The sequence below is a fragment of the Rhodanobacter caeni genome (genome assembly GCF_039523575.1).
Classification (GTDB): Bacteria; Pseudomonadota; Gammaproteobacteria; order Xanthomonadales; family Rhodanobacteraceae; genus Rhodanobacter; species Rhodanobacter caeni.
In genome coordinates, this window is record NZ_BAAAFO010000001.1 from 1 (window position 1) to 56,895 (window position 56,895).

Below are 56,895 nucleotides of genomic sequence, written 5' to 3' on the forward strand. Positions count from 1 at the left end.
TTGGCGGTCTTCCAAGCGATCTCGTGGTCCCGACGGGCGATGGCCTCGTCTCGCTGGGCAATCACCGCCATCTGCTCGCGCACCAGCGCGCGTAGCGCGTCAATGTCCGTCAGAGCAGTGAGTGCGGCCTCATCCATGCCGCCATTATGGCCGTCTAAACCAGTTTGCCCAGTGGGCTTGTGTCACATGACAAGCGTTGCCAATCCACCCCGGCGCACAGCCACGCGAACTGCATCCGGCTGAGCGAGCACAGCGACTCGTGGGTCGAGGGCAAAACAAAGCGCCCGCGATGCAGTCGGCGCATCGCCAGCCACACACCCTGGGCATCCACCACCAGCACCTTCAGGCGCGTGCCGCGACGATTGCGGAACACGAACGCCGAACCCTCCAGCGGCTCGCTGCCCAACACTTCGCGCACGTGCACCAGCAATCGATCCGCACCACAGCAAAAATCCACCGGGCCGCTGACCAGCCACCACACCCACACCGCCGGCCCGAAACCGCCTACCTTGCCGCGCCTGCTCATCGCTACGCTCCCGTGAAAGTCGGGACGCATCGCAGCAGTCAGACGGGGCAAGGGGAAGATGAGACGGGCGGACGCTTACTGAGTGCGGCCTCATCCATGCCGCCATTATGGCCGTCTAGACCAGTTTGCCCAGTGAGCTTGTGTCACATGACAAGCGTTGCCAATCCACCCCGGCGCACAGCCACGCGAACTGCATCCGGCTGAGCGAGCACAGCGACTCGTGGGTCGAGGGCAAAACAAAGCGCCCGCGATGCAGTCGGCGCATCGCCAGCCACACACCCTGGGCATCCACCACCAGCACCTTCAGGCGCGTGCCGCGACGATTGCGGAACACGAACGCCGAACCCTCCAGCGGCTCGCGGCCCAACACTTCGCGCACGTGCACCAGCAATCGATCCGCACCACTGCGAAAATCCACCGGGCCGCTGACCAGCCGCCACACCCACACCGCCGGCCCGAAACCGCCTACCTTGCCGCGCCTGCTCATCGCTACGCTCCCGTGAAAGTCGGGACGCATCGCAGCAGTCAGACGGGACAAGGGGAAGATGAGACGGGCGGACGCTTACCTTGCGCCGCCGCACCTGCAGCTTCGCTTCCTGGTACAGCCGCTCGACACGCTTGTAGTTCACGAGTATCCCTTCGTGCCTGAGCTTGAGGTAGATCATTCCGACGCCGTAGCGCTTGTGCCGGTGTGCCAGCGCCAGGATGCGCTCGCGCAGCTTGACGTTGCGGTCCGGACGCGGTGCATAGCGCAAGGCGCTGGCGCTCATGCGCACCACCGCCAGCGCCCGTCGCTCGCTTAAACCCCGATCGATCATGTGCCGCACCAGCCCGCGCCGGGCTGGCGCGGTCACCACTTTTTTCGCAAGGCGTCCTTGATGACCTCGTTCTCAAGGACCTGTTCGGCCAGGAGCTTCTTCAACCGGCCGTTCTCCGTCTCCAGCTCCTTCAGGCGCCTGGCGTCCGGCACGCTCATGCCGCCGAACTTGCTGCGCCACAGGTAATAGGAGGCCTCGCTGAAGCCGTGCTTGCGACACAGGTCCTTCACCGCCATGCCGGCCTCCGTCTCACGCAGGAAGCCGATGATCTGCTCTTCGGAAAAGCGCTTCTTCACGTCCAATCTCCTTCGGATGGGGGATTGGACTCCAAACCGTTGTGCTACTCAAAGGCGGGGGGACGTCGGGCATGCGCCACGTGCGCACGCGCCCCTATACGCCTCGCACCAATGGCAAGCCCGAACGCCAGGTGCAGGCCCGTTTGCGTGAGTGGGTGCGCGCCTACGCCAGCTCCTACGTCAACTCCGGACAGTGTGCTAGCGCCTTCATGCCTTGGCTGCGCCACTAAAAACTGGCATCGACTGCATGCCAGCCTCGACTACGACCCTGCCATTTCTCGCATCCCGCTGAACAACGCGCTGGCTTTACACAGCTAGAGTGCCTGTTCCAGCTCCGGAATGATCTTGAACAGATCCCCCACCAGCCCGATGTCCGCCACCTCGAAAATCGGTGCTTCGCCGTCCTTGTTGATGGCCACGATGGTGCCGGCGTCCTTGATGCCGGTGAGGTGCTGGATGGCGCCGGAGATGCCAATGGCCATGTACAGCTCGGGGGCGATGATCTTGCCGGTCTGGCCGACCTGCATTTCGTTGGGGCAGTAGCCGGCGTCGACGGCGGCGCGCGAGGCGCCCACGGCGGCGCCGATCTTGTCGGCGAACTTGTAGATGATGTCGAAGTTTTCCTTCGAGCCGACGCCGCGGCCGCCAGAGACGACCTTGCTGGCGCTCTGCAGGTCGGGGCGATCGCTGCTGCCCTGGTTCAGTTCCACGAAGCGGGTGTGGGTGGGCAGCGGCACGTCGATGGTCAGGACTTCGATCGGCGCGGTGTTGGCGCCGGAGGCAGCGGCCGACCACGAGGCGGTACGAATCGTGGCCACCACGGTGTGGCTGGCGTCGGCTTCGACGGTGATGATGGCGTTGCCGGCGTAGATGGGGCGCTTGAACGTGTGGGCGGCCTCGACGCTCATCACGTCGCTGACCTGGGCCACGCCGAGCAACGCGGCCACGCGCGGGGCGACGTCCTTGCCGAAGGTGGTGGAGGGCGCGAACACGTGGCTGTAGCCATCGGTGGCCTTGGCGATCTGCGGCGCCAGCACGGCGGCCAGCGGATGCGCGTTTTCCGGCCGGGTGACGGTGAGCACGCGGCTCACGCCTTCGATCTTTGTGGCTTCCGCGGCGACGGCGTCGGGGGCATCGGAAAGCACCAGCACGTCGATGGCGTCGCCCTTGATGGCGGCGGCAGCGCTGACGGCGCGCGCGGTGGAGGAGTTCAGCTTGCCGCCGAGGTGTTCGGCGATGACGAGAATCTTGCTCATGGCGGGATATTCCTTGATTGCGTTCCTGTAGGAGGGACTTCAGTCCCGACACTCCCAGGTTGTGGCGAATCAGAAGCGTCGCGGCTGAAGCCGCTCCTACAGGTTCAGGCGACGGGTTACAGCAGGCCTTTCTGCTTCAGTGCGGCGACCAGTTCGGCGGCGTCCTTCACCATCACGCCCTTGCCGCGTTTGGCCGGCGCGGCGTAATGCGTGGTCTTCAGGTGGTCATGCGCCTCGACGCCGAGTGAGTCGAACTCGATCACGTCGATCGGCTTGGACTTGGCCTTCATGATGTCGGGCAGCTTGATGAAGCGCGGCTCGTTGAGGCGCAGGTCGGTGGTGATCACAGCGGGCAGGTCGGCCTCGATCACTTCCAGGCCGGCGTCGACCTCGCGGGTCACCGTGGCCTTGCCATCGGCGATCTCCACCTTGCTGGCAAACGTGGCCTGCGGGCGATCCCACAAGGCCGCCAGCATCTGGCCGGTCTGGTTGGCATCGTCGTCGATGGCCTGCTTGCCCAGGATCACCAGGCCGGGCTGCTCTTTCTCGATCAGCTTCAGGAAGACGCGGGCGGCGGTCAGTGGCTGCACCGCGTCTTCGGTGGTCACGTGGATGGCGCGGTTGGCGCCCATCGCCAGGCCATTGCGCAAGTGCGCGGTGAGGTTGGCCGGGCCGATGCCGACCACGATCACTTCCTCGGCCACGCCCTTCTCACGCAGGCGCAGGGCCTCTTCCAGCGCGATATCGTCGAAGGGGTTGGCCGAGAGCTTGACGCCGTCGGTTACCACGCCGCTGCCATCGGGTTTGACCTGGATGCGCACGTTGTAGTCCACGACGCGCTTGTAGCCGACCAGAATTTTCATCTGCTGTTCCTTTGGATTGCAGGGCGCCGGTTTGCCGGCGCGCGATGGATCAGTCAGCCATTCTAACCCGTTAGCCCTATCCATGCGGCGACGTACGGATTGGCAGGCGTCGCTTTGTGCCTCGGGCCGGCATCCCACTTGTGGCCCCGGACGAAGCGGCGCATCGACACTGTAGAATGCATCTACCCCCGGGCTGTGGGCTGCCGGCAATGAACGTGTTTGCAACACGGCATCCGCCTAGCTTCCCGCGCCAACGAGCGACCATGACGCGACTGCGAGTTTCCATCGTCCTTTGCACCTACAACGGCGCTGCCCATCTGCAACCGCAGCTGGACAGCCTGTTGGCGCAGACGCGTCTGCCCGACGAAATCGTCATCGGTGACGACGGTTCGACCGATGCGAGCGTGGACATGCTGCAGGCGTTCGCGGTGCGGGCCCAGGATGCCGGTATCGAGGTGCAGCTGGTGCGTCATCGGGAGAACCTCGGTTACGTCGACAATTTCTCGGTTGGGCTGCGCGCGGCGCAGGGTGATGTGCTGTTCCTGTGCGACCAGGACGACGTGTGGCGAACCGACAAGCTGGCCCGGATGGCCGAATGTTTCGAGCAGGATTCGTCCCTACTGTTGTTGCACGGCGATGCACGGTTGGTGGACGACGAGGGCCATTCGCTGGGTTGCTCACTGTTCGAGGCGTTGCAGATGACGGCGCCGGAGCGGGAGGCCATCCACGACGGGCGCGCGTTCGACGTGGTCTTGCGCCGCAGCTTCGTGACCGGCGCGACGGCGGCGCTGCGACGCGACCTGGTGGCAACCGCGCTGCCGGTGGCTCCCGGCTGGATCCATGACGAGTGGCTGGCTGCGGTGGCTGCCGCGGTCGGTCGGGTCGATTTCATCGACCAACCCCTGATTGACTATCGCCAGCATGGCGCCAACCAGATCGGCATGCGCAAGCGCAACCTGGCGATGAAGTGGCGGGATCTGCTGCTGCCGCGCGGGCGCCTGCTGGCCGGCGAGGCGGAGCGTTTGCGCCTGTTGGAAGAGTATCTTGCGCGGGCGGCGTTCCATGGCAGTCGCGACCGTGCCGCGCAGGTGCGGGACAAGCGAACCCACTTCGAGCGGCGCGTGGCGATGGGCCGCCTGCCGCGCTGGCGCCGGTGGTCACCCGTGCTGCGCGAGGCACGCGGCGGCTTCTATCGCCGTTACGGTACCGGCATCCGCTCGTTGCTGAGGGATCTGCTGCGCCGTGACTGATGCGACCGTCAGCGACGTTTGCGGGGTGGTGGTGAGCTACCGCCCCGAACCGGAAGCGATCGCGCGACTGGTGGACGCGGTCGCGCCACAGGTCGGCGCGGTGGTGCTGGTCGACAACGCCAGTGATGGCGAATGGAAGCAGGCACTGGCCCGACGCCTGTCTGCACAAGGTGGCGCGCTGCTGAGCCAAGCGCACAACCTCGGCCTGGCGGCGGCGCAGAACATCGGCATCGCCTGGGCGCGCGAGCATGGCTATCGCGAGGTGTTGTTGCTGGATCAGGACAGCGAGCCGGGCGAGGGCATGGTGGCGGCGTTGCGGGGTGCCCTGCGGGAGTTGTCGGCGGTCGGCCCGGTGGCGGCTGTCGGTCCACGCTTCCACGACGCGCGGGAACATCGCGATGCGCCGTTCGTGCGCATCAGCTTTCCGCTCAATCGCAAACTGTGGTGCGATGGTTCGACGCCAACCATCGCCTGCGACTTCCTGATCAGCTCCGGCATGCTGGTTCCGCTGGCCGTGATCGACCGGGTCGGCGCGATGGATGCGGCCCTGTTCATCGACAACGTCGACCTGGAGTGGAGCTTCCGTGCGCGGGCGCAAGGCTATGCATTGCACGGCGTCTGCGCGGCGACCATGCACCATCGTCTCGGCGACGCCCGCGGCGCCCTGCCGTTCGGGCTGGGCCAGGTGGTGGTGCACGGACCCGTGCGCCTGTACTACATGATGCGCAACCGGGTGCGGCTGTACCGGATCGCGCACACGCCGCGTGCGTGGATCGCGCAGGACGTGCCGCGGGTGGCGGTCAAGCTGTTTCTATTCGGCGTGTTGATCGGACCGCGCCGACGAAACCTGCGCTGCATGCTGCGCGGGTTGCTCGACGGCATGCGCGGTCGTCAGGGCGAAGCGCCGGCCGACCTTCCTGGTTGACGACGGTTGTCGATTTCGATGGGCGTCCGCCGGCACGCGTGATGCCAGCCGATCTCGCACTCACAAGTTCTGATAATTCGGCCCCGAACCACCCTCGGGCGTGACCCAGGTGATGATCTCGTACGGGTCCTTGATGTCGCAGGTCTTGCAGTGCACGCAGTTGGCGGCGTTGATCTGCAGGCGTCGGCCGGCCTCATCGTCGACGATTTCGTAGACGTTGGCGGGGCAGAAGCGCGTGCAGGGGTTGCCGTATTCGGTGGTGCACTGGTCGATGCAGATGTTGGTATCGGCCACGTGCAGGTGGATGGGCTGGTCCTCGTCGTGTTCGGTGGCGGCGAAGTAGACGCCGGCCAGGCGGTCGCGCGGGGGCAGGGTGCGTTGCACGTAGTCGCGCTCGGGCTCCTCGTACTCGCCGAGCTTGTGCAGCGATGACCAATCTGCCTTGTTCTTCAACGTCCAGGGTGAGGCGCCACCGGTGACGGTTTCCCATGCCGCGTTGGCCATGCCGAACCACAGTCCCTTCTTGAAGCCGGGCTTCACGTTGCGCACTTTCTTAAGCTCGGCCATCACGTCGGAGGCGCGCAGGCGCGCGTCGAAACCGCGGGCATCGAGTGTTTCGGCCACATGCTCGGCGGCCAGCATGCCGCTCTTGATCGCCTGGTGCGTGCCCTTGATCTTGGGCACATTGAGCAGGCCGGCGGTGTCGCCAATGAGCAGGGCGCCGGGCATTTCCACCTTGGGCAGGGACTGGAACCCGCCGGTGGCCAGCGCGCGCGCACCGGCGGAGAGGATGTTGCCGCCTTCCAGCAGGGGCTTGATCAGCGGGTGGTGCTTCCATTGCTGGAACGCTTCCCACGGCTTGTAGTTCGGGTCGCTGTAGTCGAGGCCGCTGACGTAGCCCAGCGCGATGCGGTCGCCATCGAGGTGGTAGATGAAGCCGCCGCCATAGGTGCGCGTGTCGGCCGGCCAGCCGAAGCTGTGCACGATCTTGCCGGGCGTGGCGCGGCCGGCGGGCACCTGCCACAGCTCCTTGATGCCGATGGAATAGCCTTGCGGGTCGCTGTCCGCATCCAGCTTGAAGCGCTTGACGAGCTGCTTGGTGAGGCTGCCGCGTGCGCCTTCGGCCAGTACGGTGACCTTGGCCCTGATGTCGATGCCTTCGGTGTAGCCGGGCTTGTGCGTGCCGTCCTTCGCCACGCCCATGTCGCCGATGCGCACGCCGGCCACCGAGCCGTCATCGTTGTAGATGTTGTCGGCGGCGGCGAAGCCGGGGAAGACGTCCACGCCCAGCGCCTCGGCCTGTGGCGCCAGCCAGGCACACATCGCGCCCAGCGACACGATGAAGTTGCCGTGGTTGTGCATGCCCGGCGGCAACGGCAGCCTGCGCGCACCGGTCTTGCTGAGCAGGAAAAATTGATCCTCGCCGGCCGGCACGCAGATCGGCGGCGGATTGTCGCGCCAGCCCGGCAGCAGCGCGTCCAGCGGCTGCGGCTCGATCACGGCGCCAGACAGGATGTGTGCGCCGATGGTGGAGGCTTTCTCGATCACGCAGACGTTGACGTCGGGTTTGAGCTGCTTCAGCCGGATGGCAAACGACAATCCGGCCGGCCCCGCGCCGACCACGACGACGTCGTATTCCATGGTTTCGCGTTCGCTCATCGCGGACTCCGGCTGCAGGTAGGAATGATGGCATTGCGCCTGGGATAGGCGATACCGCCGCGTATTGTCCGGTTTCGCGTGCTGCGCGGCAACGCAGGCGGGACACACGACGGCTGCGGGTATCGTGATGTGTGCGTGAATGCGGGTCGGCGCTTGCAATCGACTTGTGTTCGATGGCGATAATCGGGGCAACGGTCTCAGGGAATGCCCATGAATCAAACGCCACCGATCGCCGATGTCGAACTGCGCCGCGCCAGTCTGTGCCAATTGCTGCATTGGCTCGCCGTCGGCAGGGTCCAGCCGCAGGCGCTGGCCGATGCCTATCTCGGCGCGATCGAGCGGATCGACCCGCAACTCAACAGTTATGTCGATGTGCGCGCCGGTTTGTTGCACGACCAGGCGCAGATGGCGGACCGCCGCCGCCGCGACGGCGTGATCGGCCGGCTCGACGGGATTCCGCTGGCGCTGAAAGACAACTTCGACGTCGCTGGCTGGCCGACCCGGGCAGGTTTGCCCGGTCGCGACGCGCCGGTGCAGGACGATGCCCACGTTACCGCCCGGCTGCGGGCCGCCGGCGCCCTGCTGATCGGCAAGACCAACATGGATGAGGGCGCGCTGGGCGCCGCCACCGACAACCCGCATTTTGGCGCCACCCACAATCCGCATCGGCATGGCTATACCGCGGGCGGTTCCTCGGGTGGTGCGGCCGCGGCTGTGGCGGCGGGCCTCGCCGTGGCGGCGGTGGCGTCCGACAGTCTGGGCTCCGTACGCATTCCCGCCAGCTATAGCGGTGTCTACGCGCTCAAGCCCACCCACGGCGAGATTTCCGCCCGCGGCATGGTGACCGCGGCGCGCCGGCTCGATGCGGTCGGCCTGCTGGCGCGCAGCGCGGACGATCTCACCGTGCTGCTGCAGGTACTGGCCGGCTACGATGCCGACGATGCGCGTTCGCGCCGGCGCCGGGTGGCGTTCGCCTTGCCGGACTGGGAGCCGGGCCACCTGCGCGTGGGCCTGTTGCCGAACCTGGCCGCCGTGGGCGTGGAGCCCGAGGTGATCGAGGTATTCGAGGCGGCCATGGCGAAATTGCCGCACGCCCTCAGCGACCGCCGCACCGTCGACTTCGCCGATTGGGATTTCGGCCGTACCCGTCGTGCCGGCCTGCTGCTGATGGAGGCCGAGATGCTGGGCACATTCGCCAGCGATCTGGCCAACGCCGCCAAGCCGGTGTCCGCGCGCTTCCGCAGCATGCTCGATTTCGCCGCCCGCAAATCCGCCGCCGACTACGCCATCGCCGACCGCGTGCTCGATGCCGCCACATTGAAGATGCGCCGCCTGTTCGCCCAGGTCGACGTGCTGGTGCTGCCCACCACGCCGCAGGGCGCCTTCCCGCTGGATGGCCCGGTGCCCGATTCCCAGGCCGACCTCACCAGCTTCGCCAGCCTGGCCGGCTGTCCGGCGGTGAGCCTGCCGATGGGCCACCTGCCCAACGGGCTGCCGGTGGGCTTGCAGCTGGTTGGCGCGCGAGGCTCGGACCTGCGGTTGCTGGAACTGGCCTCGGTGTGCGCGGCCACGCTGGATACGGCGCCGATGTATCCGGTGATTGCGTAGCGCCGGCGGAGCAGTGGCCCTTCGACTCCGCTGCGCTACGCTCAGGGTGATCGGTTGAGGGGACCCGGGTCAATTCCAGGCACGAATTCCCTCAACCGATCACCCTGAGCGTAGGCCGGAGGCCGGAGGCCGAAGTCGAAGGAGCGTCGCCGTAAGGAAGCTGTCGATATGGCGGCGCGTTATTAACATATGAAAAGACGTCTGGACGTCTATTCGTGGAATTGGCCTAAGATGAGCGCTCCGGGACGCGTATCAGTTGGGTCTGTTGGCGTGTTTCCCGTGCCACCCGATGTCGAGCTTCCCACTGATGACCATCCCCGCCGTATCGCGAACGCACCTCGACGACCTCGAGGCGGAAAGCATCTACATTTTCCGCGAGGTGATGGCCAGCTTCCAGAATCCGGTGATGCTGTATTCGATCGGCAAGGATTCGTCGGTGTTGCTGCATCTCTTGCGCAAGGCCTTTTATCCGGGCAAGTCGCCGATTCCGCTGTTGCACGTGGATACCACCTGGAAGTTCCGCGAGATGATCGCGTTCCGCAACGAGGTGGCAGCCGCGGGCGACGTGGACGTGCTGGTGCATATCAATGAGGAAGGCGTGCGCCAGGGCATTTCGCCGCTGACGCATGGCGCCACCGTGCACACCGACATCATGAAGACGCAGGCGCTGAAGCAGGCGCTGAACAAGTACAAGTTCGATGCCGCCATTGGTGGCGCGCGACGCGACGAGGAAAAGTCTCGGGCGAAGGAGCGCGTGTTCTCGTTCCGCAATGCGCAGCATCGCTGGGATCCGAAAAACCAGCGGCCCGAGCTGTGGCATACGTACAACACGCATATCCGCAAGGGCGAAAGCGTGCGGGTGTTTCCGATGTCCAACTGGACCGAGATGGATGTGTGGCTGTACATCCAGCGCGAGAACATCCCGGTGGTGCCGCTGTATTTCGCCAAGCCGCGGCCGATTGTCGAGCGCGACGGCGCGCTGATCATGGTCGATGACGAACGTTTCACCCTGCGCGAAGGCGAAACCGTGCAGATGCGCCAGGTGCGCTTTCGTACGCTGGGCTGTTACCCGCTGACCGGTGCGGTGGAGTCCTCCGCCACCACGCTGGAAAGCATCATCGAGGAGATGGCCACCTCGCGCAGCTCCGAGCGGCAGGGGCGCGTGATCGACCAGGACCCCACCGCCTCGATGGAACGCAAGAAGCAGGAGGGCTATTTCTGATGAACGCACAACCTGACATCACCATCGACATGGCCGCCGTCGCTGCCGCCACGGCGTCCAAGAGCCTGCTGCGCTTCATCACCTGCGGCAGCGTGGACGACGGCAAGAGCACCCTGCTTGGCCGCCTGCTGTACGACGCCGGCATGCTGTCGGATGACCAGCTCGACACCTTGCAGCGCGAAAGCCGGCGCAAGAACGGCGACGGCAGCGACGTGCTGGATTTCTCCCTGCTCACCGATGGCCTGGATGCCGAGCGCCAGCAGGGCATCACCATCGATGTGGCGTACCGCTATTTCCACACCGCGCGGCGCAGCCTGATTGTGGCCGATTGCCCCGGACACGAGCAGTACACCCGCAACATGGCTACCGGCGCCTCCAATGCCGAGCTGGCCGTGGTGCTGGTGGATGCGCGCAAGGGCCTGCTGCCGCAGACGCGCCGGCACACCTATATATGCGGCCTGCTCGGCATTCGGCATGTGGTACTGGCGGTGAACAAGATGGATCTCGTCGATTACGACCAGGCCACCTATGAAGGCATCGCCGCCCAGTACCGGCAGCTGGCGCAGGATCTGGGCATCACCGACGTACACTGCCTGCCGGTGGCGGCGCTCACCGGCGACAACGTGGGCAGCCGCTCGCCGCGCATGCCGTGGTATCAGGGCGAGAGCTTGCTGGAAGTGCTGGAAACGGTCGACGTGGCGACGGCACACGCCGACGATTTCCGCATGCCGGTGCAGTGGGTCAACCGGCCGGATCAATCGTTCCGCGGCTACGCGGGCACCATCAGCGGCGGCCGCGTGGCGCGTGGCGACGAGATCGTGGTGCAGCCGGGCGTGCAGCGCGCGCGCATCGAGCGCATCGTCACCGCCGATGGCGACCTGGACAGCGCGGCCGAGGGGCAGGCGGTCACGCTTTGCCTCGATCGCGAGATCGACGCCAGCCGCGGCGACGTGATCGCCGATGCGCTGCATCCGGCGCCCGTGGCGGACCAGTTCACCTGCCACCTGTTGTGGATGGGCGATACCACCTTGCTGCCCAACCGCACCTACTGGATGAAGATCGGCACCCGTACCGTCAACGCGCGGGTGATGTCGATCAAGCACAAGGTGGACGTGAACAGCCAGGCCAAGCTGGCCGCGCGCCACCTGGACCTGAACGAGGTGGGCTATTGCACGGTGGGTCTGGACGACGCCATCGCGTTCGAGGCCTATACCGCCAACCGCACGCTGGGCGGCTTCATCCTGATCGATCGGCAGAGCAACGCCACAGTTGCCTGCGGCATGCTGGATTTCGCGCTGGATCGCTCATCCAACGTGCACTGGCAGCACATGGATATCGACAAGTCCGTGCGCGCCGCCAGCAAGGGCCAGCAGCCGCTGTGCCTGTGGTTCACCGGCCTGTCCGGCGCCGGCAAATCCACCATCGCCAACCTGGTGGAACGGCGCCTGCACGTGCTGGGCTACCACACCTACCTGCTGGACGGCGACAACGTGCGCCACGGCATCAACAAGGACCTGGGCTTCACGCCCGAAGCGCGCGTCGAGAACATTCGCCGCGTGGCCGAGGTGGCGCACCTGATGGTGGACGCGGGGCTGATCGTGCTGGTCAGCGTGATCTCGCCGTACCAGAGCGAGCGCCGCTCGGCGCGCGAACTGTTCGACGGTGGCGAGTTCCTGGAAGTGTTCGTGGACACCACGCTGGCCGAGTGCGAGGCGCGCGATCCCAAGGGCCTGTACCAGAAGGCGCGTGCCGGCGAGATCCGCAACTTCACCGGCATCGACTCGCCCTACGAAAAACCCGAGGCGCCCGACATCCACCTGGTCACCGCCGGCCAGCGCGCCGAGGAACTGGCCGAACAGGTCACCCAGCAACTGCTGGCGCGGCTGAACGCTCCCGACCTCGATTGATCCGCCGGCCCCCCCTGCGGGAGTGACCTGTAGGAGCGACTTCAGTCGCGACGCTTCTGCTCTGGGCTCCGGAGCAAGAGCGTCGCGACTGAAGTCGCTCCTACAGTTGAAGCGTCGCGCGTCGGATAATCACGCCATGACGGTGACCGGATGGCAGCGGGTGGATCTGGACGCGGGCGCCGACGTGGCACTGCTGCCGCAGTGGTTGTCGGCGGAAGAAGCTGAAGCGATCTTCATCGCATTGCATACGACCATCCCCTGGGAAACCCATCGCCTGCGTTTGTTCGGTCGTGAGGTGGATGCGCCGCGCTTGAGCTGCTGGATCGGCGATCCGCACGCAAGCTACGTCTATTCCGGCACCCGCTTCGAACCGCATCCATGGCTGCCGGTGCTCGCCAGCTTGCGCGAACGCCTGCAACACGCCTGCGGCGCGCGGTTCAACAGCGTGCTGGCCAACCTCTATCGCGATGGCGGCGACTCGATGGGCTGGCACAGCGACGACGAGCCCGAGCTTGGCATCGAACCGCTGATCGCCTCATTGAGTCTCGGCGCCGAACGGCGCTTCCGGCTGCGCCGGCGCCTGCCGCGCGCGGTCAAGCCCTCGCCCGCCGATACGGTGAACCTGCTGTTGCCGCCGGGCAGCGTGCTGCGCATGGCCGGCGCCACCCAGCGGTTGTATCGGCACGACCTGCCCAAGACACGCATGGTCGTGGCTCCCCGCATCAATCTCACGTTTCGCTGGATCGAACCGCGCTGATACCGTCCATGGCGCGCCATCTGGCGGAAGTCCAGTGCCAGAGGCGCGCTTGGATTGCATGCCAGCGCTGGGGATAATGCGGCCACTCCCTTTCAAGCCGTTTCCCCATGACCGAAAAGACCGTACTCAACGCCACGCATCGCGCACTTGGCGCGCGCATGGTCGACTTCGGCGGCTGGGACATGCCGATCAACTATGGCTCGCAGATCGAGGAGCACCACGCCGTGCGCCGCGACGCCGGCATGTTCGATGTCTCGCACATGACCGTGATCGATCTCCACGGCCCGCGCACGCGCGAGTTCCTGCGCCGCCTGCTGGCCAACAACGTCGACAAGCTCAAGCTGCAGGGCAAGGCCTTGTACTCGTGCATGCTCAACGAGCGCGGCGGCGTGATCGACGACCTGATCGTGTACTTCTTCGACGAGGCGCACTTCCGTCTGGTGGTGAACGCCGGCACCCGCGCCAAGGACCTTGCATGGATCACGCAACAGGCCGGGGCGTTCCAGGTGGAGGTAAGGGAGCGTCCCGACTTCGCGATGATCGCGGTGCAGGGGCCCAACGCGCGCGACAAGGTGCTTGGCCTGCTGCACGCCATCGATCGCCCGCGCATCGAGGCGCTGGGCAAGTTCACCGCGGCGGCGGCGCAGGGTCCGCACGGCATGCCGCTGTTCATCGCGCGCACCGGTTACACCGGCGAGGACGGCTTCGAGATCATGCTGCCGAACGAACATGCCGTGGCGCTGTGGCAGGCGTTGAGCGAGGCGGGCGTCGCCCCGGCCGGGCTCGGCGCGCGCGACACGTTGCGGCTGGAGGCCGGCATGAACCTCTACGGCCAGGACATGGACGACGACGTGTCGCCGTGGGAGGCCAACCTCGGCTGGACGATCGCCCTGGACGAAGGCCGGGATTTCATCGGCCGCGCACCACTGGAAGCGATGAAGGCCGCCGGCATACCGCGCGTGATGGTTGGCCTGGTGCTGGACGAGAAGGGCGTGCTGCGCCATGGCCAGCGCGTTTTGACCGCCAACGGCGAGGGCGAAATCCTCTCCGGCAGCTTCGCTCCCACCTTGAACAAGGCGGTGGCCTTTGCGCGCATACCCGCTGGCGAGCCGGGCGAGATGCGCGTCGACATCCGCGGCCGCGAGCTGCCGGTGCGACGGGTCAAGTATCCGTTTGTCCGCGATGGCCGGCCGTGCCCCGGCATCTGACCGTTCCGCCGCGCGCATGGCACGGTTCGTACACAACGCTTGCGTCTAGAATTGCCGCCGTTACCCTGCCCAACCCTTACTGACTGGATCCGACCATGAGCGAAATACCCGGTGATCTGAAGTTCCTCAAGTCCCATGAATGGGCGCGCGTCGAAGACGATGGCCTGGTTCGCGTGGGTATCTCCGAACACGCGCAGGAGCAGCTTGGCGATCTGGTCTACGTGGAGCTGCCCGAGATCGGCGCCAGCGTCGTGGCTGGCAACGGCACGGCCGTGGTCGAGTCGGTCAAGGCGGCGTCGGACATCTATTCGCCGATCTCCGGCGAGGTGGTCGAGGTCAACGAACTTTTGAGCGACAAGCCGGAAACGATCAACGAGGACGCCTACGGCGACGGGTGGATGTTCCTGGTTCGTCCAAGCGACCGTGCCGAGCTCGATGAACTGCTCGATGCCCACGACTACGAAGCCCTGATCGAAAACGAAGATCACTGAGCGCGACGTACCCGGAACGAACGACGGCCGCTTATGCGGCCGTTTTTTTGATGCGCCGTCGGCGTCGTCGATCGATCGGGATGCGCGCGACGCGACTGGCGAAGGCGCGTCGCCCTCCACCTTCGACCCGCCGCGCCAGCCGTTTCATCGCGCTTTCATCACGCTCGAAGCCGGGAAGCGAAAATTTTTTTGGTCCGCCATCGGTGTTGCGGCGACCGTTCGGTGGCGTTCCGTTCATGTGCGAATTGCCGCAAAAGGCGCTTGCCAGTCGTGCGCGTTGCAACGACAGGCGTGACACGCAAATTTCGTTTCCTACGCGTTATTGCGCGTATCCAGCGCGATAATGCGATGTTTGTCCATTTCGGTGAAAAATCGTATGGCCGTATAGACGTCCATAAGCCAATGGTCGACATGGCGTGGCGATCCTTGCTGCAGCGGGTTTTCGGCGCCCGCAGGTGCCTTTCAACGGGACGGATTCCATGCCTAAAATCCATTGACAGGTGAAATCTTCGGGGCTAGCTTTCGCATCAGATAACGGGGAACGTTGCCATGGCGACAACAAAATTTATCAAGCCTTATGTAGAGCACGGCGAGAAGGCGGCAGCGGTACGCAAGATCACCGTCTCGATTCCGCTGCATGTACTGCACAAGCTTTCCGATCTGCGCACGTATCGGCAGGTCAACAATCTCCGGCACGCTACCAACAGCGACTTGTTGGTCGAAGCGTTCCTTCACGCTTTTACTGGGCAACCACTGCCAACTGATGAGGAGCTGAGACGAACCATGGCCACTGCCAAGAAACCTGCTGCAAAGAAACCGGCCGCCAAGAAGGCTGCCAAGAAAACCACCGCGAAGAAGGTTGCTGCCAAGAAGCCGGTAGCCAAGAAGCCGGTCGCGAAGAAGTCCGCTGCCAAGAAGGTTGCCGCGAAGAAGGCGGCTCCGAAGAAAGCCGCCGCCAAGAAACCGGCGGCCGCCAAAAAAGCCGCCGTGAAGAAAGTGGCGGTCAAGAAGGTCGCCGCGAAGAAGGCTGCGCCGAAGAAGGCCGCCGCCAAGAAGGCTGCACCGGCTCGGGTGGTCAAGGCCACCAGGACCGCCAAGGCAAAAACGTCCAAGAAATAAGCGTCCAAGAAACAAGCTGTACGTTGTCATTTCTTCGTTGATTCCTCTCCCCGCGGTGCCCAGCGCGGGGAGAGCACTTCGAAAGCCTTCGTCCCGGCCTGGCCGGGACGCTTCGTTTCCGGCTCCCGGTTTTGCGTGTTGCGGGCCAGTTTCCGCGATGATGTTTGTCCTCCGGCTGGCCGTGAAGTGCGGGGTGCCGGAAGGCCGCCACTGTCTCCGCCGGCGCCGCCGTTACACGCATAAACGATGCGTCGACCGCTGATTTGCCGTGTCGCTTCGTTTGGGGTTACCTTGTCGCTCATCCGCGCTGCGGCCTGTCAGGGGACCGGTCGCTCCTGGATCAACAGGGGGAAAAAGCGCGGGTATCTATCGACACTCAGCGAGAGACTATGGATACCCGAAATACACTTCATGCGCGCCGCCGTTCGCGAGGCGCGTTCAGGCCCATGGCCATTGCCGTTCTGGTTGTCATCGGTTTGCTGGCGATCGCCGCATGGTTCCTGATCGTGCGTCCCTACCAGGCGCAGGTGCTGGCCGATGCCGGCGGTCATCCGTCCACGCCGGTGGCAACCACCGCTTCCAACGCCGCGCCACCACCGGCCAACGTGCAGGCGATGGGCACCAGCGAACTCCTTTCCGAAGCGGGCAAGGCGGTGAGGGAGCAGCGGCTGCTGGCGCCGGCGGGCAACAACGCATTCGAGTTCTACCTGCGCGTGCTCGAAAAGCAGCCTGGCAATCCGGTGGCGACCGATGCGTTGCGCGAAACGTTTCCGTTCGCTGCCACGTCGGCCGAACAGGTCATCAATCGAAGCGACTTCAGCGAAGCGCAGCGGCAGATCGACCTGCTCGCCAAGGCCGACCCGACCAATTTCACGCTGACCATCCTGCGCTCCAAACTCGACGCGCAGCGCAAGGTGCTGGACAAGCAACAGCAACTGGCGCTCGACCAGCAGAAGGCGCAGGAGCTTGCGCAGCAGAAGGCGGCGGCGGACAAGCTGGCGGCCGAACAGCAGGCGGCGCAGGCCGCGCAGGCGGCTGCCCAGCCGAAGTCGCAGCAGGCCGCGGCGCCGCAGAAGGCCGTGGCGGCTGACACGGCTCCGGCTCCCAGCACGCAAGCGAATGACGTCATCACCGATGCCGTGCTGGTGAAGGGCGCGACGGCGCGTTATCCGCCATCGGCCATGCGTGCGCAGCAGGAGGGTTGGGTCGTGGTGTCTTTCATGATCGACCCCGACGGCAGGACCAGCCACATCGACGTGGTGGATTCCGAACCCCGTCGCGTCTTCGACCGCGCCGCGATCGAAGCCGTGAGCCGTTACCAGTTCACCCCGGCGAAGAGGGGCGGCGTGCCGACGGCCAGCAAGCAGCAGCAGCGGATCGAGTTCAAGTTGCGCTGAGCGGATCCGGGCATGCGGGCTTGCGGAGCCTGCATGCCCGTCAGCCCTCGCTCACCGGTTTGCTTCAATGACGCGTGGACTTGCGGTGCCGCCCGGCTTTCTTGTGTTTCGGCGCCGCCTTGCGCGCCGGGCGCGAGCGCGGCGGTGCGTGTTCGAGCCCGGCCCAGTCGACATGCGGCAACCCGAGGAAGCCGTCGAACACCATCGGCATCAGGCCGCTGGGCGTGGGGCCGGTGGAATTCCACAAAGTGACCACGCCGACCTGGTACTTGGGGAAGAAGCCGATCATGGTGCGGTAGCCGGCCACTGCGCCGGCATGGTAGATCAGCGTTTCGCCGCCGTAGTCGTACACGCGCCAGCCCAGCGCGTAATGCGCCGCGGTGAGCCGGCCGCGACGCCACGGTGAAGCATGCAGTTCACTCGGGGTGGTCACGCCGGGGGCGTGCAATATCTTGAGCAGGGCAGGAGGCAGCACGTCGGGACGGCCGCCCATCTGGGCGATGAGCCATTTTTCCATGTCGCGCAGGCTGGCGTTGACACCGGCGGCCGGCGCCACGCGGTAATAGGTTTCGTTGGGCTTGAACGGAATCCAGCCGCGGCTGCTGGCGTGGTGCGGGCGCGCCCAGCTCTTGCTGGTTTCCAGCGCCGCCAGGCCGTAGCTGGCGGTGGTCATGCCCAGCGGATAGAACAACCGCTTGTCGACCAGGTGGTAGAAAAAGTCGCCGGTGCGCGCGAACAGCACGTCGCTGATCATGCCGAACGCCACGTTCTGGTAGCCGTAGCACTGGCCCATGCCGCAGGTCATGTCGACTTCGTCCAGCTTGCGTACCAGCTCCTGGTACGACACGTCGCCTTCGAGGAGGTTGTCATAGGTGTTGCGCGGCAAGCCAAGGCGCTGTCCCAGGATGTCGCCTACCGTGGCCTGGCTGGAAGCGTGCGCATCCTTCAGTTTGAAATATGGCAGCACGTCGATGAGGCGGGTGTCCCAGCCGAGCTTGCCGTCGTCCACCAGCAAGCCGGTGATGGCGGTGGCGAATGCCTTGGACAAGGACGCGAGGCGAAAGACGGTCTTCGGCGTCACCGGCTCCCTGGTCGCGGCGTCGGCGTAGCCGACGGTCTGCTCGAACACCACCTTGTCGCCGATCACCACGGCGGTGGCCAGGCCGGCCACGGCATCACGCTCGCCCAGCGTCTTCAACCATTGGCGGTAGTTGTCGAGCGTGGCCTTGATGCGCTCCGGCGGCAGCTTCTGCACGCCTTGCGCGGGGGTGGCCGGAGCCGGTGCGGCGGAGGTGGCGTTGCTGGCGCGAACGGGCGTGCAAGCCAGCGAGAACGCGCCGGCAGCGACCAAAAATATCTTTCGAAACGACATGTTATTCTGATTTCGTTGCGGCGCGGGCACGTGCTTGGGGAGAGGAGGCGATACCGATGGGCCTGATCATTCTTCTGGTGCTGATCGTTTTGATTGTCTTGTACTTCGTGGCGATCTACAACGGACTGGTGACCGCGCGCAACAATTACAAGAACGCTTTTGCGCAGATCGACGTGCAGCTTACGCGTCGCCACGATCTCATTCCCAACCTCGTGGAAACGGCCAAGGGCTACCTCGCCCACGAACGCGGCACGCTCGAGGCCGTGGTGCAGGCGCGCAATGCGGCCGTGAGCGGCCTGGCCGGCGCCAAGGCCAACCCCGGCGACCCTGCCGCGATGCAGCAGTTGGCCGGCAGCGAGAACGCGCTGACGCAAACCCTGGGGCATCTGTTCGCGCTGCAGGAAGCGTATCCGGACCTGAAGGCCAACCAGACGATGATGCAGCTGTCCGAGGAGCTCACCTCCACGGAAAACCGCGTGGCGTTTGCGCGACAGGCCTATAACGATTCGGTGCTCGGCTACAACAACAAGCGCGAAGTGTTTCCCTCGTCGCTGGTGGCGAACCGTTTCGGTTTCGTGGCGGCCGAGTCGCTGAAGATCGAGGACCCGGCCGTGCGCGAGGTGCCGAAGGTTTCCTTCGGCTGATCGTCACCACGCTGCGGCATTCCGTGGCGCGCGTCGAACGGAGCATCCATGGATTTCTTTGCGCAACAGGCGCGCGTGCGCGGCAGCAGCCGGCGGCTGGTCGTGCTGTTCGCGCTGGCGGTGATCGCCATCGTGGCGGCGATCGACGCGGTGGTGTGGCTCGCCATGGGGCAGCATCCGGTCGAGGGTGGCCCCGCGCCGTCGAACCTGCCCCTGCTTGCCACGACCACGGTGGTGGTGCTGGCGGGCATCGGCCTCAGCTCGCTGTTCCGCATCATGAGCCTCGCTGGCGGCGGCAGGAAGGTGGCCGAAAGTCTCGGTGCCGTGGCGGTGCCGCCGGACACGCGCGATCCCGTGCTGCGCCAGCTGCGCAACGTGATCGAAGAGGTGGCGATCGCCGCGGGCGTTCCCGTGCCGGACATCTATCTGATGCCAGACGAGCCCGGCATCAACGCGTTTGCCGCCGGCTACTCGGCGTCGGACGCCGCGATCTGCGTGACCCGCGGCTGCCTGGAGCAATTGAACCGCGACGAGCTGCAAGGCGTGATCGCGCACGAGTTCAGTCACGTGTTGAACGGCGACATGCGGCTCAATATCCGCCTCATGGGCTTGCTGTTCGGCATCATGGTGCTGGCCATCGTGGGCCAGCGCGTGATCTGGTTCGGCGGCGGACGCAGCAGTCGCCGCGACGGTGGCGGCAACCAGGTCTGGATGATCGGGCTGGCGCTGGTCGTGGTGGGCTACATCGGCTATTTCTTCGCCCGCCTGATCCAGGCGGCGGTGGCGCGTTCACGCGAGTCGCTGGCGGACGCCTCGGCCGTGCAGTTCACGCGGCAGACTGACGGCATTGCCGGTGCGCTGAAGAAGATCGCCGTACTCAGCGAAGGCTCCTCGCTGCAGGCGCCCAACAAGCAGGAAGTGGCGCACATGCTGTTTGGCGAGGCCGGCCGGTTCAATGCGCTGTTCGCCACGCATCCGCCGTTGCTCGAACGCATCCGCGCGTTGCAGCCCGGCTTCCGCGAGGAAGAACTGCGTCGACTGGCAAGCACGATGGAAGCCGCCACCGCGGCGCCGCTTGCTACGGAGGCGCCGACACGCGCCACCGGCGCCGGGGTGCCGCCGTTGCCGCTGGTCGGGGCATCGCTGGCGGCCGGCCAACCGGGTTTCCGGCGCGCCGACGCGGTGCGGCGGAGCCTTCCACCCGCGCTGGTGGCGGCCGTGCAGCAGCCGGAGTCGGCGCTGGCGGCCGTGCTCGCGCTGGCGATTTCCGTGCAGGCCGATATCCGGCGCCTGCAGCAGCGGCAGGTGGCCGACGCGTTTGGCGACGATGTGTTCGCCGCTGTCGATGCGCTGGCGAACGCGGTGGCCTCGCTGGCGCCGGAGTCGCGCCTGCCGCTGGCGGCGTTGGCGTTTCCCGTCTTGAAGCAGCTTTCCGACGGGCGGCAGAAGACCTTGCTGGACACGCTGGGCGCGCTGGTGCGCGCCGATGGCCGGGTCGATTTGAACGAGTATTGCCTGACCCGGCTCTTGCGGTTGCAGCTGCTGGAAGCGCGCCACCCACGCCGTGCGCCGCTGGACGGCCTGAAGAAGCTGCCGGCGCGCCGCGACAGCGTGGCGCTGGTCTGTGCCGTGGTGGCAAGTCACGGCAATGCCGATGAAGGCGCAGCCCGCCGCGCCTGGCTGCTGGCGATGCAGTCGTGCTTTCCCAACGAGGCGTTCACCTGGCGCGCGCCGCCCGCCGCATGGCAGGCGCCGTTCGAACAGGCACTGGATCAGCTGGACGAGCTGACGCCGCCGGCCAAGGAGTTGCTGATACAAGGCCTGGTGAGCGCAATCCGCGCCGACGACACGATCACCACCGCGGAAGCCGAGCTGCTGCGCGTGATCTGCGCCAGCCTGCATTGCCCGTTGCCGCTGTAGGCGTATCGGTGCGCGTTGTCGTTCTTCGTGGTCTGCCGGCATCGGGGTCGCGGCTTTCGCATCGCAAGAGGCTGGCCGCACGCCATGCTAGGCTTCGCCGCGCCCCACGCCGGATGTGTCCGTGAGCTTGTCCCGCCAACCCGTTGTCGACTCGACCGTCGCGCCAGCGCTGTCCGCGTTGGCGTTCTTTTTCGTGATGACGTCGTACTACATCATCCGCCCGGTCAGGGACCAGTTGATCGGCGCGCTGGGTTCGGCCTCGCTGCCGGTGATCTACATCGTCGTGTTTCTGGTCATGCTGCTGCTGACGCCGGTGTTCGGCATGCTGGTGGCGCGTTTCCAGCGACGCTATCTGCTCGGCTGGAGCTACAGCTTCTTCACCCTTTGCCTGCTCGCCTTCGTGCCGGCCTTCCTGGCGCAGGATCAGATCGGCGCGCGCTCGCTCGGGCTGGTGTTCTACGTGTGGGCCAGCGTGTTCAACCTGTTCGTGGTGTCGCTGTTCTGGAGTTTCATGGCCGATATTTTCGACAGTGGCCAGGCGCGGCGGGTGTTTTCGCTGATTGCGCTGGGCGGCATGGCGGGCGCGGTTTTCGGGCCGCTGGTGACCAAGCTGCTGGTGCAGCTGATCGGCGTAGCGCCGCTGCTGCTGGTGTCGGCGCTGGCGCTGGGGATCGCGTTGGCCTTGCTGCTGCGCCTGTCGGCAAGACACGATCATCTGCCCGGCGATCCGGGCAACGTGGCCATCGGCGGTTCGCTGTGGGCGGGCATCAGGGAGCTCTGGTCGCGGCCATTCCTTCGCTACATGGCCTTGCTGATGCTGTTCGGCGACGGTATCGGCACGCTGGCGTATGCGATGGTGGCCGATTACGCCAAGGCGCATTTCTCCGATGCCGTGGCGCGCACCGCGTTCTACAACGATCTGGATCTGGCTACCAATCTGCTGGGCGCGGCGATGCAGTTGACGCTCACGCGCTGGCTGCTGATACGCCGGGGCGCAGGTTGGGGCCTGGTGGTGCCCACGGTGGTGAATGTGGTGCTGCTGGCTGGCGTGGCGTGGATCGGCGGCGGTTCGCTGCTGCTGTTCGGCGCGGCCGTGCCCGCGCTGGGGGTGATGCTGGTGATCACACGCGGCTTCGCCTACGGCATGACGAAGCCGGCAGTGGACGCGCTGTATACCCGTGTGCCGCGCGAGACGCGATACAAGGGCAAGAACTTCGTCGAGACCGCGGTGTGGCGTTTCGGCGATGTGCTGGTGACCAGTGCGGTGAGCGGCCTGCGCATGCTCGGCTGGAGTGTCGGCGGGCTGGCCTTGCTTGGCGCCGGCGTGGCCGCCATGGCGACGGTGGTGGCGCGCCGGGCGGGCTGGTCTCCCGACCTGGCCCCGGAAGATCCTGCCGGGCGTGACGCGCCGCCAGCCTGAATCCGGCGGATGGCGTTCGCCGGTTCCCTATTGCCGATTCCGCATTCCCGGCTAACTGGTGATATAGCGCTGCAGGTGTTCGATCTCCTCGGCCTGCGCGTCGATCACCGCTTTCACCAGGTCGCCGATGGAGATCACGCCCACCACCTGCTCGCCGTCCACCACCGGCAGGTGGCGGATACGGCTGTCGGTGCACAGGCGCATGCAATCGAACACGTCGGTATCCGGCCCCACCGTGATCGGCGTGGGGCTCATGATGTCCGACACCGCCGTCTGCGATGACGAACGCCCCTGCAGCAGCACCTTGCGCGCGTAGTCGCGCTCGGACATCACGCCGACCAGGGCGGTGCCGCGCATCACCATCAAGGCGCCGATGCGGTGTTCGGCCATGCGTTTGATCGCCTCGAGCACCGGCGCGTCGGGCTCGATGGAAAAGATGGTGCTGCCCTTGCTTTCAAGCAGATGTTTGGCCTGGCGCATGAGGTCTCTCCTGACCGGTCCCCGCGGGCCGGATGGGCTGAGTCTAACGTCGCCCGCAACGCCGCGTGTGGCGTTTGTGTGAACTCAATGGGGCGGCCTTTTCGGCGCCTCGCCCTCGACGTAGCCGGGGCCGCCGAGCTGGCGCATCTGCTGCTGTATCCATTGCGAGCGCCGCAGCACGTACGCGCTGGGCCGGTCGGCATGCAAGCGTCGCGGGTTAGGCAGCACGGCCGCCAACCGGGCGGCCTGCGCCGCCGTGAGTCGCGCCGGCGGCTCATGAAAAAACGCTGAGCTGGCGGCGCCCGCGCCGTAAATGCCGTTGCCGAATTCGGCGATGTTGACGTACACCTCGAGAATGCGCTGCTTGGGCCACAGCAACTCGATCAGGACGGTGAAATAGGCCTCCAGCCCCTTGCGCACGAAGCTGCGGCCGTTCCACAGGAACAGGTTCTTCGCGGTCTGCTGGCTGATCGTGCTGGCGCCACGCAGCCGCTTGCCATCGTCATGGGCGTCCAGCGCATCCTGGATCGCATCGAAATCGAAACCGTGGTGGTAGGGAAAACGCTGGTCCTCGCCCGCCACCACGGCCAGCGGCAGCTGTGGCGATATTTCCTTCCACGGCACCCAGCGGTAGCGCAGGGTGAAATCGCTCTCGCCATGCAGCCACGCGCCCACCCGACGCTCCAGCATCATGGCCGACGTCCATGGCGGGACGAAACGCAAGAGCAGGACCGCCAGCCAGCTGAGCGCGACGCAGCCCGCGGCGAACAGGGCCAGCCAGCGCAGCCAGGTCTTCAGTGACGGGCGATGGAACATCGTGTGCATGCGGTTGGCGGAACCCCGAGGTCAGAGCGGTCGGTGCGGCAACACGGCGCAGCGGCGTCTGCGTTCGTCGAACGCCACGCGAAACCGGGTCCGTTCAGTATACGGGCGTTGCCCACGCGCGCCGGCGCCCCCATCTGAGGCGCTTGACCGCCAAGAGATGCCCCATCCATGGAAAACCCATTCACTGACGACGTGCTGCACCGTTTCCTGCTCGAGCGCGCTGGCGTACGTGGCGTGCTGGTGCGGCTGGGGCCGGCCTGGCGCGAGGTGGCCGCGCGCGCCGATTACCCGGCGCCGCTGCGCGAGCTGCTGGGCCAGACGCTGGCGGCCAGCGCGTTGCTGACCGGCAACATCAAGCTTGATGGCGCGTTGTCGATCGAGCTGAAAACCCAGGATGCTTTGCGCCTGCTGTTTGCCGAATGCACCGACCAGGGGCGCCTGCGCGGGCTCGCCCGCTGGAGCGATCCGCTGCCGCCGGCGCTGGCATTGGACGCGCTGGGCGATGCGGTACTGGCCATCACCATCGGCAGCGTCGAGCGCGGCCAGCGCTACCAGGGCCTGGTGGCTTTGCAGCAGGCCGATCTGGCCGGCGTGCTGGAAAACTACTTCATCCAGTCCGAGCAGTTGCCGGCCCGGATCGTGCTGGCTGCCGACGGCGAACATGCCGTGGGCCTGATGCTGCAAAAACTGCCCGACGAGGGCGGCCGCGATGCCGCGCACGACGACGACGCCTGGAACCGGGTGACTCATCTCACCGCCACGCTGGGCAAGGCCGAGATGCTCTCCACCGCGCCGGAACAACTGCTGTACCGGCTTTTCCACGAAGAGTCCGTGCGCCTGTTCGAGCCGCGACCGCTGGGTTTCGGTTGCACCTGCAGCCGCGAGCGGGTGAGCGCGATGTTGCGTTCGCTCGGTCGCGATGAAGTGGAGGCGGCACTGGCCGCACGCGACGGCGAGATCGAGGTGATCTGCGAGTTCTGCGCCCAGCAGTACCATTTCGACCGCATCGACGCCGAACACCTGCTCAGCGAAGGCGCGGCGCCGGAGCAGTCGCAGACGCCGCAGTGATCGCCGCCGCCGCTGCCGCCGTGTTCAATCGGCGGACGGCCCCTGCAGCGACTGCCATGCGTCGGCTGGCTTGGGGCGCGCAAACAGGAAGCCCTGGGCGTAACGGCAGCCGATCTTCAGCAGCGCCTGGCGCTGCGATTCTTCCTCGATGCCTTCGGCGATCACCTGCATGTGCAGCGAGTCGGCCAGCGCCTGGATCGCGCGCACCACGGCCAGGCCCTGGGTTTCCTCGCCGTCGGCAGGCAGTGCGGTGATGAACGAGCGGTCGATCTTCAGCGTGGCGAACGGGTACTGGTGCAGGTAGCTCAGTGACGAGTAGCCCGTGCCGAAGTCGTCCAGCGCGATGCCGGCGCCGTGGTTGCGCAGGTTCTGCAGCATGCGTTTGACCTGGGCCGGGTTCTCCAGCAGCGTGTGCTCGGTGACTTCGATGCGGATGTGCGAGGTTGGTACCTTGTACCGCTCGAACAGCGCCAGCAGGCGCTGGTCCATGTCGGCCGTGCGGAAATGTCGCCCGGAAACGTTGATGCTGATGAAGCCGTGTTCGCCCACCAGACGATGGGCCTGGGCGCAGGCCTGCTCGAAAATCTGCCAATCGATGAGTTCGACGCAGCCGGTTTCCTCGGCGATCAGCAGGAAATCGGCAGGCAGCAGCAGCCCGCGTTCGGGATGGTTCCAGCGCAGCAGTGCCTCGTAGCCGATGGTGCGACCGTCGGCCAGCGACACGATGGGCTGGTAGTGCGGCACGAACTCGTTGCGGATCAGCGCATGCCGCAGGTCGCCCTCCATGTCCAGCAGCGACAGTGCCTCGCGCCGCAGGCGATCGTCGAACACGGCGGAGCGATGGCGACCACCGTCCTTGGCGTTGTACATCGCCGCATCGGCGTCGCGCAGCAGTTCCTCGGGCTGGCGGTAGTGCGCGGCGGGCAGGGCGATGCCGATGGAGGCGGACGTGAAGATCTCCTTGACGCCGAGCCGGAAAGGCGTCTGCAGCGCGCTGATGATGCGGTCGGCGACCTGGGTGGCGGTGCCGGCGTCCTCCATGTCCTCCAGCAATACCGCGAATTCGTCGCCGCCCAGGCGCGCCACCACGTCGCGGGTCTTGAGGCAGGCGCGCACGCGGCCGCCGACCTGGAACAGCAGGTCGTCGCCGACCAGATGGCCCACGGAGTCGTTGATGACCTTAAAGCGGTCCAGGTCGATAAACAGCACCGCGAACAATTCCCGCGGGTTGGCCAGGTTGCGCTGCAAGGCCTGCTCCAGCCGTTGCAGGAACAGCGTGCGATTGGGCAGGCCGGTGAGTGAATCGTGCAGTGTCTCGTATTTCAGCCGGCGCTCGACGCGCTCGCGTTCGGCGATCTGTTCGCGCAGGTCGCGGTTGGCCAGGGCCAGGGCGTGGGTGCGCTCGGTGACGCGGCGCTCCAGCGTGGCGTACGCCTGTTTCAGCGTGGCGCTGGCGTGCTTGCGCTGCAGCGCGGTGGCGATGTGGTAGCTCACGAAGGTGAGCAGTTCCTGGTCGCGCTCGGTATAGGTGTGCTGCGGCGAATAACTCTGCACGGCGAGCACGCCCATCACCTTGTCGCTCCACACCAGCGGCACGCCCAGCCAGCACACCGCGCGGGTGCCGAAGCTTTCGATTTCGCCCTCGGCGATCAGCCGGTCGATGGCGGCGCCGTCCACCAGCAGCGGCTTGCCGTGGCGCAATACATACTCGGTGGCGCCGCGGCCGTGCGATCGCGGCGGCCGGTCGCTGTCGATCTCGTCGACCGAGTAGGGAAACACCAGCTGCTTCTTGTCGCCGTCGACCAGCGCGATGTAGAAGTTTCGCGCGTACAGCAAGCCGCCCACCGCCCGGTGCACGGCGGCGTAGAAGTTTTCCAGGCTCTCGGATGCGTTGGCCAGTTCGGCGATGCGGAACAGCGCCGCCTGCAGCCGTTCGCCGCGCTGGCGTTGCAGCACCTGCTGGCGCAGCACGCGGTTGGCTTCGCGCAGGGCCGTGGTGCGATCGGTGACGCGCTTTTCCAGGTCGAGATGGGCGCCGTGTCTTTCCAGCGCGGTCTGCACGTGCTGGGCCACGTAGCTGAGCAGCTCAAGATCGTGCCGCGAATAGTGGATGTCGGCACGGTAGCTCTGCATCACGATGCCGCCGACGACGCGGTCCTCGCGCATCAGCGGCACGCCCAGCCAGTGCTCGCAATAGGGGCCGACCGGCACGAAATGGCCGGTGAGCTGCTGCGACAGTTCCTCGATCGAGCCCATCAGCGGGCGGCCGCCCTGCAGCAGGTTCCAGGTGAGGCTGTTGGGCATGTCGCTGAGCGGAATCTGCTCGTCGGGCGCCGGCGGCTCCGCGTCCACGGTATCGACGTAATAGGGAAAACGGATGCTGTCGGTGGCGGCGTCGTACAGCACGATGTAGAAGTTTTCCGCGTACATCAGGCTGCCCAGGATGCCGTGCAGCGAGCGCATCAGTTCGGGCATGTCGTGCTCGGCGCCGGCCTGCTCGGCAATGGCGTAGAGCGCCCGTTGCAGGCGTTCGGCCTGCGCCAGCCGCGAGATCGCATCGTAGAGGCGACTGGTTTCGGCCAGTTGGCGAAGCCGGGTATCGGCGATGCGCCCGAGCCACGCCAGCTGCGCGTTGGTCGCCTCGGACAACGGCAATCCGTGGTACTGCAGCGTCAGCGTTCGCGCGCCCTGGCTGTCTTCGGCCAGGTCGACGCTGCCGGGTGTATCGGCCGGGTCGCTGGTCGGGCGCCAGCACAATTGGCCATCGATGCCCAGGTCCGAAAGCATCAGCTCGCAGATGCCCATCACGCTGGCCGCGTCGGGAGCCTCGAGCAGTTGCTCGAACGCGCGTCGCGACAGGTTATGTTCCCCGAGGAGGGGAATGGGCGCGGGCAGGCGGGAGGTCAACGAGGCACTCATCAGGTTTGCTGTGAATCCGGCCAATCCCGGAGCAACGACGAAAGGCGATTTATAGCCGTTCGGCAGTATGGCTGCCAGCTGCGGCCGCGGGAACCCCCGGGGCGCGAACCGGTCTATCGGGAGACCTGGATATGTCAGCTGTGCGCTGCTTTGCGTTTTTTGTGTTTTTCGGTTGTTAGTAAAACGTAAATCGCGCTATGATCCACGACGGTCCAACCACCACGCTGTCGACGCCACGCCATGCATCGTCTGTTCGCCCTGCTGCTGATATCCCTGCTGCCGTTCACGGCGGCGGGCGAGTCCGCGCCCGGTGCCGACGCGCAGGCCCAGTTCCTGCTGCAGCAGCCGGAAAACGTCGGCGCCTCAGGGACTTCAGCCGTGCCGCTGTGGCGCAACAACCACGGTCAGTGGCTGAGCCTGCGGGCCAGTCATTCCGATGCGACCGAGGCGGCCATGCCGTCGTCGCTGGCATTCCACGGCCTGGCGGCGGGCAACGTCTTCAGCAGCGGCATCCAATACCAGCTGGCGCCGGGCGTGCAGGCGCACGCCGATATCAGCCAGCGGTCGTGGGTGAATCATCCGGCGCGCCTGATCGACAGTGAAGTGGGCGCCACCTACAACAGCGGACGCTACAGCGTGGGGCTCAGCGTGGGCGCCAGCGAGGCGCCGCAGCGTACGGTGCTGCCGCGCGTGCTGCCGGGTGTGGCGCCGGGCGTGGACGGCTTGTCCGGGTTCGACCGCAGCGAACAGTTCAACGCCCGCGGCCGCGTGGCCCTGGGCAGCACGACCGGGATCGACCTGGGCGCCAGCGTGGGGCGTATCCGGCTGATGCCGGGCAACCTGCTGGGCATCGATACGCTGGACCAGAAGGCGCTGAGCTTCGGCGTGGACAGCGGCCCGCTGTCCGGCACCCTGGTCGGCCGTACCATGCAACCACTGGCCGGTGGCGGTGGCGCGGGTACGTTGAGCGCCGACCAGCGCTGGAGCAGCATCGACCTGGGCGTGACCCTGCGTCTGCCGTGGCAGGGTGCATTGAGCATCGGCGCGCAGAACCTGTGGTCGTCCGGCAATTCGGTGAACACGCCGGTGGGGCCCGAGCCCGACCAGTCGCGCACGCCGTACGTGCAATACCATCAGGATCTGTAGGGCGCCGCCCTTCATCGAATCTGCGCGTGCCAAGCCGTCCTCGTGGCGGCTTTTTCGTCTGTGGTCGTTGCGCGGGTAGCCGATGGTCCGGGCGTGCTCAGTCGGCGTTGCGGATACGCACGTCGCCGCTGAAGGTTTCGATGGCGATGTTGCCGGCGCCGCCGCCGATGCGGGTTTCCAGGGTGCTGCCGGGCCCATGGTCGGCTTGCGCCGGTTTGCCGAAGTCGCTGCGCAGATCGCCGCTGAACGTGCTGGCGCGCAGGCTGGCGGAAGTGTCCGGCGGCAGTTGCAGTTGCACGTCGCCGCTCATGCTGTCGATGCCGAGATTGCCGCCTTCGGCCAGCGCACCTTTCAGGCGGACATCGCCCGACACGGTGCTGAGCGAGAAGCTGCGCCAGGGGCCGCCCGCGGCCTGGATCTCGCCGGAAACGGTCTGCAGCCTGGCCTTGTCGCCGAGCACGGGTGCCAGGATGTCGCCGCTGACGGTTTGCAGGTCCGCGTCCTGCGCGTGGCCGGCCAGTTCGATGCCGCCACTGACGCTGTCGACCTTGAGCAGGGGCGTCCTGGCGTTGATGCGGGTCTTGCCGCTGACCGTCTTTACCGCGATCGCACCGCCGTCGATGCCGTCGATGCTGAGGGTGGCGCTGACCACGCGAACGTCGACGGATGCGGAACGCGGCAGATGCACGATCAAGGTGGTGGGGCCCATGGTCTTGTCGCGGCTCCAGTCGAGCCAGCTGCCACGGCCCACGGGTTCGACCTTGAGCGAGAGCGACGGCGCGGTGCCCGTGATGGCCAGCGGCAGGGCCCCTTCGCCCAGTTGTCCCTTGACCTGCAGTTCGGGTCGATCCCAACCGATGACGCTCACCGCGCCCTTGACGTTGCTGATCTCGAGATGGGTGCGGGCGCTGGCCGCGTGGCGCAGGTCGATGGGCGTATCGGCCAGCGCCGAACCCACGCACAGGCACAGCATCAGCGGGAGGAGACGGGTGGTTTTCATGCTTGTTCCTGGGAGGTCAGCCGGCATCGCGCGCCCGTCCCTGCCATTGCGCCTGTTGTTGCCGCGTGCGCAGCAGCAACCGCCGCAGGGCGGGCGAGTCCGGCGCTTGTTGCAGCGCCTGCTGCAACTCCATGCGTGCCGCCGTGAACTCGACGGCGGCGCCAGCCAGGCGCGGATCGGACGGTTTCCAGGCCGGCGCCGCGGCGTCGCTGCGGACGACCGGACGGGCATGCGGCGTCGGCCGCAGCTGCCAGGCCATGCCCACGACCAGCAAGGCCGATGCGGCCAGGCCTGCGGCGACCAGCAGGTGCCGTCTCCGCCGTCGCGGCGCCGCGACCGCATTGGCGGCATCGGCACGATGGAGTGCCGCATCGATCGACGGCCACAGATCCCGCGGCGGCAACTGCGGCTGGCGCAAGTCGCGCAACTGGCGGTGCCATTCGAATTCGTTCATGACCGTTCTCCCAAAGCATGGCGCAGCAGCTGGCGCGCGCGGTGCAACTGTGCTTTCGACGTGCCCACGGCCACGCCGAGTTCGTGGCCGATGTCCTCGTGTCGCCAGCCCTCGATGTCGTGCAGGACCAGCACCGCGCGGGCGCCGGCCGGCAATCGGCCGATCGCCCGTTGCAGCTCGTCGCGCTCGGCGGCGCAGAACGGCGCCTCGCCCGGATCGGGCAGGTGGTCGTCGTCGACCATGTTCACCGGGTCCGCGCCGCGGGCGCGGATGTCCATCAGGGCCACGTTGACGGCAAGCCGGTACAACCAGGTGCCGAAGGCACTTTCGTGGCGAAAGCCCGGCAGCTTCTGCCAGGCGCGCACGAACGCCTCCTGGGTGAGGTCTTCGGCGCGCGCGTGGTCGTAGCCCGCCAGCCGATGCACGGCGCCGTAGATCCGGCCGATGTGCAGTCGGTACAGACGCTCGAACGCATGGCGGTCACCGGCGGCGGCCGCGTGCACGTCGTCCGTGTCGATGGCGTCGATCGGCGCGGGCGACATGGGTCTTCCGAGGTCGGGGCAGGCAGCGATCATATCGCCAGCATGGATGCGTCGCGCTGCGAAAACGTTTGAACGCGCCTTCGGTCGGACCGCTCAGGCAGGGATCAGCGTGGCGATCATGTGTTCCACATACGAATCGAATTCGTCGTGGCTGAGCCGTGGCAGGCCCAGGGTGAAGTTCAGCTGCAGGAAGCCCACGTAGGCGGCGTAGGTCAACCGCGCCCGGTTGAGCGCGTCGGACGAGGCCAGCCCGGCCTGGCGGTAGGCGGTTTCCAGGAACTCCGTGCGTCGGCTGGATACGCGCGCCATCACCGGCACCACCAGGGGATGATCCAGCGCTTTGAGCAGCGCGGCGTAGACGCGGTGCGGCTGCAGCTCGTGCGCCACCCGCCGGAACAGCTCGGGCAGGCGCTCGCGCGGGTCGGCGATCTGTTCGATCTGGCTGATGATCTCGCGCTCGCCATATTGCTCCCAGCGTTCCAGCGCGGCCTGCAGCAGGGCCTCGCGGGTGCGGAAGTGCCAGTAGAAGCTGCCCTTGGTCACGCCCAGCCGTCGCGCCAGCGCCTCCACCGCCAGGGCGCCGACGCCCTGTTCGGCGATCAGTTGCAGTGCGGCCAACTCCCAGTCTTCGGCGGAGAGGCGGTTTCGTTCCGGTTTGCTGGTCGCATTCATCTGCGTATGGTAGCCCCGGCGCCGGGTTTTGTAATGGCGCGAGCGCGGGAATCGCCGACGGGTGAGGTGCTGGACGTCCACCGTCGCCGCAGTCCATACTCGGTCGTATGGTAAGCCCTCTCCAACATGCCCACTCCGTGTCGTCCGTGACCGCCGCCGACGGGCTGGCGCTGGCCGTGGAAGTCGCCCATCCGACGGGGGACCCCACCGTGCTGTTCGCGCACGGCTTTGGCCAGACGCGCGGCGCCTGGACCGCCACGGTGTCGGCATTGGCGGCGCGGGGCTGCCGCTGCGTGAGCTTCGACCAGCGCGGTCACGGCGAGAGCGACCGCGCGCCCGGTGGCGCGTACCGCATCGAGCAGTTCACCGACGACCTGGCCCGCATCGCCCGGGCACAACCGCAACCGCCGGTGCTGGTGGGCGCATCGATGGGCGGTTTGCTGGGCCTGGTCACCGCGGCCGAAGCGTCGCCGCTGCCGTACCGGGCGCTGGTGCTGGTGGATATCACCCCGCGCTGGGAGACGGCCGGCATCGCGCGCATCGTGACGTTCATGAAGGCCTACCCGCAGGGTTTTGCCGACCTCGCCGAGGCCGCCGAACAGATTGCCGCGTACCTGCCGCAACGCCGCGAACGCAAGAGCGCGGCGCAACTGGAGCCGCTGCTGCGCAAAGGAGCCGATGGCCGGCTGCACTGGCATTGGGACCCGCGACTGCTCGGCATGGTGGAGGACAGCGAGCGGCATCAGCCCCGGCTGCTGGCCGCGGCTGCCAGCGTGGATCTGCCGATGCTGCTGCTGTCGGGCGGCCGCAGCGACGTCGTCTCGCGCGCCACCGTGGCGGAGTTCATGCAGCTGGCGCCCCACGCGCGCCACGTGGAGTTGCCGCACGCCACGCATATGGTCGCAGGGGACGCCAATGACGCCTTCACCCGCGAGATCATCCGTTTCGTGGAGAGTCTTGATCAACCCGTTGCCCGCAAGATGGCCGGCAACCTTTCGTCGTGATGAGGTAGCGAGATGACCGTGATATTGACTGTACTGGCCGCATTGATCGCGTCCTGCGCCTGCGCCTACCACCGCACCAGCCTGCGCACGTGGGCGATCGCCACGATCGCGACCACCGTGATCGCGGGCTTGGTGCTGCAGACGCCATGGACGATGGTGATCCTGCTGCTGATCGAGTTGGCGATCGCGGTGCCGTTGCTGATGGTGGGCTTTCGTCGCCAGCAGATCAGCGCGCCGCTGCTGAAGATGTTCGCCAAGGTCACGCCGAAACTTTCGGAAACCGAGCAGACCGCGCTGGAGGCCGGCACGGTGGGTTTCGAGGGCGAGCTGTTCTCGGGCAAGCCGGACTGGTCGCGGCTGCTGCGCGAGCCGAAGCCGGAACTGAGCGCGGAGGAGCAGGCCTTCCTCGACGGGCCGGTGGAAGAACTCTGCGCGATGATCGACGACTGGCAGATCACCCACGAGCTGGCCGACCTGCCGCCGGAAGTGTGGGATTTCATCAAGAAGAACCGCTTCTTCGGCATGATCATCCCGAAGCAGTACGGCGGCCTGCAGTTTTCCGCGCTGGCGCATTCGGCGGTGCTGCAGAAGCTGGCCAGCATCTCGGCCACGGTGTCCTCCACCGTCGCGGTGCCGAACTCGCTGGGCCCGGCCGAACTGCTGCTGCATTACGGCAGCGACGAGCAGAAGAACCACTACCTGCCGCGACTGGCGGTGGGCGAGGAAATTCCCTGCTTCGCGCTGACCGGCCCGTATGCCGGCTCCGACGCCACCTCGATCACCGATTACGGCGTGGTCTGCAAGCAGATGGTCGATGGCGTCGAGACGCTGGGCATGCGGCTGACCTTCGACAAGCGCTACATCACGCTGGCACCGATCGCCACCGTCGTTGGCCTGGCGTTCCGGCTGTACGACCCGGACAAGCTGCTGGGCGAAAAAGAGGACCTGGGCATCACCCTGGCGCTGTTGCCGCGCGCCACGCCGGGGCTGGAGATCGGGCGGCGGCATTTCCCGTTGAACATTCCGTTCCAGAACGGCCCGCTGCACGGCAAGGATGTTTTCGTGCCGATGTCGGTGCTGATCGGCGGGCCGAAGATGGCCGGTCATGGCTGGCGCATGCTGGTCGAAGTGCTGTCGGTGGGCCGCGCCATTTCGCTGCCGTCCAACGCCACCGGTGCGATGCGCACGTCCACCGCGGCCACCGGCGCGTATGCGCGCATGCGCAAGCAGTTCGGTCTGGCGATCGCGCGGTTCGAGGGCGTGGAGGAAGCGTTGGCGCGCATCGGCGGCCTGACCTACGCCACCACGGCGCTGTCGCGCGCCACCGCCGCTGCGGTCGATCGCGGCGAGAAGCCGGCGGTGACCTCGGCCATCGCCAAGTACCACGCCACCGAATGGGCGCGCCAGGTGGCCAGCGACACCATGGACGTGCACGGCGGCAAGGCCGTGCAACTGGGGCCGAAGAATTACGCCGGCCGCGGCTGGGCCAGCGTGCCGATCGCGATCACGGTGGAAGGCGCAAACATCATGACGCGCAGCCTGATGATCTTCGGCCAGGGCGCCATCCGCTGCCATCCCTATGTGCTGAAGGAAATGCAGGCGCTGTCGATCACCGACCGCGACGAACAGTTGCGCCTGTTCGACCGGGCCCTGTTCGGCCATATCGGTTTCGGCATCTCCAACGCGGTGCGCAGCCTGGTGCTTGGGCTGACCGGATCGGCCATCGGCCAGGCGGCCGGCGATGCGTACACCGGCCGCTACTACCGCAAGCTCAACCGCTATTCCGCGGCGCTGGCCCTGTGCGCCGACGTGGCCATGGGCGTGCTGGGCGGCAAGCTCAAGTTCAAGGAAAAACTCTCCGCGCGGCTGGGCGACGTGCTGAGCTATCTGTACATCGCCAGCGCCATGCTGAAACGCTACGAGGACAACGGCCGGCCCGAAGCCGATCGGCCGCTGCTGGCGTGGGCGTTTCACGAATGCGTATGGCGGATGCAGATGGCGCTGGACGGGGTGATCCGCAATTTCCCGGTGCGGCCGGTGGCGTGGTTGCTGCGCGTGCTGGTGTTTCCGTTCGGCCGGCGCGAAGTGCCGCCGTCCGATCGCCTTGGACGTCGCGTGGCGGCCATCATCACCGCGCCGGGCGAGGCGCGCGACCGCCTGCTGGAGTGGGTCTATCTCACACCCACCCCCAACAACACCGTCGGCCGCATGGAGGCGCTGCTGCCGCAGGTGATCGCCGCCGAGCCGGTCGAGCGCAAGTTCGGCAAGGCGCAGAAGGCGGGTCAGTTCAAGACGCACGACTATGTCAGCCAGCTGCATGAAGCGCAGGCGCAAGGCGTCATCTCGGCGGCCGAGCTGGCGCTGCTGGAGCAGGTGCGCGAGGGCGTGTTCGAGTTCATCTCGGTGGACGATTTCGATCCGTCCGAACTGCGCGCCGAGGTGACCCGCGCCGATCGCCAGCCGGCGGTTGCGGCCGGAAGCGAAGCGGAACACGGCGCGTCCTGACCTTCGCCGGGGAGCGCGGCGCGACCGCAAGGCCGTGCCGCCTCCGCGGCGTGTCGACAGCTGTCAGTCCGTTGCCATCGCGCAACGGTTGCGGCCGCCGGCCTTGGCCCGGTACAGCGCGCGATCGGCGGCCTGGATCAGCTCCTCGTCGTCCGAGGTTTCCTTCCACAGCGCGATGCCGATGCTGGCGCTGACGCGCGCCTCGAAGGGCCCATGGCGGGCCTCCAGCGCATAGGGTCGTGCCAGCAGGTCGCACACCTGCTGGCAGCGTTCCAGGATCGGCGCCACGTCGGTGACGTCCTCCAGGATCAGCGCAAACTCGTCGCCGCCCAGGCGCGCCACGGTGTCGTTGGCGCGCAGGTATCCGCGCAGCCGCGCGCCGATCGCCTGCAGCAGCGCGTCTCCCGCCGGATGTCCGAACGTATCGTTGACCGCCTTGAAGCCATCGATGTCCAGCAGCGCCAGCGCGAACGGATGATGCTGGCGCGTGCCGCGCTGCATGGCCGTCTGCAGGCGATCATGGAAAAGCACGCGGTTGGGCAGGCCGGTGAGCATGTCGTGCGTGGCCTGGTGCCGCACCTGCTCCTCGACCCGTCTGCGCTCGGCTATTTCCGCATGCAACTGCTGGTTCCGCTCGGTCAGCTCGCGCATCGCCTGCTGCAATTGCACGCGGGCGCAATAGAGGTCGAGAAAGACCCGCACCTTCGATTGCAGGATCGCATCGTTGATCGGCTTGGCAATGTAGTCGACCGCGCCGGACCGATAGCCCTTGAGCCGGTTGAGGTCGTCGGCGTAGGCGGCGGTGACGAAGATGATGGGCGTATCGCGCATCTGCTCGGTCTCGCTGAGCAGCGCGGCCACTTCGAAGCCGTCCATGTCGGGCATGTTCACGTCGAGCAGGATCAGCGCGAAATCGTGGTCCAGGCACAGGGCCAGCGCCTCGTTGCCGCTGCTGGCCTCCAGCAACTGGGCGCCGCAGCGCGCCAGCAGGCGGCGCATCGCGACCAGGTTGGCCGGGGTGTCGTCAACCACCAGGATTTTCGGGGGTGTCGCCGTGCTCACGTCATGCACAACCGGTTGATGAGGGGGCCCATTTCGTCCAGCGCCACGCAATGGTCAGCGCCTGCCAGTTCCAATGCCGCACGCGGCATGGCTGCGGCGGCGGCGTCGTCGGGTTGCTGCACGATGGCCAGGCCACCCGCGCGCCGCACGCATGCCAGGCCGGCCGCGCCATCGGCGTTGGCGCCGGTCAGTATTACAGCGATCAGGCCGTTACCGTAGACCTCGGCGGCGCTGGCGAACAAGACGTCGATCGACGGGCGCGAGAAGCCGACAGGTTCATCGACCGACAGCGCGAACCGGCGACCGCGCTCGACCAGCAAATGGTAATCAGGCGGCGCCACCTGGATCATGCCGCCGCGGATGGGCTCGCGTTCGCAAGCCTCGATCACCGGCAGGGTGCTGTGCTGCGCCAGCACGTCGCACAGGAGGTGGCTGTTGCTGGCGGTATGGCTGCACACGATCACCGACGTCTGCAGCCGCTGGTCGAGCGCGCCCAGCAGCAGCGCCAGCGCGCCCGGCCCGCCGGTGGAGCAGCCGATGACGATGGCTTCAATGGCCGGCATGATCGACCGGCGACGGCTCGGGGCCGGCACGGCGGAAAAGGCGCAGCGCGCTGTCCACGGCCACGAAATCGCGCGCCGCGGGCGCCAGCGCCAGGCTTTCGCGCAGGCCCAGGCACAGGAAGCCGCCCGGCACCAGGCTGTCGCGGAACATTGCCAGCACGTGGTTCTGCAGCGCGTTGGAAAAATAGATCAGCACGTTGCGGCAGAGCACCAGCTGCGCCTCGCAGAACACCGCGTCGGTGACCAGGTTGTGATCGGCAAAGACCACGTTGCGACGCAGGCGATGGTCGAGCTTGATGAAGTCGTAGCGCGCGCTGTAGTAGTCGGCCAGCGAACAGGTGCCACCGGCCGCCTGGTAGTTGCGCGACCAGCCCTGCGCCTCGCGCGCCGGATAGATGCCCTCGCGCGCCTGGCGCAGCGCGGCGTCGTTGAAATCGGTGGCGTAGATCTGGCAGCGGTCGTACAGCCCGGCTTCCTCCAGCAGGATCGCCAGCGAGTAGATTTCCTGCCCGCGGGCGCAGCCGGCCTGCCAGATCGTGAGGCGCGGATGCGCCGCCAGCGCCGGCAGCACCTGCTCGCGCAGCGCGCGAAATACCGGCGGATCGCGGAACATGTCCGACACCGGCACCGACAGGCCTTCCAGTACCTGCGGCAGGAAGGTGGGGTCGTGCAGCAGGCGGGCGGTCAGCGTGCTGATGTTGCCGGTATGGTGCTGCTCCACCAGTTGGTAGACGCGCCGCTTCAGCGAGGCAGGGGCGTACTGGGCGAAATCGTAGCCGTGGCGCTGGCGCATCGCGCTGACGAAAAGATTCAGCTCGATGTCGTCCAGTTCCGGGTCGATGCCCGACAGGTTCAGCGCGACCGGGTTCATGGCGTCAGCCACACGCGGATCATCGAACCGAGCTTGTCGATGTCGATCGGCTTGGAAAGATAGTCGCTGGCGCCCGCCTCGATGCATTTCTCGCGATCGCCGCGCATCGCCTTGGCGGTGAGCGCGATGATCGGCAAGTCGGCGAAGGCGGGCTGCGCGCGGATCGCCCGTATCGTCTCGTAGCCGTCCATGCCCGGCATCATGATGTCCATCAGCACGATGTCCGGCGGCGGGTTCTCGGCCAGCGTCTTCAGCGCCTTCTCGCCGTCCTGCGCCATCGTCGGCAGCATGCCCCAGCCGCGCAGCACCTTGGACAGGGCGAACAGGTTGCGCATGTCGTCGTCCACCAGCAGCACGCCGTGCCCCTTCAGCTCGTCGCCCACCGGCTTCTTCGCGCTGGCGCGGCGGCCGTTGTGCTGGATGCTGTGCAGGAACAGGCTGACTTCGTCCAGCAGGCGCTCGGGCGAGCGCGCACCCTTGACCACGATCGAGTCGGTGTACTGGCGCAGCTTGCGGCTCTCCTCGCGGTCGAGCTCGCGGCCGGAATAGATGACCACCGGCGGCACGCCGCCGTCGCTGTCGGCCATCTGCTGCAGCATTTCCACGCCCGACATGCCAGGCAGGCCCAGGTCGAGCACGATGCAGTCGTAGCGGGTCTGGCGGGCCTTCTGCAGCGCCTCCTCGCCGGATGCGGCCTCGTCGATCTCCAGGTCGTCACGATGCAGCATGGTACGAACGGCGGCGCGCGAATCGCGGTCGTCGTCCACGATCAGCAGATGCCGCGTGCGACCTTCGGCGAAGTGCAGCAGCCGCTCGAACGCCGCACCGATCGCTTCGCGGCTCACCGGCTTGGTGAGGAAGCCCACAGCGCCCATCTCGCGACCGCGGTTGGCGTCGCCCGAGGCGGAAATGAAGTGCACGGGCAGGTGGCGGGTGGTCTCGTCGGCCTTCAGGCGCTCGATCACGGTCCAGCCATCCATGCCCGGCAGCATCACGTCGAGCAGGATGCCGGTGGGCGCGTGCTCGCGCGCCAGCGCCAGGCCGGTTTCGCCATCGGCGGCGGCCAGCACCTGATAGCCCTTGCGATGGATCATGTCGGTCAGGATGCGCGCGAAGGCGGGGTCGTCCTCGATCACCAGGATCGTGGTCTGCCCCGGCACCAGGCGATGCCGGTCGTCCTCGATCGCCTCCGGCCGCAGGCTCGGCAGTTGCGGCTGCGGCGCGGGCATCCAGGGCGCTGCCGGCGTCGCCTCGCCCGGCGTGGCGGCCGGCTCCGGCGGCTGCTCCGGCAACAGCACGGTGAACGTGCTGCCCTTGCCCTGCTCGCTCTGCAGGATGATGTCGCCCCCCAGCAGCTCGGCGATGCGCAGGCAGATGGCCAGGCCCAGGCCGGTGCCGCCGTACTGGCGGCTGGTGCTGGCGTCGACCTGCTCGAAGGCGTGGAAGATGTGATCGAATTTCTCCGCGGGAATGCCGATGCCGGTGTCGGCGACGCTGATCGCCACCAGCGCCTGGCCGGCGAATTTCTCCGGCAGCACCAGCGCAGCATCGGGCCGTCCGATGCGGATGTTTACGCCACCGCTCACGGTGAACTTGAACGCGTTGCCGATCAGGTTGTTGGCGACCTGCTCCAGCCGCGCACCGTCGGTGCGCAGCACGGGCGGAATGCCGGCGTCGATGGTGACGTCGAAATCGAGCTTCTTTTCCTGCGCCACGTGGCTGAAGGTGCGCCGCAGGCGGCGTTCGAAATCGGCCAGCGGCAGGTCGTCGACGACCAGTTCCATCTTGCCTGCCTCGATCTTGGACAGGTCCAGGATGTCGTTGATCAGCCGCAGCAGGTTGCTGCCGGCATCGTGGATGATGCGCGCCGACTCGATCTGCTCCGCGTCCAGGTTGCCGGTTTCGTTGTCGGCCAGGCTGCGCGAGAGGATCAGCAGGCTGTTCAGCGGCGTGCGCAGTTCGTGCGACATGTTGGCGAGGAAATCGGACTTGTACTGGCTGGCGCGGGCCAGCTCCTCGGCCTTGTGCTCGGTATCCAGCTGCAGGTCTTCCAGCACCTGGCGCTGCCGGTTCAGGCTGTCGGTCTTGTCGCGCAACTCCTCGTTCGACGCCTGCAGCTCTTCGGCCTGCACGCGCAGTTCCTCTTCGGACACGGTCAGCCGCCGCGACTGTTCCTCCAGCTCCAGCGTCTTGATGTGCAGCGCCTCGTTGCTCTGGCGCAGCACGTCCTTCTGCTGGCGCATCAGCAATTCCGACGCACGCAAGTCGTCGGCCTGCTGCTGGCTGCGCTCCAGCAGCTCCTGCGTGTTGATGGCGCGGCTGAGGTTTTCCTGGGTCAGCGCGATCAGCGGCAGCAGCTCGGTCAAGAGCTCCAGCGGCGAGCCCGTGATCGGCTCGAAGCCGGCCAGCTCCAGCACGCCGGTGACCTCGCCGCGGTAGAGGATGGGCTGGATCATCACCCGCGAGGGCACCGCCTCGCCGCTGGCCGAATGCACCCGCACATAGGTTTCGGGCACGTGGTCGAGCACGATCGGCGCGCGCTCCAGCAGGCATTGACCCACCAGGCCGTCGCCGGCGGCATAGCTCTGGGCGGCTTCGGCCGAAGCGTGCAGGCCATAGGCGCCGCGCAGCTCCAGCCGGCCGTGGCGCGCGTCGTGGGTGTAGTACAGCGCCACGCCGGTCTTCAGCAGCGGCGCCAGGTGGCTGGTCAGCGACTGGCCGAACTCGCGGTAGGTGGTGGCTTTCTGCAGATCCTGGGCGATCGTGGCGAGATGCGATTTCACCCAGTCCTGGTCGGTGGTGGCGATCACCATCTGCTTGAACACCTGCAGCGCCCGCGACAGCTCGCCGATCTCGTCCGGACGGCTCAGCCGGGTCACGGTCATCGAGGTGTCGCCCGCGGCCACCCGGTTCATCTGCCGCGTGATCTGCAATACCGGCAGGATGATCAGCCGGTTGGTGAGGCGGATGACGTAGATGCCGAACAGCACGCCGGCCAGCGCCGCCAGCAGGCTGAAGATGCGCAGCTTGTCCAGCGCGCCGACGAGCCCTTGGTTGCGCTGTGCCAGGAGCTTTCGCTCGGTATCGGACATCCGGTCGAGCAGGTCGGTCACCGCGTTGGCCTGGGCAGCGTGCGCCGCGAGCTGCCCGACGGCCAGGGCGCCCATGGACTTGTCCAGGGCGTTCGCCCATTGCGTGCCGAGCGTCTGCAACTGGTCGACGCGGCCTTGCTGCAGCGGGTTGTCGGCGATTAGCCCGCGCAGCCGCCCGACGCTGTCGTCGAACTGGCGCTTGCCGTTCCTGAAGGTGGCCAGGTCGGCCGGTGTCGCCGACAACGCGTAGCCGCGGCTGCCGATCGCCATCGCCTGGCTGGCGTGTTGCGCGTCGGCAATGGCCAGCAGCACCTCATAGGTGTGCGTTGTCCAGCCACGGGTGACTTCCTGGCGTTGCAGGGCGCCCAAGGTCACCACGCTGGTCAGCAGGAACAGGCCCAGCAGGGGAACGACCGCCAGCAGGATTTTCTTCTGCCCGGGAAGCCGGGTCAGCCATCGGTTTCGTGATCTATTCTGCATGCCTGCACCGGCTGTCTGGAAGGACGTCCCCCGCGTCCCACCCCGAGTTTCGCAGGTGGATCCGACGTCGCAAGGTTAGCGTAGGCCCCGCCGGGAAAATAGCGTGATGTCGGCATCCGTGCCGCTCAGCGGCGGCGCCATGCCGGCCGTACCAGCGTGCCGCGCCGAACGGCCACCACGAGCAGGCCCAGCGAGCACAGCGAACACAGCGCCAGCGCGACCACCGACGCCTCCGCGCCAAACGCACCGCCGCTCAGCCAGTCCGGCCCGGTTCGCCGCGACACCAGCCAGCCGTCCGCATCGAGCCCCGACACCGGGATGCCGTAGATCGTGCCCTGCGCGAAATTCCATGCCGCATGCAGGCCCATGCACAGCGGCAGCGAGCGCGTCAGGTGGTACAGCAGCCCGAACAGCAGGCCGGCCTCGATGGCGATGGCCAGCGCGGCCCACGGCGTGGCGTTGGGGTTGGCCAGGTGGGCCGCACCAAAAAGCAGGGCCGAGATCAGCAGCGCCCACCCGCTGCCGAGACCTTCCTCGACGATCCGGTACAGCACGCCGCGGCAGATGATTTCCTCGGCGATACCGGCGCCCAATCCGGCCGTCAACAAGGCAGGCAGCCACGTCGCGTGGGGGTCGGTTCCCACGACGTGGTAGCTGCCCAGCAGCCACAGCGCGCCGACCACCACGCTGAACAACAGCAGTCCGGCCGCCACTCCAAGCGCGCCGTCGGGCAGGATTCTGCGCGCCGCCAACTCGGTGACCGCGCGTCGCTCCACCACCTTGACCAGTACGAGATAGGCAAGCACGGTGGGTACCGCGCGCGACAGCAGTTGCACCCAGGCCCGGGTGTCGGGCGAGGCCTGTTTCGCATTCCAGCCGAAAACGCCCAGCAGCGTGTTTGCCGCTGCGCCGAATGCCACCAGCAGGGCGGTGAAGATCACGATCCGCGCCACCGGCGAAAACAGCAGCCAGCGCGCCCAACGGGGTGCGGTGACGGGAGTGACGAAGGCGACGGCTGGTTCGGACATGGCTTTCCCCGGGCAAGAAGCCGAACGCTACCAGTGCGCAGGCGCCGTGCCCAGCCATGCCGGGCAGGTGGCGCAGCCGTCTAGATGGCCGCCGCCGATGCGTGCTCGCGGGTGTTGGCGAAGCGCACCTGCGGCCAGCGCTCCTGCGCCAGCTGCAGGTTGACCCGGGTCGGGGCGATGTAGACCAGCTCGCCGGCACCGTCGATGGCCAGGTTCATCGCGTTCTTCTCGCGGAACTCCTCCAGCTTCTTCTCGTCGTCGCAATGCACCCAGCGCGCGGTGCTCACGGTGACGGGCTCGAAGGTGGCGTCCACGTTGTATTCGTCCTTCAGCCGGTAGGCCACCACCTCGAACTGCAGCACGCCGACCGCGCCCAGGATCAGGTCGTTCGACATCAGCGGGCGGAAGAACTGGGTGGCGCCTTCCTCGGAGAGCTGCGCCAGGCCCTTCTGCAGCGCCTTCATCTTCAGCGGGTCGCGCAGCTGCGCGCGGCGAAACAGCTCCGGCGCGAAGTTGGGGATGCCGGTGAACGACACCGGCTCGCCCTCGGTGAAGGTGTCGCCGATGGTGATGGTGCCGTGGTTGTGCAGGCCGATCACGTCGCCGGGGTAGGCCGTCTCGACGATCTCGCGGTCGCTGGCCATGAAGGTCAGCGCATTGGCGATGCGCACTTCCTTGCCGGTGCGCGTCTGCACCATCTTCATGCCGGCCTTGTACGTACCCGAGCACACGCGCATGAAGGCCACGCGGTCGCGGTGCGCCGGGTCCATGTTGGCCTGGATCTTGAACACGAAGCCGGAGAGTTTCTCCTCCTCCGGCTCGATCGCCCGCGTGGTGGTGTCGCGCGGCTGCGGCGACGGCGCGTTCTCGACGAAGAAATCCAGCAGCAGCTGCACGCCGAAATTGTTCACCGCCGAGCCGAAGAACACCGGGGTCTGTCGGCCGGCCAGGTATTCGCCGATGTCGAACGACGGCGCAGCGCCCTGCACCAGTTCCAGCTCCTCGCGCAGTTCGCGCATGGCCTCGACGCCGATCGCTTCTTCCAGCCCCGGCGCATCCAGGCCCTTGAAGATGGTCGAATCCTGCCGCGTGAAATTCTTGCCCGGCTCGAAGATGTGCACCTCGTCCAGCGCCAGGTGGTACACGCCCTTCAACCGCTTGCCCATGCCGATCGGCCAGGTCAGCGGTGCACAGGCGATGCCCAGCACCGACTCCACCTCGTCCAGCAGCTCGATCGGCGAACGGCCCTCGCGGTCCAGCTTGTTGATGAAGGTCATGATCGGCGTGTCGCGCAGCCGGCACACCTCCATCAGCTTGATCGTGCGCTCCTCCACGCCCTTGGCGCAGTCGATCACCATCAGCGCCGAATCCACCGCGGTCAGCACGCGGTAGGTGTCCTCGGAGAAGTCCGCATGCCCCGGCGTGTCGAGCAGGTTGACGATCTTGCCCTCGTACGGGAACTGCATCACCGACGAGGTCACCGAAATCCCGCGCTCCTTCTCCAGCGCCATCCAGTCCGAGGTGGCGCTGCGCGAGGTCTTGCGGCTCTTCACCGAGCCGGCCATCTGGATCGCACCGCCGAACAGCAGCAGCTTCTCGGTCAGCGTCGTCTTGCCCGCGTCAGGATGACTGACGATGGCGAACGTGCGGCGGCGGCGGGTTTCTTGCAGGTGGATGGGCATGGATGGGCAATCGGGGGGCGTGAGCCGCCCATTGTAACGTGGATGGTCCACCCGCCTGGCGCTGCGCTTCGTTTCCGCGCGCATTGATCGGCCCGCCTCTACGGCGCCTTGGCAGCCATTTGCCGCGGGCCGCATTTCCACGCTGGTGACCATGTGCACTACGACCATGATGCCGACATCCCATCGCTGCCTGCGATCGCACTGGCGGACACGTGCCATGGCGTTGGGAAACGCGTCCGTCGAACGCCGACATCATGCTGGAAAAAGCCTACATGACCGATCCGGCAATGACGTCGAAAAATATCGGGCTGCGTCGCCAGACCTTCATCTCCCTCTCACGCAAAGATGGCTCGCCGTTCACGACATGTGCCGGTACGACGCGCGTCGTCTCGATATACGTACGTCGGGCCCATCCGCGTTTTGACGATGACCTGGCGCGACGCACAACGGCCAGCGCCCGGTCGTTTTCGTTTTCAGTGTGGCCTGAGATGGCTTGCGGTTGACCCATGTATCTGACTATTCCCTGGGGAAAATGTTATGCGAGTTGAATCGGTGAAACGGACTTTGTTGATGATCAGCCTGGGTTCGGTGGTGGCGTTGAGCGGTTGCGCCAGCATGGCCACGGGCGGCGGAAAGAATCCGGTGAGTGGGTCGGCCGGTGGCGCCCACAGCACGAACGCCAATGCGAGCCTGGAGCATTGCGATCATTCCCTGGGAACGCTGGCCGTCGAAGAGGACACGAGCGAACCGTGGTACGCCATCCTGACCAACCAGTACCACTTGCCGGCGACTACCCCGCTCATTCGGCTGATGATCCAGCAGAGCAACTGCTTCATCGTGGTGGACCGCGGCCGCGCCATGGGATCGATGATGCGGGAGCGCGACCTGGCCGCCTCCGGCGAAATGCGCAGCAACAGCCATCTCGACAAAGGCCAGATGGTGGCGGCCGATTATGTGGTGACGCCGAACATCCAGTTTTCCCAGAACACCGGTGGCGGCGGCGCGGCGCTGCTGGGGGGGCTGGGCGGTTACGGCGCGCTCATCGGAGCCGTGGCGGGCTCGATGAAAAGCAGTGAAGCGTCCACGACCTTGATGCTCACCGATACCCGCTCAGGCGTGCAGGTGGCCATTTCGCAGGGCAGTGCGAAAAACACCGATTTCGGCTTCGGCGGAATCCTGGGCGGACACGGTGCCGCCGGTGCCGCCGGGGCTTACAGCAAGACGCCACAAGGCAAGGTCATTGCCGCGGCATTCCTTGACTCCTACAACCAGATGGTGAAGTCCGTGCGCGAGTACGCACCGCAACGTGTGGCCGGCGGTCTGGGTACCGGCGGCGCGCTGGCGGTGGATGGTGCGTCCACGCCTTCTTCGGCGACTTTCTCGGTGGCCGACGCGCAACGCAAGCTGGCCGAGTTGGGGCTGTATACAAGCAAGGTCGATGGTGTGTCCGGGCCGGGTACCCTGGCGGCGATCCGGAAGTTCCAGAAGATCCGTGGCCTTGCAGCCACCGGTCAGCTGGACGGGGAGACCGTCGGAGCCTTGCAGCAGTAATCCTCCACCAGCGAACCTCGACGGGGTAACGGTAGGCAAAGAAAAACGGCGGCGTAGCGATACGTCGCCGTTTTTCGTGCACGGTGCGCCAGACTCTCCGGGCGAAACTAGGCTACTTCGCTTCCTTCTCCATCAGCTTGTCGACCATGCTGGCCGGCACTTCCTGGTAGTGATCGAAGATCATGCTGAAGTTGCCGCGGCCGCTGGTGGCCGAGCGCAGGAAGTTGATGTAGCCGAACATTTCCGACAGCGGCACGAAGCCCTGCACGAAGGCCGACGTGCCCTTCTGGCCCTGTTCGGTGATGGTGCCGCGGCGGCGGTTGATGTCGCCGATGATGTCGCCCAGGTAGGCCGCCTCGGTCACCACCTCCAGGCTCATGATCGGCTCCAGCAGCTTCGGCTTGCTGAGCTTCTGCGCTTCGCGGAAGCACTGGCGGGTGGCGATCTCGAACGCCAGCGCGGAAGAGTCGACGTCGTGGAACTTGCCGTCGACCAGGCGCGCCTTGAAATCCACCACTTCGTAGCCGGCGATCTGGCCTTCCTGCGATTCGGTCCTCACCGCGTGCTCGACCGCGGGGATGTATTCGCGCGGCACGCGACCGCCGACCACTTCGTCGGAAAACACCACGCCCGAGCCCGGTTCGCCCGGCTCGAAGATCATTTTCACCTCGGCGAACTGGCCGGAGCCGCCGCTCTGCTTCTTGTGCGTGTAGGTGTGCTCGACCGACTGGCCGAAGGCCTCGCGGAAGCTCACCCGCGGCTTGCCCATGCTGGCTTCCACGCCCAGCTCGGTGCGCATGCGGTCGATGGTGATTTCCAGGTGCAGCTCGCCCATGCCCTTGAGCACGGTCTGGCCGGTTTCCTGGTCCACTTCCATGCGCAGCGACGGATCGGCCTTGACCATCTTGTAGAGTGCGGTGGACAGCTTGTCGACGTCGTTGCGGCTCTTGGGCTCCACCGACACGCTGATCACCGGGTCGGGGAAGCGCATGCGTTCGAGCAGCGCCGGGTGCGCCGGGTCGCTCAGCGAGTCGCCGGTCTCGGTGTCCTTCATCGAGACGAAGGCGCAGATGTCGCCCGCGCGCACCTCGTCGATCTCTTTCGTGTCGTCGGCTTGCACCTCGACGATGCGGCCCACGCGCTCCTTCTTGCCGCGCGTCACGTTGAGCAGGGTGTCGCCCTTCCGGATCACGCCGGAGTAGATGCGGCAGAAGGTGAGCGTGCCGAACTGGTCGTTGATCACCTTGAACGCCAGCGCGCGGGCGGGCGCGTCGTCGGTGACCGCCTGCTCGCCGACGACGTTGCCGTCCTCGTCGACCATCGCGATGCCGCCGTTCTCGCCGGGGTAGGGCAGGTAGTCGACCACGGCGTCCAGCAGCTGCTGCACGCCCTTGTTCTTGTACGAGGAGCCGCACAGCACCGGCACCAGCGCACCGGTGACGGTGCCCTTGCGGATGCACTGCTTCAATACGGCAGGGTCGAACTCGCCGGTGTCGATCAGCTTCTCGAACGCGTCGTCGTCCAGGGCCAGCGCGGTTTCCAGCAGGTCCTGGCGCAGCTTGGGCAGGTCGGCGATCCACGCGTTGTCGGCGTCGGAACCGAACGTCATGCGGTCTTTCAGCTGCGCCAGCGGCACGCTCTCCCAGGTGCTGTCCTTGTCGTCGGAGGCCCAGATGTAGCCTACGCCCGCGACCAGGTCGGCCATGCCGACGAACTCGTCGCTGCTGCCCAGCGGCACCTGGCACAGCAGGGCGTTGGCGCCCAGGCGCTCGCGGATGCCTTTCACGCAATGCGCGAAGTTGGCGCCGATGCGGTCCATCTTGTTGACGTAGCATAGCCGCGGCACCTTGTACTGGTCGGCCAGGCGCCAGTTGGTTTCGGTCTGCGGCTCCACCCCGGCCACGCCGTCGAACACCACCACGGCGCCATCGAGCACGCGCAGCGAGCGGTTCACCTCGATGGTGAAGTCGACGTGTCCGGGCGTGTCGATGACGTTGATCTGGTGCCCTCTCCACACCGCCGACACCGCGGCCGACTGGATCGTGATGCCGCGCTTGCGCTCCTGCTCCATGTAGTCGGTGGTGGTGGAACCCTTGCCGTCCTTGGTTTCGTGCGTGTTGACGATCTGGTGCTTGCGGCCGGTGTAGTACAGCACGCGCTCGGTGGTGGTCGTCTTGCCCGCGTCGATGTGGGCGATGATGCCGATGTTGCGGTAGAGGGCGAGGGGCTTCTTGCGGGCCATGGGAAGGCTCCAGTGGGCGATGGATCAGACAGACGAGTCACATGCCACCGCGGCGCGGGTAATTCAAGCAAGGCGTGGCTAGCGGCGGCGATGGGATGGCGTGAGGCTGGAGCACGGTTCCTCCCCTGCGGAGCAGGGGAGGTCAGGAGGGGTTCGCTTTTGACTTTCAGATCAAGAGCGACCCCTCCCCAACCCTCCCCTGCGAGCAGGGGAGGGGGTCAGGGCGTTTAGTCGCCGGGGACGCCGCGAAACGTCACCACCAGCACGTCGCGGTGCGCGGGCTTGTCGGGGTCGATCGGTGTCACCGCGGTGACGCCGTGGAACACGCGCGCATCGTCCACCAGCGCCGCGTCCAGCGGCTGGGCCAGGGTAAAACTGCCCAGCACGCCGTGGTCGGGGGCGTGGATGGTGGTGGTGCCGCTGGCGATGTTCTGCCGGTCGATCAGCAGCACCAGCACGTAATCGACGCCGTCGCGGTGCACGCCCTCGGGCGTGGGCTCGCCATCCTCGCCGCGGCGCGCCTCGATGCGGAACTGGTGTGTCTCGATGTGCCAGTGCGTGGTGGCCGGTGCCAGCGAGCCGAAGAAATCCCGGCAGAAATCCAGGATGCGGCGCAGGCTGGCGCCATCGCTCACCGAGGGCAGGATGGGGTCGAACCAGCGTTGGATGTCGCCCTGCAGGTGGTTGTAGCTGCGGCTCTGGAAATGCGGCTGGGCCGGCTGCCGTCGTATCTCGCCCTCGCGTTCCGCGGCAAAGGTGGCGTAGCGTCGCCGCCGGTGGCGGCCGCTGGCGGCCAGGTAGGTGTCGGGCGACAGGTCGTTCCAGCTGTCCGCAAAAGCCGCCCAGTCGTCCAGCGCCTCGCCATGCAGCAGCGTGCGCATGATTGGCGCGGTGACGAACGCAAACCCATCGTCCCGCAGGTTGACGTGCAGGGCGGGCATATCGACGGGATGGTTCATCGACGTAATTTAGCAGGGGCCGGATGAAGCGGCGATGGTTGTTTCCTGCGAGCATCCTCAGTGCGGAAAAATGCCGTAATACCCTCTCCCCTGCGGGGAGAGGGCAGGGGAGAGGGGACACGCCGCAGGAAAGCCACAACGGAGCCGCTTGCAACGTCGCAAAGGCGCACCAATCGCCCTCCCCGCGAGCACCCGCCCCTCTCCTCAATCCTCTCCCCAGAGGGGAGAGGAGGCCAAAGCCAAAAGCATCACCCCCACAAACCCGCGATAATGCCCGGATGACTTCCCTGCAATTCGACCTCCACGCCACCGACGGCGCGGCGCGTCGCGGCCAACTCCGTTTCGCCCGCGGCACCGTGGAAACGCCCGCCTTCATGCCCGTGGGCACCTATGGCTCGGTCAAGGCCATGACCCCGCGCGACGTGCGCGAGACCGGCGCCGAGATCATCCTGGGCAACACCTTCCACCTGTTTCTGCGGCCCGGGCTGGAGATCGTCGAGAAATTCGGCGGGCTGCACCGGTTCATCGGGTGGGACAAGCCCATCCTCACCGATTCGGGCGGCTTCCAGGTGTTCTCGCTGGCGCACAAGCGCAAGATCAGCGAGGAAGGGGTGATGTTTGCCTCGCCGGTGGACGGTTCGCGGGTGTTCCTGTCGCCGGAGGTGTCGATGCGGATCCAGGCCACGCTGGATTCGGACATCGCGATGATCTTCGACGAATGCACGCCGTACCCGGCCACCGAGAAGGTGGCCAGCGAGTCGATGGAGCTGTCGCTGCGCTGGGCCGCACGCTCGCGCCAGGCCTTCAATGACCTGGGAAATCCCAACGCCCTGTTCGGCATCGTGCAGGGCAGCGTCTACGAAAACCTGCGCCAGCGTTCGGCGGCCGGGCTGGTCGATATTGGCTTCGACGGCTACGCCATCGGCGGGCTGGCGGTGGGCGAGACCGAGGAGGAGCGCAACCACGCGCTGGATTTCACCGTGCCGCTGCTGCCGCGCGACAAGCCGCGCTACCTGATGGGCGTGGGCCGCCCGGAAGACGTCGTGGAGGCCGTGCGCCGCGGCGTGGACATGTTCGATTGCGTGATGCCCACGCGCAACGCGCGCAACGGTTTCCTGTTCACTGCCGAGGGCACGCTGCGCATCCGCAACGCGAAGTTCGCCGACGATACGCGGGTGATCGAGGAAGGCTGCGATTGCCACGCCTGCGCCAACGGCTTCAGCCGCGCCTACCTGCGCCACCTGGATCGCTGCAACGAGATCCTGGGCAGCCAGCTGGCCACCATGCACAACCTCCGTTACTACCAGCGCTTGATGGCCGGTCTGCGCGAGGCGATCGCCAGCCGCACGCTGGAGGCGTTCACGGCCGGGTTCTACGCCCGGCGGCAGGCCGCAGGCGCCTTGTAGTGGCGCCCTTGTACGGCTTTTTGTAGGAGCGGCTTCAGCCGCGATGCTCTTGTCCTGGGCTCCAAAGCAAAGCATCGCGACTGAAGTCGCTCCTGCAACTTGCAACCGGCAATCCGCGCCCTCAGAAGGGTTCTGCGGGCCTGTCGACCCTGCCGGAAGCCGTCGTGCATGCCCCCGGAGCGCATGTCATAATCAATGATCTTTTATCAGGCGTTCAGCTGATTGGCCGGGCGTCGTCACTTGCGAGTTAACGACCATGAGTTTTCCGATTCCCCTGGTGATCGCCCAGGCGGCAGCCCAGCCGGCCGGTGGCGGCGCATCCATGATCATCATGATGGTGGTGCTGTTCGGCCTGATGTATTTCATGATGATCCGGCCGCAGATGAAGCGGCAGAAGGAGCATCGCGCGCTGATTTCCGGCCTGGCCAAGGGTGACGAGGTGGTCACCAATGGCGGCATTGCCGGCCGCGTGGACGAGGTGGGCGAGACCTTCCTGACGCTGGAGATCGCCGCCAGCGTGAAGGTCAAGGTACAGAAGGGCGCGGTGCAGCAGGTGCTGCCCAAGGGCTCGCTGAAATCCGTCTGACCTGCCGGTCCGCGATCCGCCGGATCGACGCCGGCGCTTTCCCAACGATAGACGCTACCGCCGCGGCCGATGCCGCGGCTTTGATGGGTGCATGGCATGAGTGATTTCCCCCGCTGGAAGTACGCGCTGGTCGCGCTGGTGATGTTGTTCGGCGTCATCTACGCGTTGCCGAACGTGTTTCAGCCGATACCGGCCGTGCAGGTCACCGCCAACCGCGACGCACCGCCGATCGACCAGGCCGTGCGGCAGAAGGTCGCGGCGGCGCTGCAGCAGAAGCATGTCGCCACCGGCGAGGTGATCGTGTCGGACGACGGCCACCTGCTGGCCACGTTTGCCAACAGCGACGTGCAGAAGACCGGCTCGGACGTGATCAAGGACACGCTGGGCGACGGCTACACGGTGGCCTTCAAGCTGCAGCCCACCGTGCCGCGCTGGCTTACCGCGATCGGCGCCAACTCGATGCCGCTGGGCCTGGACCTGCAGGGCGGTGTGCACTTCCTGATGCAGGTCGACCAGAACGACGTGATCGACAAGCAGGAAACCAGCTACGCGGATGACATCCGCAGCCTGATGCGCGACAAGAAGCTGCGCTACCTGTCGGCCAACCGCAACGCCGGGCGCGGCAACGGCATCGCCGTGGCTTTCCGCACCGACGCCGAGCGCAACACCGCCGCCGACGCGATCGCGCTGGCCTTTCCCGACCTCAACGTGACCAACGGGCCGGATACGGACGGCCATTACGTGGTGACGGCCAAGGTCAAGCCGGACAAACTCCGCGAGCTGGCCGCCAACACCATCAAGCAGAACCTGGGCACGCTGCGCAACCGCATCAATGCGCTGGGCGTGTCCGAGCCGCTGATCCAGCAGCAGGGCGACGACAAGATCGTGGTGGAGCTGGCCGGCGTGCAGGACCCGGCCGAGGCCAAGAAACTGATCGGCGCCACCGCCACGCTGGAATACCGTGCCGAGGGCGGCTCCGATGCGCAGGCGATGGAGGCGGCCCGCACCGGCAACGTGCCGCCGGATGCGCGGCTTTACTACGAGCGCGGCACGGGTCGGCCGATCCTGCTCAGCAAGCGCGTGATCGCCACCGGCAACGAGCTGGTCAACGCCACCTCGTCGTTCGACCAGCAGACCGGCTCGCCGTCGGTGTCGGTGACGCTGAATGCCGCCGGCGCCAAGAAGATGCTGGACTTCACCAGTGGCAACGTGGGCAAGCGCATGGGCGTGGTCTACGTCGAGCGCGTGGTCGACACCAAGGTGGTGGACGGCAAGGAAGTGCGCGTGCCCAAGATCACCCAGGAGGTGATCAACTACGCCACCATCAACGGCGTGTTCGGCAAGGAGTTCCAGACCACCGGCCTGGGCAGCGCCAAGGAAGCGTCCGACCTGGCCCTGCTGCTGAAGGGTGGCGCGCTGGCCGCGCCCACCGACATTGTCGAGGAGCGCGTGATCGGCGCCAGCCTGGGCCAGGACAACATCGAGAAGGGCTTCAAGGCGGTGATCCTTGGCCTGGCGCTGGTGCTGCTGGCCGCGGCCATCTACTACAAGCTGTTCGGCCTGGTGGCCGACGTGGCGCTGTTCTTCAACCTGGTGGTGCTGATTGCCATCATGTCGATGATCGGCGTAACCCTGACCATGCCCGGCGTGGCCGGCATCGTGCTGACCCTGGGCATGGCGATCGACGCCAACGTGCTTATCTGCGAGCGCGTGCGTGAGGAGCTGCGCAACGGCTGCACGCCGCACGCCGCCATCCGTGCGGGTTACGAGAAGGCGTGGTCCACCATTCTGGACGCCAACGTCACCCACCTGATTGCGGCACTGGCGCTGACCACGATGGGTACCGGCGCGATCAAGGGCTTCGGCGTCACGCTGATGATCGGCATCCTGACTTCGCTGTTCACCTCGGTGACGCTGACCCACGCGCTCACCGCGCTGATCCACGGCCACCGCAAGCTCAAGACGCTGTCGGTTTGAGGAAGAGATCATGGAAATTTTCAATCACGACAGCAACATCCACTTCCTGGGGATGCGCAAGTACACCGTCGCCATCGCCATTTTCCTGATGGTGGCCTCGGTGGCGCTGATCGCCACCAAGGGCCTCAACTACGGCCTGGATTTCACCGGCGGCGTCTCGATGGTGGTCGATTACGACCAGCCGGTGGAGATCGCCGACGTGCGTGCGGCGCTGGAGAAGGGCGGCCTCGACCATGCGGTGGTGCAGAGCCTGGGCGGTACCCGCGAGGTGTCGATCCGCATGCAGCCCAAGGACGACCCGGCGGCGCTGCAGGCCGCCGACGGCAAGGTCAACCTGGACCGCATCGCGGCCGACGTCACCCGCACGCTGAAGGCCGCGCGCCCGGATGCCAAGCTGAAAAGCCGCGACTACGTGGGCTCGGAAGTGGGCGCCGAGCTGCGCAGCGACGGTACCGTGGCGGCGATCTTCGTGATCCTGGGCATCATGGCCTACCTGTGGATCCGCTTCGAACGGCGGTTCGCGATCGCGGCGGTGATCACCGAGGTGCACGACACGCTGGTGACGCTGGGCATCCTGGCGCTGGTGCAGCGCGAGTTCGACATGACCGTGCTGGCGTCGGTGCTGGCCGTGATCGGCTATTCCATCAACGACAAGGTGGTGGTGTTCGACCGCATCCGCGAGCTGTTCCGCCTGGCGCGCAAGGCCGAGCCGGAGGAAATCCTCAACCGCTCGATCAACAACACCTTGTCGCGCACCATCATCACCTCGCTGTTCACCGGCATCACGATGGGCGCGCTGTATTTCTTCGGTGGTCCGGTGGTGCACGGCTTCGCCATCACCATGCTGATCGGCATCCTGGTCGGTACGCTCTCGTCCATCTTCGTCGCCAGCCCGATCCTGTTGTGGCTGGGTGTATCGAAGAAGGACCTGATGCCGGTCACCAAGGAAAACCCGGAGCTGGCACGGCGCCCCTGAGCCCGCCCCGAACCAAAAAAACGGCACCCTCGGGTGCCGTTTTTTTCTGTAGGAGCGCACCCTGTGCGCGATGGTTTTATGCGGGAATCGGGAATCGGGAATCGGAATCGCCAAAACCATCGCGCACAGGATGCGCTCCTACGGGCATCGCGTTTGCCGGCTCATTCCAGCAGCCGTTTCCCGTAGGCGAAATGCTCGCCCCAGTACGGACCGTCCAGATCGTCCAGGCGCACCGTGCCGCCGCTGTTGGGCGCGTGCACGAAGCGGCCCTTGCCGACATACACGCCCACGTGGCTGATCGCACCGCCAATGTCGAAAAACACCAGGTCGCCGCTGGCCAGCTGGGTCATGCGGCTTACCTTGCGGCCCTGCATGGTGGACATCGCGTGCGAGGTGCGCGGCAGCGCGATGCCGGTGGCGGTGCGATAGATGTAGTCGACCAGTCCGCTGCAATCGAAGCCGCCGTCCGGGGTGTTGCCGCCCCAGCGGTAGGGCGTGCCGACCAGGCCGATGGCGCGGAACAGCACGTCGTTGGCCTCGCCCGCACTCGCGGCCGACGGCGCGCGGGGCGGCAGGCTGGCGAGGGAAGAGTGCGAGGGTTTGAAGGTGGGCTGGCGCCGTTGTGGCGCGCTGGCGCAGGCGGCCAGCAGCAACAGGCTGCCGCCCAGCCACAGGTGGCGCGCGGCACGCCAGGACAAGGGTGCGGCAGCGTGGCGGGCAGTTGGCTCAGGCATCACGGGAGCCCCTCGGTGGCAACGAGCCAGAGGTTATCAAATCAAGCACTTGGGCGAAAGTTGTGAGAAACAGGGCGAATCAAGGGCGATGACGGCACCCGCTACGGCGCGCGCACCTCGACGAATTTGTCGGACAAGGTATTGCCGTTGATGCCCCAGGCCCGCAGGCGATAGCGACCAGGGTACAGGTAGAGTTTCGTGACGGTGTCGCCCTGCAGGAAGGCGTAGCGATCGGCGGCCACGGCATCGTCCGGTTCATCCGGATAATGCGCGTCGACGACGCAGGGGACGACCGCCTTGCACAGCGTGGTGCTGATGGTCAGCGGATTCCGTCCGCCGCCAAGGGTAAGCCACGGCGGCCGTTGCGCATTGACCTCGTGCGAGAGCATCGGCAGGGTGCGCGTGGTGTTGTGGATCATCGTCCAGCGCTGGGTGTAGCCGCTTTCGACGGCGCTCATGCCCGAGCCCGGCAGGATCACGTTGAGATCATACAGCTCCGGATGCGCGCTCCAGGCATGGCCGTCCGTGCGATCGAGCAGCACGGTCGGGCCGGTCGGTTCGAAGCGCGTCACCAGTTGCTGGTAGGCCTCGTCCGGCGCGGCGGGAATCTGCTCGCGAAACTGGGTCTGGTCGATCGACAGCGGCACCAGGCCGGTCAGCTTCTGCAGGCGCATCGCCATGGGGTCGATCGCGCCCAGCCGCCCGCGCGCCTTGTCGATATGGGCGTAACCGGCATGCACGAACAACCTGGCCGCCGGATTGTGCGCAAACACCTTCCGGTAGAGGTTGTTTGCCTGCCCGGTTTCCCGCGCCTGGCCCCTGGCGCCCTCGGTGTCGTAGGCGACCACGGTGAACCCCAACCGCAGCGCCTGGCGCACGATCTCGCCATAGAGCGGTTCATGCAGGTAGTCGCTGCCGTCGGCTTTCAGCGGATAGCCGCGTCTGGCCAGGTCGCGGTCCTCGCCCAGCGCCTCGATCGCGAAGTAGTCGAAGCCCAGGGCGCGCAGGCGTGGCAGCAGCGCCAGGGTCAGCTCGCGGGTGTGGGCGTCATGGTGGGCTTCGTTGACCATCACGATGCGCCGGTCGGCGGCCAGCCGGGCAATCACGTCCACGGCGCTGGCCGCCTTCCATCCGTCGGCCGTGGGCAGCGTGGTATCGGCGGGCACGCGGCTTTTCAGCGGAAAGTCGCGCATGGCTTCGTTGTAGAAGCCCAGTTCGTTCTCGACCGAGGCGAACATCTGCATCGCCAGCTGCCGTTCGTGCGGCGCGAATTGCGGCATCATCTTCAGCACATAGAGGTAGCGGGCCAGGTCGTTCGGCTGCTCGTTCAGGGTTCGGAAAAACGCGATTTCGGACGCACTGAACGATTGCGCCGACAGCGGCGATACCGCCAGCAGCGCCATGCAGAAGAGTGCGATTACCCAGCGTGTCGGCATGCACGAGCCTCCGGACGTTTTTCGAGAGCCTGCACGTCACGCCCCGGTTGGGCAAGCTGCGCTCCAGCATTGTGCGGGGTTCCACGCGGGCAGGCCGCCGCGTATCCAGCCAGCGGAGCCGACCTTCTCCCGAGAAGACCGCGTTGACGCCACCATCCATGCCGGCAGGCGACACTTCCTGTACTTCTCCAGGACAGACGTCATGACGCCCCATCCAGACTTGATCGTGCTCGGTGCCGGTTCCGGCGGACTGGCCACCGCGCTTCGCGCGGCGGAACACGGCGCGCACGTGGCGCTGGTCGATCCGGCCACACTGGGCGGCACCTGCGTGCATCGCGGTTGCGTACCGAAGAAGGCCTTGTGGTTCGCGGCGCAGTGGGAGCAGGCGCAGCGGCTTGCGGTCGACGTGGGCTTTGCCTCGCAACCGGGGCCGCTGGACTGGGCGCGCTTTCGCGCGGTACGGGCGCGTTACATCGAGGGGATCGAAGCGCGCTACGGCGAGCGGGTGCAGCGGGCGAACGTGCAGCGGTTTCGGCAGCGGGCGCGGCTTGCCGGACGGGACGTCGTCGAACTCGCCGACGGCACGCGCCTGCGGGCGCCGCACATCGTGATTGCCACCGGCGGCAGGCCGCGCCGGCTGCCGTTGCCGGGCTTCGACCTGGGCATGGTGTCCGACGACATCTTTGCGCTGTCGACCTGTCCACGCCGCATCGCGATCGTGGGCGGCGGCTACATCGCGGTGGAATTCGCCGGCCTGCTGCAGGCGCTGGGCAGCGAGGTGACGATGCTGGCGCGCGAACAATTGCTGCAGGGTTTCGACGACGAGCTGGTGCAGGCGCTGGCGGCGCACATGCATGGGCAGGGCATTCGCGTGCGCTACAACACCGACGTCAAGGCGGTTCGGCGCACGGCAGCGGGCCTCCTGCTCGATGACGCGCCGACCGGCGTGGACGGCCCCTACGATGCCTTGCTGTGGG

General features: G+C 66.6%; 48 protein-coding genes and 1 pseudogene (1 of these 49 only partly in view). 24 read left to right on the top strand and 25 right to left on the bottom strand.

Annotation, left to right across the window (positions count from 1 at the left end; all coding sequences use genetic code 11):
- Positions 1–154: 154 nt before the first annotated feature.
- The 5 genes and pseudogenes from tnpB (ABD017_RS00005) to ABD017_RS00025 form a co-directional block, all read right to left on the bottom strand.
- Positions 155–526, bottom strand: coding sequence for an IS66 family insertion sequence element accessory protein TnpB (gene tnpB, locus ABD017_RS00005; RefSeq protein WP_343878945.1), 372 nt, complete (start codon positions 524–526; stop codon positions 155–157).
- A 115-nt stretch (positions 527–641) separates the two neighbouring features.
- A complete protein-coding gene (tnpB, locus tag ABD017_RS00010) occupies positions 642–1,013 on the bottom strand; it encodes an IS66 family insertion sequence element accessory protein TnpB (RefSeq protein WP_343878947.1) in 372 nt (123 codons plus the stop codon).
- 70 nt (positions 1,014–1,083) lie between these two features.
- Positions 1,084–1,580, bottom strand: a pseudogene (locus tag ABD017_RS00015) (transposase); the annotation flags it as partial.
- Between the two features lie 374 nt (positions 1,581–1,954).
- Positions 1,955–2,896, bottom strand: coding sequence for an electron transfer flavoprotein subunit alpha/FixB family protein (locus tag ABD017_RS00020; RefSeq protein WP_343878949.1), 942 nt, complete (start codon positions 2,894–2,896; stop codon positions 1,955–1,957).
- Positions 2,897–3,012: 116 nt separating this feature from the next.
- Positions 3,013–3,759, bottom strand: coding sequence for an electron transfer flavoprotein subunit beta/FixA family protein (locus ABD017_RS00025; protein WP_343878951.1), 747 nt, complete (start codon positions 3,757–3,759; stop codon positions 3,013–3,015).
- A 263-nt stretch (positions 3,760–4,022) separates the two neighbouring features.
- Here ABD017_RS00025 and ABD017_RS00030 point away from each other — a divergent pair, with 263 nt between their 5' ends.
- Together ABD017_RS00030 and ABD017_RS00035 are read left to right on the top strand one after the other, a co-directional pair.
- Positions 4,023–5,009, top strand: a complete 987-nt coding sequence (locus ABD017_RS00030) for a glycosyltransferase family 2 protein (protein ID WP_343878953.1) — start codon at positions 4,023–4,025, stop codon at positions 5,007–5,009.
- A complete protein-coding gene (locus tag ABD017_RS00035; RefSeq protein WP_343878955.1) occupies positions 5,002–5,934 on the top strand; it encodes a glycosyltransferase family 2 protein in 933 nt (310 codons plus the stop codon). The genes ABD017_RS00030 and ABD017_RS00035 overlap by 8 nt, the downstream gene beginning before the upstream one ends.
- A gap of 60 nt (positions 5,935–5,994) precedes the next feature.
- Here the strand turns inward: ABD017_RS00035 and ABD017_RS00040 are convergent, their stop codons facing one another.
- The gene (locus ABD017_RS00040) at positions 5,995–7,593 is read right to left on the bottom strand and encodes an electron transfer flavoprotein-ubiquinone oxidoreductase (RefSeq protein WP_343878957.1); all 1,599 of its coding nucleotides are present in this window, start codon (positions 7,591–7,593) and stop codon (positions 5,995–5,997) included.
- Between the two features lie 210 nt (positions 7,594–7,803).
- Here ABD017_RS00040 and ABD017_RS00045 point away from each other — a divergent pair, with 210 nt between their 5' ends.
- The 6 genes from ABD017_RS00045 (at position 7,804) to gcvH (ending at position 14,786) form a co-directional block, all read left to right on the top strand.
- On the top strand, positions 7,804–9,201 hold the full coding sequence (locus ABD017_RS00045; RefSeq protein WP_343878959.1) for an amidase: 1,398 nt from the start codon (positions 7,804–7,806) through the stop codon (positions 9,199–9,201).
- Positions 9,202–9,508: 307 nt separating this feature from the next.
- Positions 9,509–10,423, top strand: coding sequence for a sulfate adenylyltransferase subunit CysD (cysD, locus tag ABD017_RS00050; RefSeq protein WP_343878961.1), 915 nt, complete (start codon positions 9,509–9,511; stop codon positions 10,421–10,423).
- Positions 10,423–12,330, top strand: coding sequence for a sulfate adenylyltransferase subunit CysN (gene cysN, locus ABD017_RS00055; protein ID WP_343878963.1), 1,908 nt, complete (start codon positions 10,423–10,425; stop codon positions 12,328–12,330). The genes cysD and cysN overlap by 1 nt, the downstream gene beginning before the upstream one ends.
- Positions 12,331–12,466: 136 nt before the next feature.
- Positions 12,467–13,087 carry an alpha-ketoglutarate-dependent dioxygenase AlkB family protein gene (locus ABD017_RS00060; protein ID WP_343878965.1) on the top strand — a complete coding sequence of 207 codons (621 nt, stop codon included), beginning with the start codon at positions 12,467–12,469 and terminating at the stop codon, positions 13,085–13,087.
- Positions 13,088–13,194: 107 nt separating this feature from the next.
- Positions 13,195–14,295, top strand: a complete 1,101-nt coding sequence (gcvT, locus tag ABD017_RS00065) for a glycine cleavage system aminomethyltransferase GcvT (protein WP_343878967.1) — start codon at positions 13,195–13,197, stop codon at positions 14,293–14,295.
- A gap of 95 nt (positions 14,296–14,390) precedes the next feature.
- Positions 14,391–14,786, top strand: a complete 396-nt coding sequence (gcvH, locus tag ABD017_RS00070) for a glycine cleavage system protein GcvH (protein ID WP_343878969.1) — start codon at positions 14,391–14,393, stop codon at positions 14,784–14,786.
- A gap of 31 nt (positions 14,787–14,817) precedes the next feature.
- Here the strand turns inward: gcvH and ABD017_RS00075 are convergent, their stop codons facing one another.
- Positions 14,818–15,084 (bottom strand): hypothetical protein, encoded by a 267-nt coding sequence (locus tag ABD017_RS00075; RefSeq protein WP_343878971.1) that lies wholly within the window; start codon positions 15,082–15,084, stop codon positions 14,818–14,820.
- A gap of 251 nt (positions 15,085–15,335) precedes the next feature.
- Between ABD017_RS00075 and metJ the strand changes: the two genes are divergently transcribed.
- The gene (gene metJ, locus ABD017_RS16750; protein WP_425543634.1) at positions 15,336–15,905 is read left to right on the top strand and encodes a met regulon transcriptional regulator MetJ; all 570 of its coding nucleotides are present in this window, start codon (positions 15,336–15,338) and stop codon (positions 15,903–15,905) included.
- Between the two features lie 446 nt (positions 15,906–16,351).
- Positions 16,352–17,302: an energy transducer TonB gene (locus ABD017_RS00085; protein ID WP_343878973.1), complete on the top strand. Its 951-nt coding sequence runs from the start codon at positions 16,352–16,354 to the stop codon at positions 17,300–17,302.
- Positions 17,303–17,366: 64 nt separating this feature from the next.
- On the opposite strand, the gene ABD017_RS00090 is transcribed toward ABD017_RS00085, so the two are convergent.
- The gene (locus tag ABD017_RS00090; RefSeq protein WP_343878975.1) at positions 17,367–18,674 is read right to left on the bottom strand and encodes a serine hydrolase domain-containing protein; all 1,308 of its coding nucleotides are present in this window, start codon (positions 18,672–18,674) and stop codon (positions 17,367–17,369) included.
- A gap of 56 nt (positions 18,675–18,730) precedes the next feature.
- On the opposite strand from ABD017_RS00090, the gene ABD017_RS00095 reads away from it, so the two are divergent.
- The 3 genes from ABD017_RS00095 to ABD017_RS00105 all read left to right on the top strand — a co-directional run bounded on the left by ABD017_RS00095 (position 18,731) and on the right by ABD017_RS00105 (position 22,658).
- Positions 18,731–19,318 carry a LemA family protein gene (locus ABD017_RS00095; protein WP_343878977.1) on the top strand — a complete coding sequence of 196 codons (588 nt, stop codon included), beginning with the start codon at positions 18,731–18,733 and terminating at the stop codon, positions 19,316–19,318.
- A 48-nt stretch (positions 19,319–19,366) separates the two neighbouring features.
- Entirely contained in the window at positions 19,367–21,238 is a 1,872-nt protein-coding gene (locus ABD017_RS00100; protein ID WP_343878979.1) for a M48 family metallopeptidase, read from the top strand.
- A gap of 121 nt (positions 21,239–21,359) precedes the next feature.
- Positions 21,360–22,658: an NTP/NDP exchange transporter gene (locus tag ABD017_RS00105; RefSeq protein ID WP_343878981.1), complete on the top strand. Its 1,299-nt coding sequence runs from the start codon at positions 21,360–21,362 to the stop codon at positions 22,656–22,658.
- A 51-nt stretch (positions 22,659–22,709) separates the two neighbouring features.
- On the opposite strand, the gene ABD017_RS00110 is transcribed toward ABD017_RS00105, so the two are convergent.
- Positions 22,710–23,138 carry a CBS domain-containing protein gene (locus tag ABD017_RS00110; RefSeq protein ID WP_343878982.1) on the bottom strand — a complete coding sequence of 143 codons (429 nt, stop codon included), beginning with the start codon at positions 23,136–23,138 and terminating at the stop codon, positions 22,710–22,712.
- An 84-nt stretch (positions 23,139–23,222) separates the two neighbouring features.
- The gene (gene mtgA / locus ABD017_RS00115; RefSeq protein WP_343878984.1) at positions 23,223–23,963 is read right to left on the bottom strand and encodes a monofunctional biosynthetic peptidoglycan transglycosylase; all 741 of its coding nucleotides are present in this window, start codon (positions 23,961–23,963) and stop codon (positions 23,223–23,225) included.
- Between the two features lie 168 nt (positions 23,964–24,131).
- On the opposite strand from mtgA, the gene hslO reads away from it, so the two are divergent.
- Entirely contained in the window at positions 24,132–25,031 is a 900-nt protein-coding gene (gene hslO / locus ABD017_RS00120) for an Hsp33 family molecular chaperone HslO (protein ID WP_343878986.1), read from the top strand.
- 24 nt (positions 25,032–25,055) lie between these two features.
- Here the strand turns inward: hslO and ABD017_RS00125 are convergent, their stop codons facing one another.
- Positions 25,056–27,950, bottom strand: coding sequence for a bifunctional diguanylate cyclase/phosphodiesterase (locus ABD017_RS00125; RefSeq protein WP_343878988.1), 2,895 nt, complete (start codon positions 27,948–27,950; stop codon positions 25,056–25,058).
- Between the two features lie 240 nt (positions 27,951–28,190).
- Here ABD017_RS00125 and ABD017_RS00130 point away from each other — a divergent pair, with 240 nt between their 5' ends.
- Positions 28,191–29,096 carry a hypothetical protein gene (locus tag ABD017_RS00130; protein WP_343878990.1) on the top strand — a complete coding sequence of 302 codons (906 nt, stop codon included), beginning with the start codon at positions 28,191–28,193 and terminating at the stop codon, positions 29,094–29,096.
- 97 nt (positions 29,097–29,193) lie between these two features.
- Here the strand turns inward: ABD017_RS00130 and ABD017_RS00135 are convergent, their stop codons facing one another.
- From ABD017_RS00135 to ABD017_RS00150, 4 genes are all read right to left on the bottom strand, one after another.
- The gene (locus ABD017_RS00135) at positions 29,194–30,096 is read right to left on the bottom strand and encodes a DUF4097 family beta strand repeat-containing protein (RefSeq protein ID WP_343878992.1); all 903 of its coding nucleotides are present in this window, start codon (positions 30,094–30,096) and stop codon (positions 29,194–29,196) included.
- A 16-nt stretch (positions 30,097–30,112) separates the two neighbouring features.
- Positions 30,113–30,550, bottom strand: coding sequence for a hypothetical protein (locus ABD017_RS00140; RefSeq protein ID WP_343878994.1), 438 nt, complete (start codon positions 30,548–30,550; stop codon positions 30,113–30,115).
- Complete coding sequence (locus tag ABD017_RS00145; RefSeq protein ID WP_343878996.1) at positions 30,547–31,092, bottom strand: RNA polymerase sigma factor; 546 nt, start codon at positions 31,090–31,092, stop codon at positions 30,547–30,549. The genes ABD017_RS00140 and ABD017_RS00145 overlap by 4 nt, the downstream gene beginning before the upstream one ends.
- A gap of 93 nt (positions 31,093–31,185) precedes the next feature.
- Positions 31,186–31,764 (bottom strand): TetR/AcrR family transcriptional regulator, encoded by a 579-nt coding sequence (locus ABD017_RS00150; protein WP_343878998.1) that lies wholly within the window; start codon positions 31,762–31,764, stop codon positions 31,186–31,188.
- Between the two features lie 107 nt (positions 31,765–31,871).
- On the opposite strand from ABD017_RS00150, the gene ABD017_RS00155 reads away from it, so the two are divergent.
- Both ABD017_RS00155 and ABD017_RS00160 read left to right on the top strand, forming a co-directional pair.
- A complete protein-coding gene (locus tag ABD017_RS00155; protein ID WP_343879000.1) occupies positions 31,872–32,768 on the top strand; it encodes an alpha/beta fold hydrolase in 897 nt (298 codons plus the stop codon).
- A gap of 12 nt (positions 32,769–32,780) precedes the next feature.
- Complete coding sequence (locus ABD017_RS00160) at positions 32,781–35,273, top strand: acyl-CoA dehydrogenase (RefSeq protein WP_343879002.1); 2,493 nt, start codon at positions 32,781–32,783, stop codon at positions 35,271–35,273.
- A gap of 63 nt (positions 35,274–35,336) precedes the next feature.
- Here ABD017_RS00160 and ABD017_RS00165 read toward each other — a convergent pair whose 3' ends face one another.
- The 6 genes from ABD017_RS00165 to ABD017_RS00190 all read right to left on the bottom strand — a co-directional run bounded on the left by ABD017_RS00165 (position 35,337) and on the right by ABD017_RS00190 (position 44,051).
- Positions 35,337–36,305 carry a diguanylate cyclase domain-containing protein gene (locus tag ABD017_RS00165; protein WP_343879004.1) on the bottom strand — a complete coding sequence of 323 codons (969 nt, stop codon included), beginning with the start codon at positions 36,303–36,305 and terminating at the stop codon, positions 35,337–35,339.
- 26 nt (positions 36,306–36,331) lie between these two features.
- Positions 36,332–36,898, bottom strand: a complete 567-nt coding sequence (locus ABD017_RS00170) for a chemotaxis protein CheB (protein WP_343879006.1) — start codon at positions 36,896–36,898, stop codon at positions 36,332–36,334.
- Entirely contained in the window at positions 36,885–37,769 is an 885-nt protein-coding gene (locus ABD017_RS00175; RefSeq protein WP_343879008.1) for a CheR family methyltransferase, read from the bottom strand. The genes ABD017_RS00170 and ABD017_RS00175 overlap by 14 nt, the downstream gene beginning before the upstream one ends.
- Positions 37,766–41,341, bottom strand: coding sequence for a response regulator (locus ABD017_RS00180; protein ID WP_343879010.1), 3,576 nt, complete (start codon positions 41,339–41,341; stop codon positions 37,766–37,768). The genes ABD017_RS00175 and ABD017_RS00180 overlap by 4 nt, the downstream gene beginning before the upstream one ends.
- A gap of 125 nt (positions 41,342–41,466) precedes the next feature.
- Positions 41,467–42,369 carry a CPBP family intramembrane glutamic endopeptidase gene (locus tag ABD017_RS00185; RefSeq protein WP_343879012.1) on the bottom strand — a complete coding sequence of 301 codons (903 nt, stop codon included), beginning with the start codon at positions 42,367–42,369 and terminating at the stop codon, positions 41,467–41,469.
- An 80-nt stretch (positions 42,370–42,449) separates the two neighbouring features.
- Positions 42,450–44,051: a peptide chain release factor 3 gene (locus tag ABD017_RS00190; protein WP_343879014.1), complete on the bottom strand. Its 1,602-nt coding sequence runs from the start codon at positions 44,049–44,051 to the stop codon at positions 42,450–42,452.
- A 212-nt stretch (positions 44,052–44,263) separates the two neighbouring features.
- Here ABD017_RS00190 and ABD017_RS00195 point away from each other — a divergent pair, with 212 nt between their 5' ends.
- Both ABD017_RS00195 and ABD017_RS00200 read left to right on the top strand, forming a co-directional pair.
- On the top strand, positions 44,264–44,554 hold the full coding sequence (locus ABD017_RS00195) for a hypothetical protein (protein WP_343879016.1): 291 nt from the start codon (positions 44,264–44,266) through the stop codon (positions 44,552–44,554).
- 67 nt (positions 44,555–44,621) lie between these two features.
- On the top strand, positions 44,622–45,602 hold the full coding sequence (locus ABD017_RS00200; RefSeq protein WP_343879018.1) for a peptidoglycan-binding protein: 981 nt from the start codon (positions 44,622–44,624) through the stop codon (positions 45,600–45,602).
- Positions 45,603–45,714: 112 nt separating this feature from the next.
- On the opposite strand, the gene fusA is transcribed toward ABD017_RS00200, so the two are convergent.
- Both fusA and ABD017_RS00210 read right to left on the bottom strand, forming a co-directional pair.
- Positions 45,715–47,844, bottom strand: coding sequence for an elongation factor G (gene fusA, locus ABD017_RS00205; RefSeq protein ID WP_343879020.1), 2,130 nt, complete (start codon positions 47,842–47,844; stop codon positions 45,715–45,717).
- A gap of 227 nt (positions 47,845–48,071) precedes the next feature.
- Entirely contained in the window at positions 48,072–48,803 is a 732-nt protein-coding gene (locus tag ABD017_RS00210) for a 2OG-Fe dioxygenase family protein (protein WP_343879022.1), read from the bottom strand.
- Between the two features lie 278 nt (positions 48,804–49,081).
- On the opposite strand from ABD017_RS00210, the gene tgt reads away from it, so the two are divergent.
- The 4 genes from tgt (at position 49,082) to secF (ending at position 53,748) form a co-directional block, all read left to right on the top strand.
- Positions 49,082–50,209, top strand: a complete 1,128-nt coding sequence (gene tgt / locus ABD017_RS00215; protein WP_343879024.1) for a tRNA guanosine(34) transglycosylase Tgt — start codon at positions 49,082–49,084, stop codon at positions 50,207–50,209.
- A gap of 256 nt (positions 50,210–50,465) precedes the next feature.
- Positions 50,466–50,795, top strand: coding sequence for a preprotein translocase subunit YajC (yajC, locus tag ABD017_RS00220; protein ID WP_343879026.1), 330 nt, complete (start codon positions 50,466–50,468; stop codon positions 50,793–50,795).
- Positions 50,796–50,891: 96 nt separating this feature from the next.
- The gene (secD, locus tag ABD017_RS00225) at positions 50,892–52,772 is read left to right on the top strand and encodes a protein translocase subunit SecD (RefSeq protein WP_343879029.1); all 1,881 of its coding nucleotides are present in this window, start codon (positions 50,892–50,894) and stop codon (positions 52,770–52,772) included.
- A gap of 10 nt (positions 52,773–52,782) precedes the next feature.
- Positions 52,783–53,748, top strand: a complete 966-nt coding sequence (gene secF, locus ABD017_RS00230; RefSeq protein ID WP_343879031.1) for a protein translocase subunit SecF — start codon at positions 52,783–52,785, stop codon at positions 53,746–53,748.
- 161 nt (positions 53,749–53,909) lie between these two features.
- Here secF and ABD017_RS00235 read toward each other — a convergent pair whose 3' ends face one another.
- Together ABD017_RS00235 and ABD017_RS00240 are read right to left on the bottom strand one after the other, a co-directional pair.
- Entirely contained in the window at positions 53,910–54,482 is a 573-nt protein-coding gene (locus ABD017_RS00235) for a C40 family peptidase (protein WP_343879033.1), read from the bottom strand.
- Positions 54,483–54,583: 101 nt separating this feature from the next.
- Complete coding sequence (locus ABD017_RS00240; protein WP_343879035.1) at positions 54,584–55,918, bottom strand: hypothetical protein; 1,335 nt, start codon at positions 55,916–55,918, stop codon at positions 54,584–54,586.
- Positions 55,919–56,120: 202 nt separating this feature from the next.
- Here ABD017_RS00240 and gorA point away from each other — a divergent pair, with 202 nt between their 5' ends.
- On the top strand, positions 56,121–56,895 hold the 5' portion of the coding sequence (gorA, locus tag ABD017_RS00245) for a glutathione-disulfide reductase (protein ID WP_343879037.1). The gene runs 572 nt beyond the window's last position; the window shows 775 of its 1,347 coding nt (coding positions 1–775); its start codon is at positions 56,121–56,123; its stop codon lies beyond the right edge, outside the window.

Excerpts from the sequence above, each read along its gene's own strand:
- tnpB (WP_343878945.1), bottom strand. The coding sequence starts at position 526 with ATGAGCAGGCGCGGCAAGGTAGGCGGTTTCGGGCCGGCGGTGTGGGTG.
- tnpB (WP_343878947.1), bottom strand. The coding sequence starts at position 1,013 with ATGAGCAGGCGCGGCAAGGTAGGCGGTTTCGGGCCGGCGGTGTGGGTG.
- ABD017_RS00020 (WP_343878949.1), bottom strand. The coding sequence starts at position 2,896 with ATGAGCAAGATTCTCGTCATCGCCGAACACCTCGGCGGCAAGCTGAAC.
- ABD017_RS00025 (WP_343878951.1), bottom strand. The coding sequence starts at position 3,759 with ATGAAAATTCTGGTCGGCTACAAGCGCGTCGTGGACTACAACGTGCGC.
- ABD017_RS00030 (WP_343878953.1), top strand. The coding sequence starts at position 4,023 with ATGACGCGACTGCGAGTTTCCATCGTCCTTTGCACCTACAACGGCGCT.
- ABD017_RS00040 (WP_343878957.1), bottom strand. The coding sequence starts at position 7,593 with ATGAGCGAACGCGAAACCATGGAATACGACGTCGTCGTGGTCGGCGCG.
- ABD017_RS00045 (WP_343878959.1), top strand. The coding sequence starts at position 7,804 with ATGAATCAAACGCCACCGATCGCCGATGTCGAACTGCGCCGCGCCAGT.
- cysD (WP_343878961.1), top strand. The coding sequence starts at position 9,509 with ATGACCATCCCCGCCGTATCGCGAACGCACCTCGACGACCTCGAGGCG.
- cysN (WP_343878963.1), top strand. The coding sequence starts at position 10,423 with ATGAACGCACAACCTGACATCACCATCGACATGGCCGCCGTCGCTGCC.
- ABD017_RS00060 (WP_343878965.1), top strand. The coding sequence starts at position 12,467 with ATGACGGTGACCGGATGGCAGCGGGTGGATCTGGACGCGGGCGCCGAC.
- gcvT (WP_343878967.1), top strand. The coding sequence starts at position 13,195 with ATGACCGAAAAGACCGTACTCAACGCCACGCATCGCGCACTTGGCGCG.
- gcvH (WP_343878969.1), top strand. The coding sequence starts at position 14,391 with ATGAGCGAAATACCCGGTGATCTGAAGTTCCTCAAGTCCCATGAATGG.
- metJ (WP_425543634.1), top strand. The coding sequence starts at position 15,336 with ATGGCGACAACAAAATTTATCAAGCCTTATGTAGAGCACGGCGAGAAG.
- ABD017_RS00085 (WP_343878973.1), top strand. The coding sequence starts at position 16,352 with ATGGCCATTGCCGTTCTGGTTGTCATCGGTTTGCTGGCGATCGCCGCA.
- ABD017_RS00090 (WP_343878975.1), bottom strand. The coding sequence starts at position 18,674 with ATGTCGTTTCGAAAGATATTTTTGGTCGCTGCCGGCGCGTTCTCGCTG.
- ABD017_RS00095 (WP_343878977.1), top strand. The coding sequence starts at position 18,731 with ATGGGCCTGATCATTCTTCTGGTGCTGATCGTTTTGATTGTCTTGTAC.
- ABD017_RS00100 (WP_343878979.1), top strand. The coding sequence starts at position 19,367 with ATGGATTTCTTTGCGCAACAGGCGCGCGTGCGCGGCAGCAGCCGGCGG.
- ABD017_RS00110 (WP_343878982.1), bottom strand. The coding sequence starts at position 23,138 with ATGCGCCAGGCCAAACATCTGCTTGAAAGCAAGGGCAGCACCATCTTT.
- mtgA (WP_343878984.1), bottom strand. The coding sequence starts at position 23,963 with ATGCACACGATGTTCCATCGCCCGTCACTGAAGACCTGGCTGCGCTGG.
- hslO (WP_343878986.1), top strand. The coding sequence starts at position 24,132 with ATGGAAAACCCATTCACTGACGACGTGCTGCACCGTTTCCTGCTCGAG.
- ABD017_RS00125 (WP_343878988.1), bottom strand. The coding sequence starts at position 27,950 with ATGAGTGCCTCGTTGACCTCCCGCCTGCCCGCGCCCATTCCCCTCCTC.
- ABD017_RS00130 (WP_343878990.1), top strand. The coding sequence starts at position 28,191 with ATGCATCGTCTGTTCGCCCTGCTGCTGATATCCCTGCTGCCGTTCACG.
- ABD017_RS00135 (WP_343878992.1), bottom strand. The coding sequence starts at position 30,096 with ATGAAAACCACCCGTCTCCTCCCGCTGATGCTGTGCCTGTGCGTGGGT.
- ABD017_RS00140 (WP_343878994.1), bottom strand. The coding sequence starts at position 30,550 with ATGAACGAATTCGAATGGCACCGCCAGTTGCGCGACTTGCGCCAGCCG.
- ABD017_RS00145 (WP_343878996.1), bottom strand. The coding sequence starts at position 31,092 with ATGTCGCCCGCGCCGATCGACGCCATCGACACGGACGACGTGCACGCG.
- ABD017_RS00150 (WP_343878998.1), bottom strand. The coding sequence starts at position 31,764 with ATGAATGCGACCAGCAAACCGGAACGAAACCGCCTCTCCGCCGAAGAC.
- ABD017_RS00155 (WP_343879000.1), top strand. The coding sequence starts at position 31,872 with ATGGTAAGCCCTCTCCAACATGCCCACTCCGTGTCGTCCGTGACCGCC.
- ABD017_RS00160 (WP_343879002.1), top strand. The coding sequence starts at position 32,781 with ATGACCGTGATATTGACTGTACTGGCCGCATTGATCGCGTCCTGCGCC.
- ABD017_RS00170 (WP_343879006.1), bottom strand. The coding sequence starts at position 36,898 with ATGCCGGCCATTGAAGCCATCGTCATCGGCTGCTCCACCGGCGGGCCG.
- ABD017_RS00175 (WP_343879008.1), bottom strand. The coding sequence starts at position 37,769 with ATGAACCCGGTCGCGCTGAACCTGTCGGGCATCGACCCGGAACTGGAC.
- ABD017_RS00180 (WP_343879010.1), bottom strand. The coding sequence starts at position 41,341 with ATGCAGAATAGATCACGAAACCGATGGCTGACCCGGCTTCCCGGGCAG.
- ABD017_RS00185 (WP_343879012.1), bottom strand. The coding sequence starts at position 42,369 with ATGTCCGAACCAGCCGTCGCCTTCGTCACTCCCGTCACCGCACCCCGT.
- ABD017_RS00190 (WP_343879014.1), bottom strand. The coding sequence starts at position 44,051 with ATGCCCATCCACCTGCAAGAAACCCGCCGCCGCCGCACGTTCGCCATC.
- ABD017_RS00200 (WP_343879018.1), top strand. The coding sequence starts at position 44,622 with ATGATCAGCCTGGGTTCGGTGGTGGCGTTGAGCGGTTGCGCCAGCATG.
- fusA (WP_343879020.1), bottom strand. The coding sequence starts at position 47,844 with ATGGCCCGCAAGAAGCCCCTCGCCCTCTACCGCAACATCGGCATCATC.
- ABD017_RS00210 (WP_343879022.1), bottom strand. The coding sequence starts at position 48,803 with ATGAACCATCCCGTCGATATGCCCGCCCTGCACGTCAACCTGCGGGAC.
- tgt (WP_343879024.1), top strand. The coding sequence starts at position 49,082 with ATGACTTCCCTGCAATTCGACCTCCACGCCACCGACGGCGCGGCGCGT.
- yajC (WP_343879026.1), top strand. The coding sequence starts at position 50,466 with ATGAGTTTTCCGATTCCCCTGGTGATCGCCCAGGCGGCAGCCCAGCCG.
- secD (WP_343879029.1), top strand. The coding sequence starts at position 50,892 with ATGAGTGATTTCCCCCGCTGGAAGTACGCGCTGGTCGCGCTGGTGATG.
- secF (WP_343879031.1), top strand. The coding sequence starts at position 52,783 with ATGGAAATTTTCAATCACGACAGCAACATCCACTTCCTGGGGATGCGC.
- ABD017_RS00235 (WP_343879033.1), bottom strand. The coding sequence starts at position 54,482 with ATGCCTGAGCCAACTGCCCGCCACGCTGCCGCACCCTTGTCCTGGCGT.
- ABD017_RS00240 (WP_343879035.1), bottom strand. The coding sequence starts at position 55,918 with ATGCCGACACGCTGGGTAATCGCACTCTTCTGCATGGCGCTGCTGGCG.